A 52,801-nucleotide genomic window follows, 5' to 3' on the forward strand; every position below is an offset into this window, starting at 1 on the left:
GAAAACATTGCCGGGCGATGGGTATCAGGTGCAGGAGGTGCGCGACGGCGTGGTGCTACTGCAACGCAATGGCCCCGTCCAACCGGCAGCGGAGAAGCAGCTCAATCAGCTGCTGGCGGAGGCGAAGCAGCGCTAAACGCCCAATGGCGTGTGTGCAGAAACAGGCCCACCGCCATCAAGAGCTCGATGCCTTCCTGATCGTTGCGGATGCGCTCGGCATGGCTGATCCAGCTCAAATCAAAATAGGTGTAGAAGAGAGCCACGATCAGGAAATACAGGCTGTAGTGCCGAGCGGGCCAAGCCTCGATGTGCGGCATCCAGCGCCAGCCCGCATAACCAAAGAAAAGCCCGGCAGCGATGAACGACACATGCAGGTAGTTCTGTACAGCCGGCAGGTTATGGATGTTGGTTTCCTTCTGAGCATTGATGTTGCGCAGTGCCTCCACCCCCCAGCCATGGATGCGCTCCCCCCAGCTGATCTCCTCAGCCGCCACATAAAAGAGAAACAGGGTGAGAAGCAACCAGGCCACCCCCTGCAACGACCTCCACTGGCGACGCCGCAGCCAAAGCACACGCAGGCTGCACACACACGCACCGGCATAGGCCGCAAACTGGAGCCACTCCACCGGACCGTCCTCACCGGTGGTCCAGGCTTCAAAGACCCCGAAAGGCAGGAAATACACCACCCCGTAGAGCCCCAACATGTAAATCAGTGGTGCTGTGTCAACCGCCGGGGTGAAACTGCCCCAAGGGGTGTGGAAGGTGCGCAGCTGTCGCTCAACAGTCATCCAGCGGCCCAGAGGATTTGCCAAACCTTAAGGCTGCGTTAACAACCCAGATGCTTTGCTGATCCACATCACTCACGCCCGGCTGATCGGGCCTGCCGGATGACCACAGCCTCGAGCGCTGCATCGCCGCCAAGCCTCTGGGTGGTGGCGGCCTGCTTCAACGAAGCCAGCGGGATCCGGGCGTTCATCACCGCCATCGAAGCCCTAGGGCTGGCGCAGCAGCTCCTGCTGATCGACGACGGTTCACGCGACAACACCGCTGCCGTGATTCGCGCCGAAATCGAGCTGAGGCGCGAATCACCCCAAGCCTTACCGATCAGCCTGATCGAACTCACCCGTAACTTCGGCAAGGAGGCGGCCATGCTGGCCGGGCTGGATCAGGCCCGGGGCCGCTGCGACGCCGTTGTGTTGATCGATGCCGACCTGCAACACCCACCAGAGCTGATCCCTGAGATGGCGCGCCATTGGCAGGAGGGCGCCGAGATGGTCACGGCGATCCGCAGCGCCGCCGATCAGGAATCCACCCTCAAGATCCTCAGCGCCTCCGGCTTCTATTCCCTGTTCAACCGGCTCACCGATTCGGTGCAGCTGGTGGATGGTGCCGGTGATTTCCGCCTGCTCAGCCAGCCGGTGGTGCGCGCCCTCACCGACATGCGCGAGGGCACCCGCTTCTCCAAGGCCCTCTTCCCCTGGACGGGCTTCCGCAGCGTGGACATCAGCTACGACCGGTCCCAACGCAACAGCGGCGCCACCACCTGGAACGCTCGGCGCCTATTCAGCTACGCCCTCGATGGCATCTTCAGCTTCTCGGTGCTTCCCCTACGCATCTGGATTGGCGTTGGCATGGTGATCTCGCTGATCAGCCTGGTGTACGCACTGGTGCTGGTGATCAGCACGTTGCTGCACGGCATCGATGTACCCGGCTACGCCTCGCTGATCGTGGCGGTGCTGTTTCTTGGCGGCGTACAGCTGATCGGGATCGGCATCCTCGGGGAATACATCGGCCGCATCTTCGAAGAAAGCAAGCGGAGGCCGCCCTATCTGGTGCGCCGCATCAGCGCATCGGCTTCACGGGATCGCCAGGGCGAAGCATAAAAGCGGCGTGAGAGCGGGTAGGCCTGAAGCTCAGCCGCTTCAAACGAGTAGCCCTCCGCCGGGTGGGCCAGCACAAGGCCACCTTCGACCCGCAGCTGGCGCTCGGCCGAGGTGATCACCGCGGTATCCATCCGGCCCGTGAACAGCACCCCGCAGAAGCCGGCATTGGTAGCAATCCCGCGGCGGGCCAGCTCAGCGGCACGACCGCTGTTGAGCAGGCGCAGCAGCAACCACTTGAGCGGCCCGAGGCCCAAACAGCCCTGCCACCAGAGCGTCAGGGGGATACCCCGCCAGGGCCAAGGCTCGCGCAGGCTGCGGATCCAGGTGGGCTGAAGCGCCGGAGGGAGCTGGCCGATCTGCTGCCACACCAGCGGCGTGAGATGCACGTGCTGGTGGCCATCCAGCCTTAGGGACCGCCCGGGAAAGAGCCGTTGAAACCATTGAATCTGAGCCGTGAGTTCGCAGGCGAGCTGCTGCTCGATCCGGCGGCGCGCCCGCCACCAGCGGGGGAGACAACTCAGCAGCAGCAGGCGGCCAAACCCCAGCGCCAGGCGGCCCTCCCCATCGAGCAACGCCGGAATCCGCTTGGGATCCGCCGCTGGTGGACCCTCGCTCAAGCAGAGGTGCAAGGCCAATTCAAACTGAGGCCGCTGAGCACAAGCCTGCGCAGCGGCCATCGCGGCCGGTCCAGCCACCAGCACGCTGGCCGAATCAAGCGCACCGGCGTCGTGAAGGTTCAGGATCGTGGTGTTCACCGCCTCGTGCAGCCCCAAATCGTCGGCATGGAAGCGAACAGGCGCCAGGCCAACGACGGCCTCGCGCTGGCGGCGGGCCCGGCTGTGGCGGGCCGCCAGCGACCAGATCACGTAATTGATCGCGGTTGGGGTGAACACCATCACCGCCGTGCCAGCGACGCTGCGGGCCCACAGGCCCAGCCAACCCGGCAGCAGCAAGCTCACCAGCACATTGAGGCTGGTTTGAATCAGCAGCCACCGCCGCGGGAAGGGCGCTCCACCGGTGTGTTCCCGAAACGTGAACAGTGCATGAGCGAGATAACCCCAACACGACGCCAGCAGAAAACCCGAGAGATTGGCCAACGACAGAGGCCAACCCAGCCATTCGCCACAGAGCAGCACCAGGGCATGGATCCCTGCCGCCAACACCCCAACGCCGCCGTAGCGCATTAGCTCCGCCAGCTTTGCCCGCACTCCCACAGCCGTTCATGGCCAGCGCCGGCAGCCTATGGGAAGCTCAGCGCCTGAGCACCGATCCATGCCGGACAGCCGCAACCTGCCGCCTCGCAACCTCGTTGCCACCAGTGGAGCGATCGCCCTGCTGTTGTGGATCTGCGCCGCGGCTCGTCATGCCCTGCTGCAGAGCAACGCCTACGACCTGGGGCTGTTTGACCAGTGGATCTGGCTGGTAAGCCGGGGCCTGCCCCCGATCTCCTCGATGGAGGGGGTACACATCCTTGCCGACCACGGCGCCTGGGCGCTTTACGGCGCAGCACTGCCCTACCGCCTACTGGCGAGCGTGCAGTGGCTGTTCGCCAGCCAAGCTGCCGCCCTCAGCTTCACCGCACTGCCGCTGTGGTGGGTCGGCCGTCAGGCCGGCCTAAGCCCGCGGCTGTGCTGGCTGACCTGCGGCCTCTGGTGGCTGCAGCCGGTGGTGTTCAACGCCAACCTGTTCGACTTTCACCCCGAGGTGTGGGTGATGCCGGCTCTGGCCGGCTGTTACTGGGCCAGCCGGGCGGAGCGCCCGTGGCTCTGGTTTGCCTTGCTGCTGCTGCTGCTTGGCTGCCGCGATGGCCTGGTGCTGGTGGTCGCCGGCCTGGGGCTGGAGCAAGCCCTGCGGCGCCGTTGGATCTGGGCCGGCGCCGCCATCGGCCTGGCGCTGGGCTGGCTGGCCCTGCTCAACCGCTGGCTCTATCCCTTGCTCAAAGGCAGTGATACAGGGCCCAAAGCAGCTGGAGCGCTGTTCTCCTACCTCGGCAACAGCCTGGATGAGGTGCTGATCAACATGGTGCTCCGGCCCGACCTGCTGATCAGGCATGTGGACTGGGCCGGCGGAGTGGTGTACCTGCTGCTGATCAGTGTGGCCCTGGCGCCATTTTGGCGGCGGATCTCGCTGCCGGTCCTGGCGGGAGGGATTCCACTGGTGGTCGTGAATGTGCTCTCGGAGGAAGCACCCCAGCGCACCCTGGTGCACCACTACAGCCTGCCAGTGGCGGTGATCGCCGTGGTGGCCGCTATCGACGGCCTGGCCCTGCAGCCGCGCCAGCCGGTGCCATGGCGTCGCTTTGGATGGAGCGTGGTGTGCTGGGCGGCCCTCGCCAAACCCTGGTTCTTCACAGGGCCCTACCTCGAACGGTTGCATCAGCGACCTGCCATCCAGCAGGCAATCACTGCCGTACCGGCGGAGGCACGGTTAAGCACCACGAGTTATCTCGTACCGCAGCTAAGCCAGCGCAAGCAAGTGAGCTTCCCTCGCGCCCGCCGCGATAAAACGCAGCTCGATCAACTCGATGCGTTACTGCTCAATCCACTTGATCCGGGTTGGGGATCCTCAGCCCAACGCCAGAAACAACTGCTGCGCGCAGCAAAAGCTGCCGGCTGGACCTGCCGGAACTGGGCGAATGGGCTCGAGCTCTGCCAGGCGCCAGAGGGTTGATCCAGCCCATGAATGGATCCAGCAAAACGATGCCCCCGAAGGGCACAGCTGACGCTGGCTCTTCGGGGGCTCTCGCCGGGTCCGCTATGGCGCGGAACCGAATGATCTAGGAATCAGGCGCCGTATCAGCCGGCGTTCTCCGCGATCAGCAGACCCTGCTTGGAACAACTGTGACTCACGGGCACCTCCTCCTTGGGGGATTGATGTCAACCGGCGATGCATTCGGCCTCAAAGAAGCGCAAGCGCTGCTCTGAAACCACACCACTGCTGACGGAACCCCCAAACTCTAACGAGATCGGAGCAGTGCGCGAGCCAGCTGGTCTCTGTATGCCACAACACGCCAAACGGCACCGGCCGCTGAGCAGGCTGAACCCATGCGTGAGTTACACGCCGGCGACCTTCTCCATCTCGTACCTCGGGGCGAACCCTGGCGGATCCGCCAGGTGCTCCCGCAGCGACTGCGGATCTCGAGCCCAGCGCTGCTGAACAATCCAGCGCTGCAGCAGCAGCTACTCAACGCCAGCCTGCATTTGGCCTGGGTGCAGGCAATCCGGATCAACAGCCTGGCCGGCTGCATGGTGATCGAGCACAACGGCCGCCGCCCCCTGCGCCGCAAACAGCTGCAGGCCCTGCTGCACCTGGCGCTGCAGCAGGGCCACCACACATCGCTACAGCTCACACCACGGGCCTCGAGCTCCGCCCTGTGGCGGCTCGGTGGCACCTCTGGCGCGTTGGCCGCCGTCACGCTGCTGGAGTTACCGGCCTGGCCAGGCCTGCTGCTGTTCATCAGCCTCTGCTACCTGCCTCTGGCGGCCCGCTGCCTGCAAAGGCTCGCTCAGCGGCAACTGGCCAGTGGATGGTTGGACCTGTTTTGGTTTTCCAGCCTGCTGGCCCAGGGCAACCCCGCTGCGGTGCTTCTGGAGTGGACGCTGGAAACCACCAACCAGCTGTTCAAGGCCTGGACGCCATCACCCAGCTATGCCGAGGCCTTTGATCAGCAGCTACAGCAACGGCTCACCGACCTGAGCTTTCCTGTTCTGCAGGGCGATGGGAGCTGGCAGCCCCAACCCTTCGCCCTGCTTGAAGCTGGCGATCGCCTGCAGTTAGTAGCAGGGGATCCCATGCCGGCCCACGCCCTGGTGGTGGCTGGGCAGGCCATGGTGAGCACCCGATGGCGCGATGGGGATCCGCGCCTGCTCAGCGCCCGGGCCTTCCAACAACTTCCCTTTGGAGCAACAGTGATCGAGGGCAGGCTGGAGGTGCGCTTAGTGCGCAGCCCGCAGCTCGATCCGGAACGACGGGCCCTGCAACGACTCCTCCATCAAGCCCAACGGCAGGGCTCATCCCACGGGACACCCTCTCTGCTCCAGCGGGCGGAGCAATGGCACCAGAGCTCTGTGCCCTACTTACTCCTTGCAGGAGCAGCCCTTCTGGCGATCGGGCCCCACGGAAGTGCAGGGGCCCTAATGCAGTTCGATCCCGCCAGCGACTGGCAGCTCACAGCCACCCTCACCTACGGCAACGCCCAGCGGGATCTGCTCTGGCAGGGAGTGCTGCTCCGCAGACCAGAAGCTATTGATGCGCTAGCCCACTGCCGCCAGCTCCTCGTGAGTGAGGCCGTGGTGCTAAGCACCAGTAGCTGGCGCCTCGGCGGTCTGCATCCCCTGCCCTTTCTGATCAGCAGCGAGGAGCTGATTCAAATCGTGGCTGGTTTTCGCTGCCAGCAAAAACCCCATGGCCTCCACGCCTTGCGCAGTGCCCTGGAAGCCGAAGATCTGCTGCCAGCGATGGTGGAGGGAATCCATCCGCTGGGCAGCGATGGGCAACAGGGCCTTATCAACGGCGTGGTGCATCAGCTCGGAGGAGCGGCCATGCTGCGGCAACTGGGCCTAAAAGCACCTGCCGAACTGATCACTCCACCTGGGGAAACCCTGCTCTACCTCGTGCGCCAAGGCCAGGTGGTGGGAGCAGTGGGGTTCGAATTGCAACTCTCGCGAGCGCTCGTGCGGGGGCTACGGCAGCTGCAAAGCGCCGGCTGGCAATTGGATCTGCTGGTCGACAGCCAAAGCGAGCTCGTGGAACATCTGGCTGGGCGGCTGCATAGGGCTGCTGCCGCGATCCATCTCGCCGGCAATCACGTAGATCGCAGCCGCAAGTTGCGTGCATCGCACTCCACAGGCGAGCCCATCGCCATGCTCGGCTGCAGCGCCATCGATGGCCTCAACCTGGCGCAGGCTGATCTCTCGATCGAACTACTCAGCCGAGACCGCGGCCTCAGCAGCGCAAACGCCGATCTGGTGGTGCGGCCCGAAGCACTCGGCAACCTGGTGGCCTGTCAAACGTTGGCCTTAGACGCAGCCCAGCGCCACCGCCGAAATCTCGCCCTGGTGCTCGTGCCGCACATCTCAGTGGTGCTGCTCAATCTGCTGCTACCGATCAACCCCGTACTGGCAGTGCTCACGGTGGATCTGCCCGTTCTATTGACCGAGCTGGGCCGCATCGGCAGTGGCCAAGACGGCATTCAAAAAACCACTAAAAAGCCCCGCCGCGGCGGGGCTTGAATCCAGTGAATGAGGCCGAACGCTCAGTTCACGCTCCAAACACCACCGGCAATGTTGACCAGCGGAGCCACGATGGTGGTGCCGGCCAGGAACCATGCGAAGGCAGCGCCGCCGCAACCACCCAGCCAGAAGCCGCTGGCGAATTCAGCCCAGCCGGCCTTGGTGAACAGATCGGCCGGGGGGTTGTCGATGGTGGCGTCAGCCGGCTGCACATTGGGGCCACGACCAGCCGTGCCATAGATCGAGAGGCACACCGTGAGGATCGACACCAGGCCAACTGCCGCCAGCAAACCAGCGGTGCTGGCGTATTCAGTGGCGCGCAGCGGGCCGGTGATCGCGAAGGGGCCGTAGAGGAAGAAGCCATGGGCCATTCCCACTTCCAAACCGCGACGGTTGGGGGAGAGGGCAGGGCGATAGGCCGGCAGGGCGTTCAGAAAAGCGCGGCTGAAGTAGCTGCTGTTGACGGGAGTGGCCAAATTGCCGACACAGGGGTCGGCGACGGGGGTCACGGTCATCGTTGGAAGGAGGGTGGTTGGCGGCGATGAAGCAGGAGCGACTCAGTCGCGGGCTTCGATCACGTTGAACAGCAGGGCCATGGCCACCGCAGGAGCCAGGATCCCGACAAGGGGCACGAACACCGAGGGCATCCAGGCGGCGACGAAGTCTCCGGTCATCAGCGTGGGCCAATACAGCTACCGTTCGGCACTGTAAGGAGCTCTTCCAAACCTGTTCTCTGGCAGCGGAAGGGGCGACATAAAAGTTCAGACCGATGACCCAGGCCCTCTCCGGAGCAGCAATCGCCGCCGTGATCGCCGCGTGTTGGCTGCTGGGGCGGCCACGGCCCAAGATCCTCCGCTCCACCGACGCTTCCGCGGTGGCCGCCCTGAACCGCACCCAAATGGAGCTGGTGCTCGCCCGCGACGAGGGGCCAGCCGTCGATCACCCCATCCCGATAGCTCCGGCACTGCCAACCGCGGCCGACCGGCGCGGCCGCCTGCAGCTACTGGCCGAACTGGAGCGCCAATTCCAGGCGGGTGGCAGCCAACGCCAACAAGCCCTGGCGGTGTGCGCAGCCTGGCGCCACCGGGATGCGCTGCCCCTGATCCGCCGCGGCCTGCGCGACAGCGATCAACAGGTGGCAGCCCTAGCGGCAGAAGCAATGCAGGCCTTCCGCGGCCGCACCGCCGCAGCAACAGCTCAGGTCACACCCGTTAAACCGCCCCGCAATGTTTCCCGCACGCGGTAGATCGGCCGGCCCTGGCTTTCGTGGTAGGTGCGCATCTGCAGCTCCGCCAACAGTCCAAAGCAGAAGAGCTGTACTCCAGCAATCAAAGCCAACACCGCGACGAGCAGCAGCGGACGATCACCGATCTCAGCCCCCATCAGCTTCTCCACCAGCAGATAGGTACTGAGCACAGCCCCCAGCGCGATACCCACGAGGCCGCCAAAACCGAACACATACATCGGCCGGGTGAGGAATCGTTTCATGAACCACACGGTGAGCAGATCCATCAGCACCCGGAACGTGCGGTCGATGCCGTATTTGCTCTGCCCGAACTGGCGGGCGTTGTGGTTCACCTTCACCTCACTGATGCGCGCCCCCTCGATGTAGGCCAGGGCTGGCAGGAAGCGGTGCAGCTCGCCATAGAGGTTCATGTCCTCCACCAGCTCGCGCCGGTAGGCCTTCAGTGAGCAGCCGTAGTCGTGCAGCTTCACCCCGGTGACCCGGGCGATCAGCCGGTTGGCGACCTTGCTAGGCAGAAGACGGCTGACGGCATTGTCCTGGCGCTGATGGCGCCAGCCGCTCACCAAGTCAAAGCCCTGCTCAAGCTGCTCAAGCAGCATCGGGATATCGGCGGGATCATTTTGGAGATCGCCATCGAGCGTGATGATCACGCGGCCGCGACTGGCATCAAAGCCAGCTGACATGGCCGGCGTCTGGCCGTAGTTGCGTCGCAGCAGCACTGCCACCAACTCCGGTGTGGTGGTGCTCAGCTGCCGCAGTACGGCGGCGGTTGCATCGCTGGAGCCGTCGTCGACGAGCACCAACTCAAAGGTGCGACCGAGGGGGCGTAGAGCCTCAAGCAGCTTGGCCACCAAGTGCGGAAGGCTCTCCTCCTCGTTGAAGAGCGGCACCACGATGGAGAGCTCGGGGGCAACGCTTGCGCTCACAGGGTGCAGCTTGGATGGGTGGAACCTAAGCGAGAGAGCTGAAGCGGGTGTTAAGCGGCCAGCAGCCACGCCGCCAGCAAGCCCAGATACGTGCCCACCAGATAGCCCAGCAACCCAATCGCGACGGCGGGCAGGGCCAGCTCGGCGCGTCCGATGGCCGTGGCCAGTGCAAGAGCAGTACTGGGGCCTCCGATCGAGGCCTGGGAAGCCACCAGGGTTTCCGCCATCCCCCAACCACGCCAGCGGCGCAGCACCAACACAGCCAACGCCTGCAGGGTCACGATCAGGGCCGCATAGAACAACACCGGCAGCCCCTCTCCCAAAAGCCCAGCCACCGATGAGCTGAGACCCATCACGGTGAAGAACGGTTGGATCAACAGCAAGCCCAGCCCATAACAACCGCGCCGACTGCTTGCACCCGGCAGTTGCGCCGCCAACAGGGCGAGGGTGGTGAGCACCAAAATCGCAGGCAGAGCAGGCCAGAGCCGCTGCAACACCCCTGTGAGCCCATGGGTTAGGAGCAGCAGTGCACTCCCCCACACCAGGCCCTGCCACCAACCATCAACCGCCTCCATCGGCAGGGCTTGGGAGGGGGAAACAGCCGCCACAGCCCTCGCTCCGCATTGGCGGCCCAGCCACAAACTCACCGCGAACCAAACCGCGAACACCAAATAATCCGCGGTTGTGGCGACAGCCAAGAGGCTCTCTGGCGGCTGAAGCGCCCTCGCCACCGACACGAAGTTGAGGCTGCCGCCGGTGAAGGTGGCGGTAAACACCCCGGCCAACACACCGCGTCCTGAACCCAGCAGCGGTTGCAGCAACCAGCCGCCAAGCAGCACCGCCCCCAAGGTGCTGAGCACCGCCAGCAGGAATGGCAGCAACAAGCGACGGGCCTCGGGCCAGAGCCGCCGCAGATCCACCGCCAGCAGCAACAGCACAATCGCCAAGGAGGTGAGCGGGCCGTTGACCCACCCTGCTGCGGCGGGCTCGGGTTGAACGCCGCTGATGTTGCTCACCAGCAAACCGAGTAGCAGCACGAGCATCGTGGTGCCGAGCTGACGGCCCGCAGCGGTGGCCTGGGCGATCCACCAGCCCAGAGCGGTGAGCACCAGGATCAGCAGCAGGGAAAGCAGCATGGGATTCAAGGAAGAGGCGTGCCGTCATGGCAGCGGATCACGCGGCCGGCGCCGCGCAGCTCGAGGCGGTAGTGCACGCTCACTGGATCCTGCAGCTGGGGATCGAGGCCGTCGAGTCCGATTCCATTGCGGCCATGCTCACGGCCGCTGCTGTGCAAATAGCGGCCGCCGCCGACATACAGCCCCACGTGGGTGCAGCGCTGCGGCCGCCCAAAGAAGATCAAGTCGCCAGCGCGCAGCAGGTTGTAGCCACCCGGCGCTACGGCCACGGGCTGGCAGAAGCGCTCCTGCTGGTAAGCATCCCGCGGTAGCCAGATGCCGGCACTGGCAAAAGCAGCCTGGATCAGGCCGGAGCAATCGAAATCAGGGCCCAGGGTGCCGCCCCATAGATAGTGATTCGGTCGCTGGCGAGCCTGCTCGGCAAAGGCCAGCACCGCTGGCAGTGCCGCCTCGATCTGCCCTGCATCCAGCAGACGCAGCGGCGGCGGCAGACAAGCGCGGGCATGCCCCAGCACTTGATCGGGATCCAGCCAGCCTGGATAGCCGTCTTCCAGCAGTTGCACCTTCAGGCGCTGGCAACCCGGCCGCAGTGGCTCCAACACGATGAGAGCTCGGCCGGCGGCCGCCTGGGTGGCCAAACCTGGCCCCCGCCAGTGGCTGGTGAGATCCACGGGAGCGCTGAGGCGCCAGCAACTGCCTGGTTGCAGCAGTTCGAGAGCCACCGGTGTGCCCTCGGCCAACCTGCCTAATCTCGCCATTGCCCCCTTTGGCCGCGATGGCGTTCTACTGCCCGGATGGGGCGATGGCCCAACAGCTGGAGGCCACGATCCAAGCCCTGGAAGCCGATGGCCGGGCGGGGCTTGGGCGGCAGCTCTCAATCACCTGGCTGCGCTACAGCCATTCGCTGATCGACAGCGCCTCCTCCCGCAGCGATCTGGAAAGCTTCTGGGCTGATCAGCCTCGCGGTGCCAGCTGGCGAGGCGATCAGGCCCGCTATCCCGCCAGCGTGGTGAAACTGCTGTATCTGGTAGCTGCCGAGGCCTGGCTGCAACGCCAGCTGATCGACGACACCCCGGAACTGCGCCGTGCCCTGGCGGACATGATCCGCGACTCCAGCAACGACGCCACGGGCCTGGTGCTGGATCTACTTACCGGCACCACCAGTGGCCCACCCCTGCCCGAAACAGCCTTCGCGAGCTGGGCCCTGCGCCGCCGGCTGGTGAACCAGTGGTGCGAGCAGCTGGGCTGGAGCGAGTGGGCCGGCTGCAATGCCTGCCAAAAAACCTGGGGCGACGGCCCCTACGGCCGCGAACGCCAGTTCTATGGAGCAGACCTGGAAAACCGCAACCGCCTCAGCACCGATGTCTGCGCCAGGCTGCTGCATGGGGTCATGGCCAGCGCGCTCGTGTCACCGCCCGCCTGCAGCCGCATGCGCGAGCTGCTGGGCCGCAGCCTCGATGCGGACGAGCGCGCCGGTGATCCTGACAACCAAGTGGATGGCTTCCTTGGCGCCGGCGTGCCAGCAGGAGCGCGGGTATGGAGCAAGGCCGGCTGGATGAGCCAGGCCCGGCACGATGCGGCCTATATCGAGGCCGAAGGGCATGCCCCCACCCTGCTGGTGGTGTTCAGCGAAGGCCACTCACGAGCCGGCGATGAGCAACTCCTGCCCGAGCTGTGCAGGCAACTGCTGGCGGCCTAACGCAAGGGCGGCGACAGCAAAAAGCCCCCTCGTTAAGGGGGCTTTTTGCTCAGGCTTCAGACCTGGAACGGAGAGGGAGGGATTCGAACCCTCGACAGAAGTTGCCTCCTGTAACTCCTTAGCAGGGAGCCGCTTTCAACCACTCAGCCACCTCTCCAGCGGCTCGCTGACTTTATCAGCCGCCCGGGCCAATGGAGGGCAGCCGTGGAAGCCGGTGCTTGAAGCCGCAGAGGATCTCCCAGGGGATGGTGCCGCAAGGATCACTCCAGGCCAGCGGATCGATGCGCTCGCCGCCATCGCTGCCGAGCAGTGTCACCACGCTGCCCTGATCGAGCTCGGGGGCATCGGTGGCGTCGAGCACCAGCTGGTCCATGGTGATCGCGCCAACCTGTGGGATGCGCCGGCCACGGTGGAGCACATGCAAGCGGTTGGAGAGCAGGCGCGGAACCCCATCGGCGTAGCCGATGCTCACCACCGCCAACCGGCTGGGGCGCTGGGTGGTGAAGCGATGGCCATAACTCACTCCCACACCAGCAGCCACCTCACGGATCAGGTTCACCCGCGCCCGCACCTGCATGGCTGGTTTCAGCTCCAGGCCACCGCCGAGGTGCGCGGCAGGGCGGTGGCCGTAGAGGGCCAAACCCACCCGCACCATGTCGTAGTGGAGCTGAGGAGCGCGAAGGGTGCCGGCGGAATTGGCCAGGTGGCGACAGCCGCTGGCCAGGCCGGCCTGCTGCAGGGCCGTGAGCACCGCCTCAAAGCGCTGCTGCTGTTGCTGGGTGAGCGCATCGAGGCCGCCACCCGGAGCATCCGCATCTGCCAAATGGGAATACACGCCAGCCAGCTGCACAGCCTCCAGGCCTGAGATGGCTTCCACCAGGCGAGGACCATCGTTCCAGGCTGCCCCGAGGCGGGCCATGCCGGTATCGAGCTTCAGCTGCACCCCCATGGGCCGGCCGCTGCTGTCGGCGAGGTTTTGGCACAGCAGCGCCTCGCGCATGCTGCTGAGGGTGGGCATCAGCTGCCAATGCAGACAGGCCCGCAGTTCATCGGGCTGGGTGAGATTCCCCATCACCAGCACGGGCTGATGCAAGCCGGCCTGGCGCAGTTCCAGCCCTTCTTGCAGCGTGGCCACCCCGAAGGACGTGGCCCCACCGGCGGCAGCGGCCCGGGCCACCGGCACTGCCCCGTGGCCATAGCCATCAGCCTTCACCACAGCCATGAGGCTGGAGCCGGGCGCGAGGGAGCGCAGCAAGCTGCAGGCATTGGCCTGCACGGCCGCTTCGCACACCTCGACCCATGCCCGCTGACGCGGGTGGGGCCAGGGTTCAGCCCCAGGGCTGATCACCGGTGAAGCTTCCGTCATCCAGCTACAGGATGTGCTGAGCGTAAGCGGGGATTCATAACGCCACTAGACGTTCCCCCTAGCATGGCGGGCAATTCACGGGCTGCCAGGGGACGCACTCCCATGGGCCACGTTCTGGTTCTCAACGCCTCCTTCGAACCGCTGAACATCACCAGCTGGCGGCGGGCCACGGTGATGGTGCTCAAAGGGAAGGCCGAGGGCCTCGAACATGCCGCCGATCTGCAGCTGCGGCCTGGCCTGCACCGCCCCACGGTGATCCGACTGCGCCAATTTGTGCGGGTGCCATTCCGTGCCCTGCCGCTGACCCGCCGCAATCTGTTCCACCGCGACGGCCACCGCTGCCAGTACTGCGGCAGCCTGAGCGAACGGCTTTCAATTGATCACGTGATGCCGCGCAGCCGCGGCGGTAGTCACAGCTGGGACAACGTGACCACCGCCTGCCTCCGGTGCAACGTGCACAAGGGCAACCGCACCCCCCGCGAGGCGGGGATGGTGTTGTTGCATCAGCCGCGACGCCCGCTGAGCGGCCCCTTGTTTGAGGCTCAGCGGCAGATGGCCAGGGGCCAGCACCGCGAGTGGGCCAAGTATGTGCAGGGTTGGGACGAACGCGACTTGAGCGCCGCCGCCTGAGCGGGACTGAGCGCACCATTCAGCCGTTGGCCTGCTCCGCCAGAGCCTCAAGCTGGCGACGCTGATCGGCCGATACGCAAGCTCCAATTACTTCAGCCAGCTGGCCCTGGAGCACCGGTTCGAGCGAAAAGTTGCGGCTGAGGCGGTGATCGGTGGTGCGGTTGTCCTTGTAGTTGTAGGTGCGGATCTTCTCGCTCCGGTCGCCCGTACCCACCTGAGCCAAACGGGCGGAGCGCTCCTCCGCGTTAGCCGCCGCCAGCTCGCGCTCATAGAGCTTGGCTCGCAAAATCTCCAAGGCCCGTTCGCGGTTTTGCAGTTGGGAGCGCTCCTGGGTGCAGAACACGCGGATGCCCGTTGGTTTGTGCAGCAGGTCGACCGCCGTCTCCACCTTGTTCACGTTCTGGCCGCCGGCACCGCCAGAGCGGGCCGTGCTGATCTCCAGATCACCGGAATCGATCTGCACCTCCACCGGATCGGCCTCAGGCATCACCGCCACCGTGGCTGTCGACGTGTGCACACGGCCCTGAGATTCGGTGGCCGGCACCCGCTGGACGCGGTGCACCCCAGCCTCAAACTTCAACTGGCTAAACACACCCTCCCCTTTGATCGCCAGGATCAATTCCTTGTAGCCGCCGAGCTCAGCTTCCGATGCGCTCACCGGCTGCACCTTCCAGCCCACGCTCTGGGCATAGCGCTCATACATGCGCGCCAGATCGCCGGCCCACAGGGCGGCCTCATCACCGCCCGCACCAGCACGAATCTCCAACATCACACTGCGCTCATCGCGAGGATCGCGTGGCAGCAGCGCCAGGGTGAGCTGCTCCTCGAGGGCACTGATCCTCGTGGCCAACACAGCCAGTTCTTCCTGGGCTAGGGCCTCGAGGTCGAGATCGCCGCGGCTCTCGCGCAGCAGCTCACGGGCCTGCTGCTCCTGGCCTTGGAGGGTCTGCAGTTCGTCGTAGCCCATCACCAGAGGCTCGAGCCGGGCCCGTTCGCGGGCGATCGGTTCGAGCTGCGCAGGGTTGGCGGCCACATCCGGATCCGCCAGCTGGCGCTCCAGGGTGTCGAAGGTGGTGCGCGCCGCGTCGAGGCGCTCGCTCAGAAAGGAAGCATCCATGCAGGAAGAGAACGACCGAGCAACCGGTGGACAGCAAAAAGCCGGATGCCCTGAAGCATCCGGCTCTCAGTAGTTACCGCACCACAGGCACGACAACCATCAAGGTGAGGGCGATCAGGCTTTGGAGTCAGCCGCCTTGTTATCACCGGCAGGCGTATCGGCGTTGGAGGCGCCGGCCATGCCGTATTTGCGCATGAAACGGTCCACACGACCCTCGGTGTCGAGAATCTTTTGGGTGCCGGTGTAGAAGGGATGATTGCCGCTCCACACATCCACGTGGAGTTCGGGCGAGGTGGAGCCGGTGGTCATCACCACTTCTCCGTTGCAGATCACCTTGGCATCGGGGTACCAGGTGGGATGGATTTCGGCCTTCGGCATGACGGATACGGGGCTGAGGAGCGGAAGCGGAATCAGCGCTTGGAGAACTGAGGAGCCTTACGGGCTTTCTTCAGGCCGTACTTACGACGCTCCTTGGCGCGGGGGTCACGGCTGAGGTGGCCTTCGGTCTTCAGAGGCTTGCGGTTGTCTGGGGAGAGTTCGCACAGAGCACGGGCTGCACCCTGCTTGATGGCGTCGGCCTGGCCGGTGAGGCCACCACCACGCACGTTCACCAGCAGGTCGTACTCACTCGCGAGACCCAGGGTCTGCAGAGGAGCGTTGACGGCAGCCAGATAAACGGGGTTGTAGTTGAGGTAGTTATCGCCGGGGCGACCATTGATGGTCACAGTGCCGGTGCCGGGAACCACGCGCACACGGGCGACCGCAGTCTTGCGGCGACCTGTTCCCCAGTAAACGACGGTGTTGGTGCTCATTGGGCGGAAGCGGCGGGATCGAGGGCGAGGGCCTGGGGCTGCTGAGCGGCGTGGGGATGCTCGGCACCCTTGTACACCTTCAGCTTGCGGAACAGCTGACGACCGAGGGCGTTGTGAGGGAGCATGCCCTTCACAGCCTTCTCGATGATGCGCTCAGGAATACGGGCCTGCAGCGCAGCAAAGCTTTCGGTCTTCATGCCACCGGGACGACCGGAATGGCGGCGATAGACCTTCGTCGTGGACTTGTTGCCACTCACCTTCACTTTCTCAGCATTGATCACCACGACAAAGTCGCCGGCGTCGATGTGGGGAGCGAAGTTGGGGTTGTTCTTGCCCCGGAGCACCGATGCCACTTCACTGGCGAGACGGCCGAGGGTCTGGTTCTCAGCATCCACCAGATACCACTGGCGACTGGAGGGATCCTGAGGGGGAACGAGAGTCTTGTTCATCGCACCGGCGGGCCGGATCGGTAAAGCTCCACCACTCAGCAAACGAGCAGGGGGGCGGGACAGGGTGTCTGGACGGAATGTCTGGACTGGGACGGCAGGGCGTCCGATCACTCGGACGTCTGTAGCTCGTGGAGCGACACTACCTCGCGGCCGAACCCACCCTCGGCGCGGAGGGAGCGATCAGGCGCGCGGAGGAGAGTCGGACGACTCCAGCAAATACCGCGGTTGACAATCGTACCAGGCCACATCCGGGAAGACCGCTGTGGGGTACCCCACCCGCAGCAAGGTGAGCCCATGGGGCGGAGCTGCCTCTTTGACCTCATGGCGGGCACCGCTGCGCCAGCGCAGCGCGAAGGCCTCGAGGCTGAGGCGCTGCTCACCCACAGCCACCAGCTGCCCCATCACCAACCGCACCATGCCGTAGAGAAAACCACTGGCCTGAAGCTCCACATCGATCAAATCACCACGCCGCTCCACCTTCACCTCCTGAAGGGTGGTGCGCGAATGAGACCTCGAGCTACCCGCCCGTTCAAAGGCGGCGAAATCATGTTCTCCGAGCATGCCCTCAAGGGCCTCACGCATCAGCTGCTCGTCGAGACGCAACTGGTAGCGGTGCCAGGTCCAAGGTGCCAGGAACAGATTCGGCAACCGGGCGTTGTAGAGGGTGTATCGGTACCGCCTGTAGGTGGCACTGAAGCAAGCGTGCCAATGGGGGGACACCTCGACCCCAGCACGCACACGGATACTGGCCGGCAATCGCCCATTCAGGGCGGCAGGCCAACGAGAGGCTGGGATCGGACCTTCCGCGTCAAAGTGCACCACCTGAGCTGCGGCATGCACCCCTGTGTCAGTGCGCCCAGCAGCCTGCACGCGCACAGGCCGGCGAGGATCCAAAGCGGCAATGGCCACTTCGAGAGCTTCCTGAATGCTGGGATCACGGGGTTGCCGCTGCCAGCCGCAATAAGGGGCCCCGTCGTATTGCAAGCAGAGCGCAATGCGCCGCGTTGCGGGGCTCACAGGATCAGCGCGTGGTTCCACAACGGCGAAGGGTACAGATCCAGACACAACAAAGCCGCGCGGACCGATGGATCCCACGCGGCCAGTTGGTGAGCCGAAGCTGAATCAGACGAGCTCGATAATCGCCATCTCGGCGTTATCACCACGACGGGGAACGGTACGAATGATGCGGGTGTAGCCGCCGTTGCGATCGCCGTAACGGTCTTGTGCCTTATCGAACAGGGCGTGAACGAGCTGCTTGTCGTAGATGTAGCCGATGGCCCGGCGGCGGGCGGCGAGGCTGCCATCCTTGGCCAGGCTGATCATGCGCTCAGCTTCATCGCGCAGGGCCTTGGCACGGGCTTTGGTGGTCGTGAGACGACCTTCGCGGATCAACTGCGTCGTGAGAGCGCGCAGCATGGCTTTGCGTTGGTCAGCGGGGCGTCCCAGCTTGGGGACTCGGCACTGGTGGCGCATGACGGATGCGGAGGGTAAGCGTTAACAGGGAAGGAGTCGTGACGCGCGCTGAATCAAGCGCTGGTGCGGCTCTGGGGCAGGGAGATGCCGATGCGTTCAAGCGCCTCGATCACTTCATCAGCCGACTTCGAACCGAAGTTCTTGATCTCCAGCAAATCTTCGTAGCTGAAGCCCATCAGATCGGACACGGAGTTGACCTGGGCGCGCTTGAGGCAGTTGTAAGCGCGAACCGAAAGGTTGAGCTCCTCGAGAGGGATCTGGGCCTCAGCGGAAGGCTCGGGCTCCAGGCCAGGCTCATCGACCATCGTGAGACTGGCCAGGGGCTGGAACAGCGCAATCAGCTGATTGGCCGCCTGGGCCATGGCATCGTCAGGCGTGACGGAGCCATCGGTTTCGATCTCAAGACGCAGGCGCTCGCGGGCCGAACCACCTTCGCCCACAGCGGTTTCGTCAACGCTGTAGTTCACGCGGCGCACCGGCATGAACACGGCATCGATCTGCAATAGATCAATGGCACTGGTGTCTTCGTTGCGACGATCCACAGGGCGATAGCCCACACCCCGCTCCACGTGCACCTCAAGCTCGAGGCTGTAGCCGTCGGCCACGGTGGCAATCGGACGGTCAGCATCGATCACGCTCACCTGCGAGGAAAACTGCAGGTCGGAGGCGGTCACAGTGCAGGGGCCATTGGCCACCAACCGGCCGATCTCCAGCTCGCGGGTGCGGCTGCTAACGGCGATGTCCTTGCAATTGAGCAGGATGTCGAGAACGTCTTCACGCACACCGGGCACGGTGGCGTACTCATGATTCACGCCGGCGATGCGCACGGCGGTGATGGCGCTGCCCTCGAGGGCTCCCATCAGCACGCGGCGCAGGGAATTGCCGAGGGTGATGGCCTGACCCCGCTCAAGGGGGCCGATCACAAAGACGCCGGTCTGGGAACGGTCGTCGGCGATCTGGTGTTCAACCCGATCGATCTGGTACTGCAACACGGTCTGAAGCTCAAAAAAAGAGGAGGAGCCCCCTCTGGGGCGGGGCAAGGCGTCGGATCAGACCCGGCGACGCTTGGAGCGACGGCAGCCGTTGTGGGGCAGAGGGGTGACGTCGCGAATCAAGGTGATCTCCAAACCGGCCACCTGCAGAGCACGAATGGCGGTTTCACGGCCGGAGCCAGGACCGCGCACCAGCACCTCGATCTGGCGCATCCCCTGCTCAAGGGCGCGACGGGCGGCGGCTTCTGCAGCGGTCTGGGCGGCAAAGGGGGTGCCCTTACGGGCGCCCTTGAATCCGCTGGCCCCAGCGGAGCTCCAGGAGATCACTTCACCGGCGGTGTCGGTGATTGAAACGATGGTGTTGTTGAAGGTGCTTTGAATGTGCGCCACACCATTGGGCACATTGCGCTTCGTTTTCTTGGCGCCGGATTTCTTGGCAGGCTTGGCCATGGGTTAGAGCCCTGCAGGAGCAGGGAGGTGATCAGGGAACTGAGGGGGGCAACCTGGTGACGACCGGGTCCTATGGGAACCGGACGGCAGGTGCTTGAGGAGGCAAAGAAGGCCGAAAGCAGGCCAGGCCTTACTTCTTCTTACCGGCAACGGTCTTACGAGCACCGCGGCGAGTGCGCGCATTCGTACGGGTGCGCTGACCGCGCACAGGCAGGCCCACGCGGTGGCGACGGCCACGCACGCAGCCGATGTCTTGGAGACGCTTGAGGGCCATACCCTCCTGGCGGCGCAGGTCGCCTTCAAGGGTGTAGCTCTCAGCGGCGCCGCGCAGCTTCTGCACGTCGGCGTCGTCGAGGTCCTTGACGCGGGTGTCGGGGTTGACCCCGGTTTTGGCCAGGATTTTTTGGGCCGTTGTCAGGCCAATCCCGTACACATAGGTGAGGGCGATTTCGATCCTCTTGTCACGAGGAATATCAACGCCGGCAATCCGAGCCACAGAAACTAACGATGGGGTGAGCAGGGGAGGGGTTGGCCCAAGGGCCGGGAGCAAGACTCAACCAGGGATCAACCCTGGCGCTGCTTGTGCTTCGGGTTGGCGCAAATCACCATTACCCGGCCGTGGCGACGGATCACCCGGCACTTGTCGCACATCTTCTTGACCGAGGCACGCACCTTCATGGGAGCGGTCTCTCCATTTTTGCAAACGACGACCCTATCACAGCGGTCAAGCCAACAAAGCTGCAATTCGCGCTCCGATCTGCTCCACCGTGCCGGCTGCTTCCACGGGCGCCAACAGGTTTCGCTCGCGGTAGTAAGCGATCAGAGGCTCGGTCTGTTGGCGATACACCTCGAGGCGATGGCGGATCACCTCCTCGTTGTCGTCGGCACGGCCGCGAGACAACAAACGCTGGACCAGCACCGCATCGTCGAGCTCCATCAGAACCACCAGTTCAATCTGCTGACTGAGCTGTTCAAGCAGCTGTGCCAGGGCATCGGCCTGGGCCACATTGCGAGGGAATCCATCCAGCAACCAGCCGCCACTGTGGGCCTCCAAACGGCTGCGCACGATCGCCAGCACCAGCGCATCGCTGACCAGCTCACCACGAGCCATCACCGTCTCTGCCTCCTTGCCGAGCGCACTGCCAGCGGCCACTTCGGCGCGCAACAGATCTCCGGTGGAGAGGTGAAGCAGCCCCTGGCTTTCGGCCAAACGCTGAGCCTGGGTGCCTTTACCGGCGCCCGGGGGGCCAAGGAAGAGAAGGCGTTGCTTCATCACGAGAGGGGTAAACAACAAATCGGAGTGGGACAACAACAGACACCTGGCATGAGCTCAGCCAAGGCTCACTGGCGCACCATGCCTTCGTAGCGCTGCGAGATCACAGCGGTCTGCAGCTGTTTGGCGGTTTGGATGGCCACGCCCACCAGGATCAGCAGGCTGGTGGCACCCAAGCCCTGGAAGGTTTTCACCTGGGTGGCCGATTCCACGGCCGAGGGGATGATCGCCACGGCGCCGAGGAACAGTGCGCCCAACAGGGTGAGTCGATTCTGGACACCACTGAGATAGGTGGCGGTAGCCGAGCCAGGCCGCACACCCGGGATGGCCACGCCGGAGCGCTTGAGGTTGGTGGCCACATCCACAGGGTTGATGGTGAGGGTGGCGTAGAAGAAGGAGAAGCCGATGATCAGCGCAAAGAACAACAGCGCATAAACCCAGGGCGTACCGCTGTTGGGGCTGAGGGCAGAAGCGATGTTGATCAGCAGGGGCTGTTTGGTGATGTTGGCGATGGTGAGGGGCAGGAACACCACAGCCGAGGCAAAGATGATCGGCATCACACCACCGGCATTGAGCTTGAGCGGCAGGTAGCTCTGACGGGCTGAGAGGCTTGCACCGCCCACCTGGCGCTTGGCGCTGACGATGGGGATGCGGCGGTTGCCCTCCTCAACGCAAACAATGCCAACGATCGTGACGAGGAACACCGCCACCAGCACCACGATCCCGCCAACAGTGCTGCGATCACCGCTCTGGGCGAGCTCAATGGTGGAGCCCAAAGCCCGCGGCAAGGTGGCGACGATGTTGAGGTAGATCACCAGAGAAGCGCCCTGGCCGATGCCGCGCTCGGTGATCACCTCACTGATCCACATCACCACCATCGATCCCGTCACCAGGGCAACGGCGGTCTGCAGCACGAACACCAATTCGGACGTGCCGGCGATGGCATAGGGGCGCAGGATCAGGGCGAACACCACGCTCTGCAACATGCCCCAGCCCAGGGCCACATAACGGGTGTACTGGGCGATCTTGCGGCGGCCGGCCTCACCTTCGTTCTTCTGCAGATCCTCCAGCTGGGGCAGAGCCGAGGTCAGCAACTGCAGGATGATCGAGGCGTTAATGAACGGCAGGATCCCGAGGCCAAAGACCCCCAAAGTGGAAATGCCACCACCGGTGAAGATGTCGAGGAAGCCAATCAGCTGACCACCGCGGGCGATGAAGTCCTGAAAGGCGGCCCGATCAATGCCGGGGACGGGGATATAAATCCCCAGGCGAACCAGCAAAAGCAGGCCCAGGGTGATCAACACGCGGTTGCGCAGATCCTTGGCCTGGATCAGCTGCGTGAAAATTTCACCGGCACTGGGGTTACGACCCCGGCTGACGAGCATGACGGGCGTGCAGAAGAGGAGAGAACAAAAAACCGCCTGGTGAAGCCGTGGGGCTCCGCCAGGCGGCACCGACGCTAAAGGGTCGGGAGTAGCACTAAGCCGAGGCTCAGATCACTTCGCAGGTACCGCCGGCAGCCTCGATCTTCTCGCGGGCGCTGGCGGTAAAGGCGGCAGCCTGAACGGTGAGTTTCACCTTGAGATCACCGGTGCCCAGCACCTTAAGGGGATGCTTAGGGCTGGTCACAATGCCGTCCTTAACGAGGCTGTCGAGATTGACAGTGCTGCCGGCGGAGAGTTCAGTCAGCTTGCCCACATTGATCACCGTGAAGTTCTTGGGATTGATCACGGTGAAGTGCTTGAGCTTCGGCACCCGGCGGTACAGAGGCATCTGACCACCTTCAAAGCCCGGACGGGTGGGTCGACCCGAGCGGGACTTCTGACCGCGCATGCCGAAACCGCAGCTGGCACCCTGGCCTGCAGCAATGCCACGCCCCTTACGGAGCTTGCGGCGACGGGCCCCTTTCTGTGGGGCGAGGGACTGGAGATTGAGCGACGTCATGGCGGTCCTCAGGAGTAGATCTGCTCGAGGGAGATGCCACGCTCCTTGGCGGTCTCCTTATGGGTGCGCAGGCCGGCCAGGGCATCCATGGCGGCGCGCGCGTTATTGAGAGGGGTTTTCGAGCCCAGGCGCTTGGCCAACACGTTCTTGATGCCAGCGAGCTCCAGCACCGTACGGATCGAACCACCCGCAATCACACCGGTACCCGGAGCTGCGGGACGGATCAGCACGCTGGCAGCGCCATCTCGGCCGTTACCAAGGGTGGGGATGGAGGAATGCCGGGTGAGAGGCACCTTGACCAGGTGCTTCTTGCCATCGGCAACACCCTTGCGGACGGCGCCGATCACATCGCCGGCTTTGCCGACGCCCACGCCTACCTGGCCCTTCTCGTTGCCGACGACAACGATGGCCCGGAAGCTCATTTTCTTACCGCCCTTAACGGTCTTGGACACGCGACGGATTTGAACCACGCGTTCCTGCCATTCGGAGTCGCGCTCTTGGCCGCGACGGTTGTCGCGACCGCGGCCACCGCCGCGGCGGTCGCCCCGGCCCTCGCCCCGGCCGCCACGGCGCTCCTGCTGGCCTTCGGCCGCGGCGGGAACGTCAGCAGCGCCGGGAACGGCGTTGGACTGGATCTGGTCGTTGGTTTCGGTCATGGTGAGAGCAGGGATCAGAACTGAAGGCCCGCTTCCCGGGCGGCGTCAGCCAGGGCCTTGACGCGGCCGTGGTACAGGTTGCCGCCTCGATCGAAGACCACCTGTTGGATGCCCTTGGCGAGGGCACGCTTGGCGACCAACTGACCAACGGCGACTGAAGCGTCACAGGTGGCGGCGGCGTTGACGCTGGTGCGCAGCTCCTTATCGACCGTGGACGCCGAGCAGAGAGTGCTCTGGGCGTCGTCGTCGATGAGCTGAGCGTAGATGTGATTGTTGGAGCGGAACACAGCCAGGCGCGGACGCGCGGCGGTGCCAGTGAGATTGCGACGCAGACGCCGGTGGCGTTTCTGCGTCTGCTGCTTGCGGGACAGTGTGGACATGGCAGTACAGGGTAACGACGCTCAGGCAGACCTCATTTCTTACCGGTCTTACCGGCCTTGCGCAGGATGCGCTCACCCTCGTATTTGATGCCCTTGCCCTTGTAGGGCTCAGGCGGACGAATGGCGCGCACCTTGGCGGCTTCGTTGCCCACCAGTTCCTTGTCCGCACCGGACACGAGAACAGTGGTGTTGCCATCAACGGCGAAGGTCACGCCGTCGGGAGGCACCATCTCAACCTGGTGGCTGTAGCCAGCGCTCACCACGAGCTTCTTGCCCTGAACGGCAGCGCGATAGCCCACGCCAACGATTTCGAGCTTGCGGATGTAACCCTTACTCACCCCTTCCACCATGTTGGCGACGAGGGTGCGGCAGAGACCGTGGCGCTCACGGGAGCGACGGTGGTCGCTAGCAGGGCTCACCACGATGGTGCTGCCGTCCTGGGCGATGGTCACACCGTCGGGGAGGGTGCGGCTCAGTTCACCCTTGGGACCTTTGACTTTGACGTCGAGGCCGCTGAGGGTAACGGTGACGCCGCCCGGCACGGAAATCGGCGCTTTACCAATACGAGACATGGATCAACCTCCCTGATCAGTAGACGTAAGCGAGCACTTCGCCGCCGACGCCCTGTTTACGGGCATCGCGGTCGCTCATCACACCTTTGGAGGTGGAGATGATGGCCACGCCGAGACCGCCCAGCACCTTGGGCAGCTGGCGGGTGTTCTTGTAAATCCGCAGACCGGGCTTGCTGACGCGCTGCACGGTGCGGATCAGCGGCTGACGGTGCTTACCGCTGTATTTGAGTTCGAGCACGAGGTGCTTTTCAACGCCGTCACCCTCTTCAGAGATCTCGGCGATGAAGCCCTCCTGCTGCAGCACCTTGGCGATGCTGCGTGCCATGCGCGAAGCGGGCACTTTGGTGGATTGGTGACGCTTCTCACTCGCATTACGGATGCGAGTAAGCATGTCGGAAATTGGGTCGTGATTGGCCATGGTCGGGTCCGAAGAGGGCTCAGTTACTGCGGAACGGCATTCCCATCTCGCGGAGGAGGGCCCGGCCCTCTTCGTCGTTACGGGCAGTGGTCACGATGGTGATGTCCATGCCCCGGATGGCGTCGATCTTGTCAAAGGAGATCTCAGGGAAAATGATCTGCTCCTTCACCCCAAGGGTGTAATTGCCCCGACCGTCAAAGCTCTTCTCACTCACACCGCGAAAATCACGGATGCGAGGTAGAGCCAAGTTGATCAGACGCTCGAGGAACGCATACATGCGGTCGCCACGCAGGGTGACGGCCACACCAATCGGCATGCCCTGACGGATCTTGAAGCCGGCGATGGCTTTCTTGGCGCGAGTCACATTCACCTTCTGACCGGTGATCGTGGCCAGCTCCTCGATGGAGGCCTCGAGGGCCTTGGCATTCTGGGCGGCTTCACCGAGGCCCCGGTTGATGGTCACTTTGACCAGCTTGGGGACTTCGTGGATATTCGAGAGATTGAGATCCTTCAGCAGCTTGGGCTGGATCTTCTCCCGATAGTTCTGTTTAAGGGACATGACGGGGGACAGGGGTTGCGCTTCTGGGCTTGGTCAGAAGGCGGACAAGATTGATAGAGATGGAGATCAGTCGAGGATCTCGCCTGTTTTCTTGAGGCGGCGCTTTTTGGTGCCGTCTTTCTCCACAACGATTTCGACGCGGCTGACCACGTTCTTATCGGTAGAAAAGAGCATCACGTTGGAAGCATGCAGAGAAGCTTCCTCGGTCACGATGCGGCCGGTCTCGCCCTCCTGGGTGGGCTTGACGTGGCGGGTGCGCAGATTCACGCCCTGCACCACCACACGGTTTTCCAGGGGAAGGGTGCGCAGGACCTCACCGGTCTTGCCCTTGTCCTTACCGCTGATCACCTGCACGGTGTCGCCCTTTTTGATGCGCATCTTGATGCGCACCTGGGGCTTGGCTTTAGGGGTGGCAGTAGCCATCTCAGATCACCTCCGGAGCGAGGGACACAATCTTGGTGAAGTTGCGGTCGCGCAGTTCGCGCGCCACGGGACCGAAGACGCGGGTGCCCTTGGGGTTGTTGTCGGTGCCGAGGATCACGGCAGCGTTGTCATCGAAACGGATCGAATTACCGTTAACGCGACGCAGGGTGGCCCTGGTGCGCACCACCACAGCCTTGACCACATCGGACTTTTTCACGCCCATGTTGGGCATGGCGTCTTTAACAGCGGCCACGATCACATCGCCCACGTGGGCGTAGCGACGGTTGGTGCCCAGCACACGGATGCACTGGATGCGCTTAGCGCCACTGTTGTCAGCGACGTTGAGGAATGTTTCCTGTTGAATCATCGGGAGATCTCCTCAGCTGGCGCTGCTGGTGTTCAGCACCTCGGCCACGGCCCAGCGCTTGGTGCGGCTGAGGGGACGGGTTTCGGTGATGCGGACGCGGTCTCCCACCTTGCAGGCGTTCTCCTCGTCGTGCGCCTTGTAGCGCTTGGTGCGGCTCACCGTCTTTTGATAGATGGGGTGAGGGAAGCGGTTTTCCACCGCCACCACCACGGTCTTATCCATCTTGTCGCTGACGACGGTGCCGACCCTTTCCTTGGTTGCCATAACGGTTACTTAGGGGATCAGGAAGCGGCGGAGCGCTGGCGCTCCGTTTGCACCGTCAGCAGCTGAGCCAGCTTGATGCGGGCGGCCTTGAAGCGGTGCGGCGTCTCGAGCCGGCGGGTGGCTTGCTCAAAACGAAGGGTGAACAGCTCGCGACGGGTGTCGTCGATCTGCGTGGTGATGTCGCCGTCGGACAGCTTGCGCACCTCGGCGATGTCGGGACGTGCCATGGTCAGGACTCCACGGTGGTGGCCGCCTCGGCAGCCTGGGCAGATTCCTGATCCTCAAGGGACAGGAACTTGGTCTTCACGGGCAGCTTGTACTGCGCCAGGCGCATAGCTGCCTTGGCGATCTCTGGGGTGATGTCGGCACCGCCCATCTCGAACAGGATGCGACCGGGCTTGATCACGGCCACCCAGAACTCGGGGTTGCCCTTACCGGAACCCATACGGGTTTCAGCGGGGCGCATGGTCACCGGCTTATCGGGGAAGATCCGGATCCAGATCTTTCCACCCCGCTTCACATAGCGGGTCATCGCACGGCGGCTGGCCTCAATCTGGCGGGAGGTGATCCACCCGCACTCCTGGGCCTGCAGAGCGAACTCACCGAAGGCGATGGTGTTGCCACGGGTGGCGACACCGCGCATACGGCCGCGCTGCTGCTTACGGAATTTGACGCGTCTTGGACTCAGCATGGTTCAGGCCTCCTGATCACTCTTCGTTCGAACGGTCTTCGAACTGTTGGGGCCGGCGACTGGCACGGCGCTTAGGCGCTGCACCCACGGGCACCTTGTCCTTATTGCCGGGCAGCACCTCGCCCTTGAACACCCACACCTTGATTCCCAGCACCCCGTAGGTGGTGGTGGCCACTTTGGTGGCGTAATCGATGTCGGCACGCAGGGTGTGTAGAGGCACACGGCCTTCGCGGCTCCATTCGGTGCGGGCGATCTCGGCACCATTGAGGCGGCCGCTCACCTGAAGCTTCATGCCAAGCACCCCGGCGCGCTGAGCGCGCTGGATCGCCATGCGCATCACGCGGCGGAAAGCCACGCGCTTCTCCAATTGCTGAGCGATGTACTCAGCCAGCAGGTAAGCGTCAGCGTCAACGCGCTCCACTTCCACCACGTTGATCCGCACCTGACGGGCGGTATCACCAATGGTTTTCTGGATACCGCTGCGCAGATCCTCGATGCCGCTGCCTTGACGGCCAACGAGCACGCCGGGGCGGGCGGTTTTGAGTTCAACCTCGAGCTGATCAGCCTTGCGGGCGATCACCACGTCGCTGATGCCAGCGGCGCTGTACTTCTTGTGAATGAACTTGCGGATCCGATCGTCTTCTTGAAGAAGAGTCGGGTAGGTCTTGCTGGGGGCGTACCAGCGGGACCGGTGCTCCTGGGTGATCCCCAGGCGCAGGCCGGTTGGATGGATCTTGTGTCCCATCGGTCGGTGTCCTCGGGGGTCAGGCGGCAGGAGCCACAGCAATGCTGATGTGGCAGGTTTTTTTCTGAATCGCGTAGGCGCGACCCTGGGCGCGGGGGCGGAAACGCTTCATCACCGGACCCATATCCGCCGTGGCGGAAGAGATCACAAGAGAAGCGGGATCGAGACCCAGGTTGTTCTCGGCGTTGGCCACAGCACTCCGTAGGACCTTGGTGATCGGGCCTGTGGAGCGGTAGGGCATGAACTCGAGCATGATCAGCGCGTCGCGGTAGCTGCGACCACGGATCTGATCGAGCACACGACGCACCTTGGACACGGAGCCGCGGATGTAGCGGCCGTGTGCCTGGGCAGTGGTGGATGAGGTGTTAGCCATGTGCTCAGCGGCCTCCTTTCTTGTCCTTGATGTGGCCGCGGAAGTTGCGGGTGGGCGCAAATTCCCCAAGCTTGTGACCCACCATCTGCTCCGTCACGTAGACGGGAACGTGGGCCTTGCCGTTATGAACGGCAATGGTGTGGCCGATCATCATCGGCAGGATTGTGGAAGCACGTGACCAGGTTTTGATCACAGACTTGTCATCAGCCGCGTTCTGCTTTTCAACCTTCCGCAGAAGGCTGTCGGCAATAAACGGACCTTTTTTGAGTGAGCGTCCCATAGCGGTTTAAACGAACAGCAAAGCGGTGAGTTGGATCACGAATCGCGTCCGCCGCGGCTCCGCTTGGAGGTGCGGCGACGTTTCCGGAGCACAAACCGATTGCTGGGTTTGTTCCGCTTGCGGGTCTTGAGGCCGAGGGCCGGCTTACCCCAGGGGGTAACAGGGCCTGAACGACCGATTGGAGCGCGGCCCTCGCCACCACCGTGGGGGTGATCGCAGGGGTTCATCACGCTGCCTCGCACCTGCGGGCGACGACCCAGCCAGCGGCGACGACCGGCCTTACCCAGGCTGGTGTTGCGCACTTCCGAGTTGCCCACTTCGCCGAGGGTGGCGTAGCACTCTCGACGCACCAGGCGAACCTCGGTGGAGGGCAGCTTGAGGGCGACGTAATCGCCTTCTTTCGCCATCACCTGAGCACTCGCACCGGCAGTGCGCACCATCTGACCGCCACGACCGGCGTACAGCTCAACGCAATGAACGCTGGAGCCGAGGGGGATGGCGGAGAGAGGCAGTGCGTTGCCGGTCTCGATCGGAGCCTCAGGGCCCGACACCACGGTGGAACCCACGGCTACACCAGCCGGAGCCAGGATGTAGCGCTTCTCGCCATCGGCGTAGAAGAGCAGCGCCAGACGGGCGTTGCGGTGCGGGTCGTAATGGATCGCGGCCACCTTCGCCACCACACCGTGCTTGTCACGGCGGAAGTCGACGAGGCGATAGAGGCGCTTGTGGCCACCGCCGCGATGACGGCAGGTGATCACACCGCGGTTGTTGCGGCCTTTGCGCTGGTGCTTGGCCACCACCAGGCCCCGTTCGCGGCCGCGGCCAGTGACTTCAGCGAAGTCACTGGCGACACGGGTACGCGTGCCGGGGGTGATGGGGCGGTACTTACGGATTCCCATGATTCGTTAAACCCCTCAGGCTTCAGGGAACAGCTGGATGGCGTTGCCATCGGCAAGGCGCACCACGGCCTTTTTCACCTGGGCACGCTTGCCGGCGAAACGGCCCACGCGACGCGTACGACGCGGGGGATTCATGGTGCTGACGCCGATGACCTTGACGTCGAACAGCTGCTCGACGGCGGCCTTGATGTCGGGCTTGGCAGCGCGGTGGTCCACCTCAAAGGTGTACTGGTTCTGCTCAATGGCCCGGGTGGCCTTCTCAGTGATCAGCGGCCGGCGGATCACATCCGCCAGACGACCGTTAAAACGTTCAGTCATCGCCGTAGACCTCCTGAATCTTCGCGAGCGCTTCCTCGCTCACCACCAGGGCGTTGGCGTGGAGCAGGTCGAACACGTTGAGCTGATCGGCAGCGATCAGCTTCACCTTTTCAAGGTTGCGCACCGAACGGCGCACTACCTCACTGGGGGCATCCAGCACCACCAGAACCTTGGAACCATCGGCGATGCCGAAGCGGCTCAGGGCTGCCGTGATTTCTTTGGTCTTGGGGGTGTCCAGACCAGCGGCGAATCCCTTCACCACGGTGATGTCGGCGGTGCGGCTCATCAACGCGGTGCGCAGAGCCAGGCGACGCTCCTTGCGGTTCATCGCCAGGTTGTAGGTGCGGGGCTTGGGCCCGAACACCACACCACCACCGGGGCGCAGGGGAGTACGGATCGAACCCTGACGGGCGCGACCTGTGCCCTTCTGCTTGTAGGGCTTGCGACCACCACCAGCGACTTCGGCGCGGGTGAGGGTGCTAGCGGTGCCCTGACGGGCATGGGCCAGCTGACGGACCACAGCGCGATGCACCAGGTCGTTAGCCGACGTTTCCTTGGCGACCTTCAGCTCAAGGGCGGCCTTACCGGCCTCCTTGCCCTGCCAATCGCGAACAACACAGTTAGCCATCTCTGTCCTCCTCAGTTCGCGGCTTTGAAGCCCACCCGCTTGGCGGGGAGGATGTTCAGCAGGGCGCCGGGCTTACCAGGCACCGAGCCCTTCACCACCAGCAGATTGCGCTCGGCATCCACTTTCAGGATCACGAGACCGCGGGTGGTGATCTGCTTGCCGCCGTAGCGACCAGCCATGCGCTTGCCGGGATACACACGGCCGGGGGTGGTGCCGGCGCCGATGGAACCCGGTTCGCGGTGGTTCTTGGAACCGTGAGTCATAGGGCCGCGGCTGAAGCCGTGGCGCTTTTGAAAACCAGCGAAACCACGACCAACGGTGTCGCCGCTCACATCGACCTTCTGGCCCGCCTCAAAGGCGGCCACGGTGATTGCACCACCGAGCTCCAAACCGTCGACGGTGTCGACGCGGTACTCCTTCAGATGGCGCAAAGGCTCGCTGCCGGACTTGGCCAGGTGACCCTTGGCCGGCTTATTGACGAGCTTCTCGCGGATGTCACCGAAGCCCAGCTGAACGGCCGTGTAGCCGTCGTTGCTGTCGGTTTTGAGTTGGGTAATCCGGCAAGGACCCGCCTCGATCACGGTGACCGGGATGGATCTGCCTTCGTCGTCGAAGAACTGGGACATGCCCAGTTTCTTCCCAAGAATGCCGATGGACATAAGTAGGGAGAAACGCCAGCAGGACAACCACTCCTCTGGAGTGGCGTGGCTGAATCGGGTTGCGCACTTGGACCGAATCAGATCGGCTGCATCCGGAGCGATCCGGGGGAACAGCGTGATGATTCGGTTGGGCTAGCAGCGTCGAAGCAGCGGGGGCTGGGACTTGCTGGGGCAGCGCGGGAGGCCCGCACACCAGATTCAGCAGTTTCCCGGCGGTTCATGAAGAGCCGCGCAGGCCCGGGAAGGCCGCCACCACTGGCGACCTTTGTGCAGTGCGCTGGAGGCCCGGCTAGCGGACGGGCACAGTTGCAATTGCACAAGCAAAGATGGTATCTCACCGCCCGACACCCCTACCCAGGTGGTGTGCTGCCAGACTCGCCCCATCATCCCGCTCAGCCCATGCCCCTGCTGCTCACCGGCCGAGGATTTCGCCAGGAGCTGGAGCGGGCGGGAGCCCTAGCCCTCTACGCCCCACTCGAAGGCGGCGCTGAAACCCGCCTCTTGCGCCGATTGCGCGCGGCTGGCTATCGGGCCCAGATCACCTCGGCCCGAGGCCTCGGGGATCCGGAAGCTTTCCTGCTGCAACAACATGGCGTGCGCCCCCCACACCTGGGGCATCAGAGCGTGGGCCGCGGTGCCGCAGTCGGCGAGGTGCACATGGCCGCACCGCAGCTCGGCCACCTGTTTGAAGGCAGCGCACCGGTGCTGCTCTGGTTGCTGGAGGGGCAAGTGCTCTCCAAGGCAGAGCTGGCCTCATTGCTAGAGCTCACCCGTCGTGAACCCCGGCTGAAGATCGTGGTGGAACTCGGCGGTGCTCGCGCCCTGCGCTGGCAACCCCTGGCCTCGGTGCTCAACCAAGCGGCTTGAGCGCCAGTGCGGCTCCCGAAGCCGCCCTGGCGGCCGGCCGCTGGGTGAAGCTGATCTGCGGTGCCGGCAACCAAGATCTTGCCGCCATCGAAGACCTCTGCGCTGTGTACAGCCTGGCCGGCGTGCACTGCATCGACGTCGCCGCTGACGCCGCTGTGGCCGCCGCCGCCCGGCGAGGCATGGCCTGGGCCGAGCAGCGCGGTGCCCAGCGCCCCTGGCTCATGCTCAGCCTCAGTGATGGCGCCGATCCCCATTTCCGCAAGGCCCACTTCGATCCGCAGCGCTGCCCGCCCGACTGCCCCAGGCCGTGCCAGCGGGTCTGCCCGGCCCTGGCGATCGGTGCCAGCGGCGGGGTCCTGGCGGAGCGCTGCTATGGCTGCGGCCGCTGCTTGCCCGCGTGTCCGCTGGGGCTGATCGAAGAGCAGCAGGCGCTGCTCAGCGCCGCTGCCGTGCCCCAGCTGCTGGCAAGCGTTCAACCCGATGCGGTGGAACTGCACACCCAGGCAGGGCGTCAGCGACCGTTCACAGAACGCGTGCAGCAGGTGCTCGTCAGCGGCTTACAACTGCAGCGGCTAGCGGTGAGCTGCGGCCTGGAGCGCGGCGCCGCTGCGGGGCCGCAGCCGAGCCCCCTGAGCACCCACGAGCTGGCTGCGGAGCTCTGGCAGCGCCATGTTGTGGTGCGCCAGGCCGGTCTGCGCCCGCTCTGGCAGCTCGATGGACGACCGATGAGCGGCGACGTAGGGGCCGGTACCGCCCGATCCGCTGTGAGATTGCTGGAGGCGATCCGCCCCTGGGCCCCCCCTGGCCCGCTCCAGCTGGCGGGGGGCACGAACGGCAGCACCGCAGCCTTGCTACCGCCTTCCTGTGGTGCCGCTGGGGTGGCCTTCGGCGGCGTGGCCCGCAGCCTGCTGCAACCACTGCTGCTGCAAGCCGAGGTCCGCGGACAACGTCTGCTCGAATGCCCCGACCTACTGGAGCAGGCCCTCGACAGCGCTGAAGTGCTTGTGGCTCCCTGGCTGACGCGCTGATGGCTAGAACGCCCGTTCAGGAGTCACGGCCCCACTGCCGACTCCACCCACTGTGATGGTTTCCGCTCCGATCACCCCTCAGCGCATCACCGACGATCTCGATCGGCTGCTGGAGGTGCTGCCCGATCCCGTGCGTGAAGCCTTGGCGCCTGCCGAGGCCCGTGAACAACTGCTGGAGGTGGTGCTCGATCTGGGCCGGGTGCCAGAAGCCCGCTACCCCGGCCAAGCGGTGAACCTGGGCGATGCGGTCGTGGAGCGGGCCGATCTGGCGGCGGTGGTGGAACAGCTGGGCGCCTTCGGCGGCGATAACCGCGCTGGCATCGAGCGCACCCTGCACCGCATCAGCGCCATCCGCAACCGCACCGGCACAATCGTGGGCCTCACCTGCCGGGTGGGGCGGGCCGTGTTCGGCACGGTGGCGATGGTGCGCGATCTGATGGATTCGGGCGAGTCGCTGCTGCTGATGGGCCGCCCGGGTGTGGGTAAAACCACCGCCCTGCGCGAGATCGCCCGAGTGCTGGCCGATGAGCTGGGCAAGCGGGTGGTGGTGATCGACACCAGCAACGAAATCGCTGGCGATGGCGACATCCCTCACCCCGCTATCGGGCGGGCCAGGCGCATGCAGGTGGCCAGGCCGGAACTGCAGCACCAGGTGATGATCGAGGCGGTGGAAAACCACATGCCCGAGGTGATCGTGATCGATGAGATCGGCACCGAACTCGAGGCCCAGGCAGCCCGCACCATCGCCGAACGGGGCGTGATGCTCGTGGCCACAGCGCACGGCAACGAACTGGCCAACCTGGTGAAGAACCCCACCCTCAGCGACCTGGTGGGAGGCATCGAATCGGTGACCCTTGGCGATGAAGAGGCACGCCGGCGCCGCAGCCAGAAAACGGTGCTGGAGCGGGCCGCCGAACCCACCTTTCCCCTGGCGGTCGAAATGCATAGCCGCCACCGCTGGCTGGTGCACCGTGATGTGGCCCGCACCGTGGATTTGTTGCTGCGGGGCCAACAGCCCCGTCCGCAAGTGCGCGAGCTCGATGGCGACGGGCGCTTGCACCTGCAGGAACCGGCACAGCCCCACAGCCTGATCCGGCCAGAGCCACCCCGGGAACGCGCACAGCCCCACCGGCGCTATGCCGCCCTGGCACCGGTACCCCTGCCGGATCCAGTGGCCGATACAGACGAAGCACCAAGCCCTGCGGCCCAATCGCCCCTGATGCTGTTCGGTGTGGGAGTGAGCGAACTGCTGCTAGAGCAAGCGATCCGCAGCCGCCGGCTCCCGGTGCAATGCGTCGATGCCGTGGAAGAGGCCGATGTGGTGCTGGCCCTACGCCAGCAGCTGGGACAGCAGCCGGAGCTGCGGCGGCGGGCCCAGCTGGCCGGTGTGCCCATCCTGGTGATCAAGGCCGACACCTTGCCGCAGGTGCAGCGTGGCCTGGAGCGATTGCTGCAACGGCGCGAGCCGGCGGAGCCCCCCGAACCCACTCCTGAGCAAGGCGGCCTCGACGACGACCTGGCGGCCCTAGAGGAGTGCCGACTGGCGGTCGAGCAACTGGTGCTGGCCAAGGGGCAACCGGTGGAGCTGCTGCCGCGCAGCGAGCGGGTGCGACGGCTCCAGGCAGAGCTGGCGGAGCGCTACCAGCTGGCCTCGGCGGAGTTTGGCAGCGGACGCCAGCAGCGGTTGCGCATCTTCCCGCGCTGAGGAGCAGCCAGGAGATTGGCCAGTCGAGATTGACGAAGGTCGACCCGCTGTGGGTAACTATCTGAGTGCTCGCACAGCAGCGCTTCGGCGCCGATCCTGAGCGACTCGTTGGGCCGTCGCCAAGTGGTAAGGCAGCGGGTTTTGGTCCCGCCATTCCTAGGTTCGAATCCTAGCGGCCCAGTTTTGAACTCCCCCAGCCATGGCTGAAGCGCCGCTGCTGGTGTTTGACTTCGACGGCGTGCTCGTTGACGGCATGGCTGAGTATTGGTGGAGTGCTCGGCGCGCCGCCCTCGCCCTGCGCCCAGAGCGGCACCTACCCGAGCAGGCCCCAGCCGCTTTCAGCCAGCTGCGCCCGCTGATCCACAAAGGCTGGGAGATGGTGCTGGCAGCCCTGGAGCTCTCCAGGCCGGACCTCAACCTGCCGGCCTACCTCGCCGATTACGACCACCACCTTCAGACCGCGCTGAGGCGCTGGCAACTGGAGCCCCAGGCCCTGCAGCAGACTCTCGAGCAACAACGAGCCGAGGCGATCCAAGCGGCACCCGCCGCTTGGCTGTCCCTCCATCGTCCTTACCCCGGCATCCTCGAGCGACTGCAGGCCCTGGAGGCTGAAGGAAGCCCCTGGCGTGTGCTGACCACCAAGGGAGGGGCCTTCGCCCGCCAGCTCCTAAAGGCCTACGGCCTGACGCCTGAGGCGGTGGACGGGCACGAGCAGGGCAGCAAGCCCGAGGTGCTGGATCAGCTCAGCCGGCAACAGGCGCGGCCGCTGTGGTTTGTGGAAGACCGGCGACCCACGCTGGAAGCGGTGCGAGCCACGCCCTCACTGCAGGCCGTGCGCTGCTTCCTAGTGTCGTGGGGCTACCTGGCCCCAGGCGATCTGGAGCAGCTACCTGCAGGCATCACGGCCCTGCATCCCGAACAATTCGCCGCACCCCTGGCGCGCTGGCCCTGATCCGTTAGCGTACGCCTGTACTACAGCCAGATGGAGCCGGCAGCGGTGAAACATCTGGCGCCTGCGGTGGCACTTCTCTTGATGAGGTCGCTCAGGATGGGGTCGGTTCCGCCGGCTCCCTGCACCGCGGCCTGCCCCCATCGCTGATTCGCAGACATGCCCGCCGACACCAAAACCAGCGCCGCCAGCAACGGCAGCAGCCCAAGCAGTAATAGCCCCGAGCGCGATAAGGCCCTGGGCCTGGTGCTCAACCAGATCGAGCGCAACTTCGGCAAGGGCTCGATCATGCGGCTGGGCGACGCATCGCGGATGCGCATCGAAACCAGCCCCACCGGAGCCCTCACCCTCGATCTAGCCCTGGGCGGCGGCTATCCCAAAGGCCGTGTCGTGGAGATCTACGGCCCGGAAAGCTCCGGTAAAACCACGCTCACCCTGCACGCCATCGCCGAGGTGCAACGGCGCGGGGGCGTGGCCGCCTTCGTCGACGCGGAGCATGCCCTCGATCCGGTGTACGCCGCAGCCCTAGGCGTCGACATTGAAAACCTGCTGGTCTCCCAACCCGACACCGGCGAGATGGCCCTGGAGATCGTGGATCAGCTGGTGCGCTCCGCCGCCGTTGACATCGTGGTGGTTGACTCGGTGGCCGCCCTTACCCCCCGCGCAGAAATCGAAGGCGAGATGGGCGATCTCGCCGTGGGTAGCCAGGCCCGCCTGATGAGCCAGGCCATGCGCAAGATCACCGGCAACATCGGCAAATCCGGTTGCACGGTGATCTTCCTCAACCAGCTGCGCCAGAAGATCGGCGTGACCTACGGCAACCCCGAAACCACCACCGGTGGTAACGCGCTGAAGTTCTACGCCTCGGTGCGCCTCGACATCCGCCGCATCCAAACCCTCAAGCGCGGCACCGAGGAATACGGCATCCGCGCCAAGGTGAAGGTGGCCAAAAACAAGGTGGCACCCCCCTTCCGCATCGCCGAATTCGACATCCTGTTCGGCCGCGGCATCAGCACCGTGGGCTGCCTGCTGGATCTAGCCGAAGAAAACGGCGTGGTGGTGCGTAAAGGGGCTTGGTACAGCTACGAGGGCGACAACATCGGTCAGGGCCGCGACAACACGATCACCTGGCTGGAGCAGAACCCCGAGCCGAAAGAGAAGATCGAGCGGCAAGTGCGCGAGAAGCTCAGCGAAACGAGCGATTCGCTCAAGCCTGTGGCCGCGGCCGCGGCTCGCCTGGCCGCCACTGGATCGGCGGTCGCGGCCAGCGAGGCAGCAGTGCCCGCAGCCAGCTGAGCTCAGCCAATCAAAAGCCCCCACCCAATTGGGCGGGGGCTTCCCAACACATGCGCCTCTTCAGGCCGTGATAGTGGCCGCCAAGGGGGTGTGCTGGCCATGGAGTGTCGCTGCAACACGCTCCAGCTCCTGGATGGCCTCAGCCCCTTCAAACTTCACAAGCTCATGGCCGTTGCGGGATTCCACCCAACTGATGCCGTAATCGGAGACGAGGAAGCGCACCATGTGGCCATCGCCTAGATCGGCCACGAACGAAGCACCATGACCATCACGGCCATCCCCGCAGACGTAACACGTGGCCGCAAATCCCTTCTGCTGGAGGCCGTCGGCGAGAGCGCGCAGGCTCATCACCAGGTCTTCCACGACGGATCGGTAGTGCTCAGCAAGACGCGCGAACATGGGCGCAGAGCATTGAATCAACCGATCCTAAGCTTTTCTTCAGGATTGCGCGGGTAGGACTAGCCAGCAAGCCGCCTCTGTCATCGTTCGCAAACGTGGGCGGGATGGAGCGGGATCAGCCGTCAGCCAAGTCCCACCAGCCAACTGCAGGGCCGACGAAGCGCACGATCACCCAGAACAGCACCAGGGCAGCGATCCCCACCCACGCTCCCCGTGTGGTGATCTGAACAAATTGCTCACCCTGCTGCTGGGTGAGTGGCAACCAAGGGGCAATCCGCGGCGATGTATCAACCGCCTTGGCCTTGGTGGGCTTCGGCCGGGGTGGCAACCCCTGTTCAGCGCGGCGCTTGGCCTCTCCCATCGAGCCTGATCGCATCAGGGCCACAGGCTAAGGGGCTCAATCGGGACGCAACCGGGTCAGTGCCACCCAAGGCTCCAGGGCCTCCAGCACCGCACGGCCCCAGCCGCGCCGGCGCAGTCGGCCATCCAGCACGGCCAGACGGCCACTGCTACGGCGCACACCGGCCACCGCCAGCTGCAGGCGCTGCAGGGCCTCAGGCAACAACAACTCACGAAACCAATCACGGCCTTGCAAGCGCAGCGCGGCCACCCGCGCCGCCGTTAGGGGATCTTCGATGCTGGCGATGGGCAGGGTGGCCACTACCAGCTGGACCGGCAGGGGAAGGCGCGGCTGGTGCTCCAACCACCAGCTCCAACTGCAACAGATCACGCCATTGCTCTCGGGCGCGGTGAGTTCATGCCCCACCCGCGACCCGAATTCCGCGGCAAGGCCGCTGGTGAGGCCCAGCCTCAATCCTTCATCGTCAAGCAGCACCACCGTGAGTCCGCTCTGGCCGAGCACCAGGCGGCGGCACTGATCGAGCAGGTGAGCGGCGTAGTGAGGGGCATTCGGCAGCGGCTGCCCCTGGGGCGCAAACAACGGCAGGGGATCGAGCAGGGGCGGATCCGCGAGGCAAAGCTCCACCAGGGGCGTCAAGCCAAACGTTGGCCCCTGCCCCTGTGGCCATGGGCCAACGAGCACCAGCCCCCGCCCCTCCAACAACCCAGGCAGCTCCACCAGGGGATTGAGCGGCTGGCGATGCCACTGCCACTGAAGCAACGCGGCGTTGATCCTGGCCCAGCTGGTCCAGCCATCCCTGCTACTGGCCATCCACCGGGGCCACGGCTCAGGCAGCTGACCCAGCACGGAAAGCAGCTGACGCAGGGGGGCTTCATCTTCAGGAGCAATCGCCACCTGCTGCAGCGGACCGCAGGGTCGCGCCAACAGGCGGCGGCTGAGCCGTTCATGCAGCTCCAACAGGCTGGCTGACGCTGCCGGCAGGCTGCGGCGCAGCTGCTCCCAATGGCTGGTGTCGATCACCACCGCCAGGGCTTCACGCAGCTGAGGTTCCAGCAACTCCCCCTCGGGCACCACCAGCTGATGGTCGGCGAGGGTTCCCGCTCGCCAGGCCTGCACCAGCTGATCGTGCTGCAGCAGCCACAACTGACCAGCTGGAGGCGGCTGCGGGCCTTCCCAGCAGGGAAGGCTGAGGCCAACCGCTTCCAGCCTGGGCAACTCCACCTGCAGCAACCGCTGCCGCAGCCCAGCGCTCACCACCATCGCCACAGGCTGCTGATGCAGGGCCAGGGGCACCAAGAGCCCCAACAGCCAGCTGGGATCGCTGCCGGGCGCCAGACGCACCAGGGTTTGATCAGCGCGCCGGAGGCTGCGGGCCACCAAACGGCTCAAGGTGAGGTGATGGGGCCAGCGGGGTTCACCGCCTTGCTGCAGCAAAGCCTTGAGTTGGTGGTGAGCCCGCGCTTCCAACATCGTGAAATCGTAGGAAGCTGGCCCCAAGACACTGTTCAGCAATGACATCCAGGCAAAGGGACCTGGTCCAAGATCCGGGCCCCCTGCGCGATCAGCCGGTGGGCATCGTGGGCCTGGGGCTGATCGGAGGATCGCTGGGGCTTGATCTACAAGCTGCCGGGGTGGAGGTCCGAGCACTGGTGCACCGAGAGAGCACGGCGCAACGGGCTCGCCAGCGCCAGCTCGCCAATGTGATCAGCATCGATCCCGCCGTGCTGCAGGGCTGCGGGCTGATCGTGCTAGCCCTCCCCCTCGATCGGCTGCTCGAGCCTTCACCTGAGCTCCTGGCAGCCCTGCCCAGCCATGCGGTGATCACCGATGTGGGCTCCGTCAAGCAGCCGGTGCTGCAGCGCTGGCAGGGCGTACACGAGCGTTTTGTGGCCAGCCATCCGATGGCCGGCACCGCCGAAGCTGGGGTCGAGGCTGGCCTGCGGGGCTTGTTTGCGGGGCGGCCCTGGGTGGTTACGCCCGATGCCAGCACGGATCTAGGCGCCCTGGCCATGGTGCAGCAACTGGCGGGTGTCGTTCAGGCGCAGTGGCTGAGCTGCACCGCACCTGCCCACGACCAGGCCGTGGCCCTGATCTCCCACATGCCCGTACTGGTGAGTGCGGCCCTCCTGGAAACGGCCGAACAAGGCGGCCAGGCCGCCGCTGCCGCAGAGCTCGTGCGGCAGCTGGCCTCAAGCGGCTTCGCCGATACGAGCAGGATTGGAGGCGGCAACCCCGAGCTCGGTGCGCTGATGAGTCGATGCAACCGCGAGGCGGTCTTGCAAGCGCTGGCTCGCTACCGCTGCCAGCTCGAGAGCCTCGAAGAGCTTGTGCAAGACGAGCAGTGGGGTCCGCTGCAGACCCGGCTGCAACACTGCCAATCCATCCGGCCTGAATTCCTGTAAAGCCAGAGATCAGCCCCGCAGTTTGAGCTTGCGGCCGGAGCTGGCGAGCAGTTGCCGGCAAGCCGTGAAGGCCGACAAGCTCACCCCAGCAGTGCCCTCGCCGGGATAAATCGCATCACCGCAGAGCCAAAGACCTGGCAGCGGCGTGCGGCTCGCCAAGCCGAACGGACCAAAACGACTGGGATGCTGCCCTAAGCCTCCAACGAAGCCAAAGGGCCGGCCGGTCCAACCGGCGAAGCCACGTGGCGTTGCCAGTTCGGCATGGAGGTAATCCTCAGGGGCTACAGCGAGCAGCTGCTGAAGACCGGCCTGAATCCCAGCGAGGGCCTGATATTTGCGCTGCTGATACTCAGGCTCGGGCAGGCCAAACCAAGGCTTAGCTGGCGTAAACACACTGGCGATCAAGGTGGCCTGGCCAGCGGGCGCGCGGCCATCGCTTTCGGCGCTGATCGACACAAACAGGCTGCCGGGATCGCTCCACTCCAGCTGCGCGTGCAAACCAAAATGCTCTGGCAATCGCTCCCGTTCCACTGCCCCGTAGAGCACCAGCGCACCGGAGGGATCGGGAAAGCCATGGATGCGCTTGCCGTAGCCCTCAGGCAGCGACTCACCGAGCAAGGCAGGTAGCAGCTGAGGCGGCAGGGTGCTTACCACCTGATCGGCATGGAGCACAAAAGGGCGTTGACCCGGCGCCTGGCCCTCCAGCCGCCAACCATCGGCGCCAGGCCGCAAGCTCTCCACCCGGTGACGCAAGCGCAGCACTCCACCGGCGATGGCCAAAGCCCGCTCAAGCGAACCACTGAGCTGTTGCATCGACCCCTGCAGATGCCAAAGCCCGAGGGGCGCCTGGGCCATCGCCAACACGGTGGCGCCATAAAGCGCTGCGGTGCGATCGGCAGGCTCCTGGGAATAGAGCTTTAGCTGCAGATCCAGAAAACGTCGCAAGCGCTGATCACCGCCGCAACCAGTGAGCTGGAGCAGATCAGCGATGGTGGCACCCACCAGCACGCCACTGGCCAGGGTGCCCGGGCCCACCGCTGTTAGTAGCTGTTGCAGGTCCCAGAGGTTGCGGGGCGGCAGCACCGGATCGCGGCCAGCAAAGGCCCAGTTGCTGCGGTGCAGCCACGCACAAAGCTGCCAAAACGGCTCGCTACCCGGAAATTGATGTTGCCGCTCTTGGCGCCAGCGCTCTGGATCACGCCAGAGGTGAATCAGATCGCGCTCACCATCCAGCAGCACGCTGCAACCAGGATCCAAAGGACTGGCCTGCGGCAGCGGCACGCCAAGGTGTTGAAACAGCCGCTGGTGGATCCCGCCCTGCTCAAAACCAGCTACCTGGGTGGCGCCTGCATCAAAGGTGTAGGGCCCGCGTCGGAAGGTACCCGCACAACCGCCGCTCTGGCTATGAGCCTCCAGCAGCTCCACCTGTAGCCCTTCTGCGGCCAGCAGGGCTGCGGCGGTGAGGCCGGCGATGCCGCCCCCCACCACCGCCACATCACAACGGCTCAACATGGCGGCATGCTGACAGTGCCTCCGATGCCGGCGTGAGTCAGGTGCCGCCATGCAGCAACAGGTGATGGCCCGTTGGCTGTCCGAGCAGGGCCTGGATCTGCAGGGGATGCAACCGGTGGGGGGCGGCTGCATCCACCGCACCTGGCGGCTGGATTTGCGCGATGGCAGCCGGTGCTTTGCCAAAACAAACCGTGCCCCGCTGCTGCCGGTGCTGCAGGCCGAAGCCGATGGGCTGGCGGCCATGCGCGAGGCGGCACGGTTCGAGCCCACCGGCGGGCCCATGCCCACCATTCCTGAACCTTTGGCCCTGGCAGAACGCGAAGGGGAAGCCGTGCTGCTGCTCAGCTGGTTGGAACTAGGAGGTGGCAGCCGCCAGGGTTGGCAAGACCTGGGGGCAGGCTTGGCACGGCTGCATCGCGCCAGCCTGGTCAACGGCGAAACGCGCTTTGGCTGGGATCAAAACAACTTCATCGGCTCTGGCCCCCAAGCCAATACCTGGCATGGCAACTGGGCCCGTTTCTTCACCGAGCAGCGGCTTGGGGTGCAACTCCAGCAGGCCGAGGCAGCGGGGCGATTGCTCGCTCAAGCCGATGGGCTGCTGGAGCAGGTACCTGTGTGGCTGAAGGATCGTCAACCCAATGCCTGCCTCGTGCATGGCGACCTATGGAGCGGGAACGCCGGCTTGCTGGCGGGCGGCGGCGCAGCGCTGTTTGATCCGGCGGTCTATCGCGGCGATCGCGAAGTTGACCTGGCGATGGCCCGCCTATTCGGAGGATTCCCCCAGGCGTTCTTTGAGGCCTACAACAAGGAATGGCCCCTACCGGAGGGCCACCTCCAGCGGGTTGAGCTCTACAACCTGTATCACCTGCTCAACCATGCCAACCTGTTCGGCGGCGGGTATTGGCAACAAAGCGCCGCCAGCATCGAGGCGCTGCTGCGCCACGGCTGCTGACGGCACAACCAGACCTCAGCCGAGATACTCCTTGCGCAGGGTCTGCACCTTGGTCACAACCGCGGTGCGCTTTTCGCTGGTGGTGAGGTTCTGCCAGCTCCACTGACCCACCACCACCAAACCGAGCAGCTCCAGCAGGCCGGGCACCACCGGCAGCAGGTTGATGGTGTCAATCACGCCTTTGATCAGAACTTGGGCCACGATCACCACCACCAGAACGCCCACACCCTTGCCGATGCGGCCCATTTGGCTCCAATCAACCTTGTCAAGGGTTTCGTTCACCTTGGTGAGCACTTCGCCGTAGCGCTCGCTGAAGCTCGCTCCAGCCTCTTCGGTGGGGGTGCTGGTCTGATCCTGGAGATCAGGGGTCTCGACGGTCATCAGCCGGCAGATGAAGTATTGCTTCGCCATAAGGTATCTGGGTGACTGCAACCACGCCAGAGCGACTACGGCTCGATGGGCATTGCCTGATCGTTCTGGACCGCACCCTTCTGGCTGCAGCCCCCGAGGAGGGCTGCGCGTTGTTGATCGGGCAGCAATTGGGCTCCACCCTTTCACTGCAGTTGATCTGGCCCTGCCGCAACCATTGGCAGCCGGCGGATCAGCGCCTACGGCGTTTCAGCCTCGACCCTCGCGAACAACTGCTGGCCCAACGCTGGTGCCGCGCTCGCGGCCTGCATGTGATCGGTGCAGCACACAGCCATCCCATTAGCGCCGCCGTGCCCTCCTCCACCGACCAGGCACTGTGCGTGGGGCCCACGTTGATGGTGATTCGCACCGGGCTCCAGCAAGGGCTGGCAGCCCTGCGGGCCTGGTGGATGCACGCCGCGGATCCAGGTGGCGAACAGCATGAGTCGCCAACGGAGCTGCCGATCACGCTTGGGCCGGCAACAGCTGGGGCCGAGCATTTGGGAGAGTAGAGAGCTGGTCAGCATTTCGCTCGCCCCATGCTTCCCCCCGATACCACCGGCATCGAGCTCAGCCCCGATGAAGTGGCCCGCTTTGCGCGCCACCTGATCCTGCCGGAAGTGGGCATGCAGGGGCAAAAGCGCCTGAAGGCCTCCTCTGTGCTGTGTGTGGGCACGGGCGGGCTTGGCTCACCGCTGCTGCTCTATCTGGCAGCTGCCGGCGTGGGGCGGATCGGCATCGTGGATTTCGATGTGGTGGATCACTCCAACCTGCAGCGGCAGGTGATCCACGGCACCAGCTGGGTCGGCAAACCCAAGATCGAATCGGCCAAGGCGCGGATCCTCGAGATCAATCCCCACTGCCAGGTGGATCTCTACGAAACGGCACTCACCAGCGAGAACGCTCTGGAGATTGTTCGCCCGTACGACATCGTTTGCGACGGCACCGACAACTTCCCCACCCGCTACCTGGTGAACGACGCCTGCGTGCTGCTGGGCAAGCCCAACGTGTACGGCTCGATCTTCCGCTTTGAAGGCCAGGCCACGGTGTTCAACCTGGATGCCGAAAGCCCCAACTACCGCGACCTCTTCCCGGAGCCGCCGCCGCCGGGCATGGTTCCCTCCTGCGCCGAAGGCGGTGTAGTGGGCGTACTGCCTGGAATCATCGGCGTGATCCAGGCCACCGAAGCGGTGAAGATCATCACCGGCATCGGCACCACCCTCAGCGGCCGGCTGCTGCTGTTTGATGCCCTGGGCATGAAGTTCCGCGAGCTGAAGCTGCGGCCCAACCCGGAGCGCCCGGTGATCGAGAAACTGATCGATTACCAGGAGTTTTGCGGCGTAGGCGGCAGCGCCCCAGGCCAGGAAGAAGCCGGCGCCGTGGAGAACATCAGCGTGAGCGAGCTCAAGGTGCTGCTCGATGGCGACACCAGTGACATGGTGCTGATCGACGTGCGCAACCCTCCGGAGGTTGAGATTGCCGTGATCCCTGGCGCCACCCTGATTCCCCTCGATCAGATCGAGAACGGCACCGCGGTGGATCGGGTGAAGGACTTAGCGGCCGGCAAACGGCTCTACGTGCACTGCAAGTTGGGCGGCCGCAGCGCCAAAGCCCTGATTGCCCTGAAGCGCCACGGCATCGAGGGCATCAACGTGGCCGGCGGGATCGATGCTTGGAGCCAGGAGGTGGACAGCTCAGTGCCGCGCTACTGAGCCAAGCACCATGGATGCTTCAGCCCTGGCCATGCGACTGGGGCTGATCAGTCAGCAGCTCAGTAATCAACGCCGCGCTTGAGGTCTACACCCCGCTCGGCGTAGTGCTTGTGGCACACCATCTCCGAGTGCACACTCGCCAGATCGAAGTAAGCCGGCGGATGCTTGCAGCGGCCGGTGAGGATCACCTCAGTTTCTGAGGGCTTGCGCAGCAGCGTCTGCACAATCGGCTCGACTGGCAACAGCTCAAGATCCACCGTGGGGTTGATCTCATCGAGGATCACGGTCTTGTAGAGACCGCTGGAGATCGCAGCTCTGGCGATCTCCCAGGCCCGCTCGGCTTCCACGTAATCGATCGGCTGCTGCTGGCCGCGCCAGACGATGGCATCACGGCCCGAGCGCAGGTGATCCACCAAGTGGGGATAGCTCTCGCGCAGGGCAGCAATGGCGGCATCTTCGGTGTAACCACTGCCGCCCTTCAGCCACTGGAGGATCAACACCCGGTGACTCTTGTCTTGAGAAATGCCGCGGCCGATGGCCTGCAGGGCCTTGCCCAGGGCGCTGGTGGATTTGCCCTTGCCTTCGCCGGTGTACACCTCGATACCGTCGATACCGGCAGGTGTTAACACCTCACCATTGAGATCCTGCTGCGGGGTGTCTTGGCGGCGGTGGGCGCGCATCTCCGAGTGAAGGTCAGCGATGTTCACCAGCGAGCGCGGAGCGCCCCGGCCGGTCACGATCACTTCCATCCCGGCAGGTTTGGCCGCCAGGGTGCGCACCACTTCTTCTGGATCGAGCAGGCCGAGATCCAGCACAGGGTTGAGCTCATCGAGCACTACCACCGAATAGAGATCGCTCGCAATCGCACCCTTGGCAATCGTCCAGCCGCGCTGGGCCTCCTGAATGTCAACGCGGGTGACATCCTCGGCCCCGAAAAACTCCCCACGGCCGGTGCGCACCTGATCGATCAGATGGGGGAAACCCTGCTGCAGAGCCTCAATCGCGGCGTCTTCGTCATAAGCACGGCCGGGCCCCTTGAGGAAGCGCAGCAGCAGCACGCGCGTTTGCTTCTGCTCGCAGATGCCCAAGCCGATGGTGCGCAACACCACGCCAAGCGCAGCTTGGCTTTTGCCCTTGCCGTCACCGTCGTAAACGTGCAGCTGACCATGGCTGCGTTCGCTGCTGCCGGCAGCGGTGCGAATGCCGATGCCGCGCCCGGTGCCGCGGCTGGTTGTGGTGGCGGAAGTTGCCTGCGGGGCCATGGCCAAGCCACTTACCGTCGGACTCTAACGACGGCTTCTGGAGAGCCATCACCACCGGTTTGCAGCACTGATGCCGGCACAGCACCCCACCGTGGACGGGCTCACGCCCGCCTGGCAGCAGGCCCTGGCTCAGCTGCGCGCCAACATCGCCCGTCAACCCGCTGCAGTGGTGGCCTATTCCGGCGGCGTGGACAGCGCCCTGGTGGCGGCGATCGCAGCAGAACAATTGGGCGAGCGCGCCCTGGCGGTGACGGGGGTCTCGCCGGCCCTGGCGCCCCATCTACGGGAGGAGGCCCAGCTGCAGGCCCGGTGGATGGGCATCGCACACCGGGAAATCGCCACTGCCGAACTCAAGGATCCGGCGTACAGCAGCAATCCCGCCGATCGTTGCTACGCCTGTAAACGAGAACTCCACACCCTGCTCGCCCAGATGCGCGATGCCGCTGCCGATGCCGCTGAAGGATTCGAGGCTGCCGTGGTGCTCGATGGGGTCAACCACGACGACCTAGGCGATCACCGACCCGGCATACGCGCTGCCCAGGAGCGCGGCGTGATCTCTCCCCTGGCGGAGCTAGGGATCAGCAAAGCGGGGGTGCGCGCCATCTCCAAGGCCCTGGGCTTCCCCTGGTGGGACAAGCCGGCGCAGCCGTGCCTGGCCTCACGCTTCCCCTACGGCGAAGCGATCAACGCCGAACGCTTGCAGCGAGTCGCCCTCGCCGAAGCCTGGCTACGCGAACGCGGCTTTGCAGAGCTGCGGGTGCGCAGCCAAGGCGAAGCCGCCCGGATCGAATTGCCGCCCGATCAGCTGTCGACCCTGCTGGAAGCACCGCTGCGGCCAGCGCTGGTGACTGCCTTTCTGGAGCTGGGTTTCACAGCTGTGAGTGTGGATCTCGAGGGTCTGGTGAGCGGCAAGCTCAACCGAGCCCTGCCGCAGCCCTGAGATGCAGGGCCACGAGGTGCAGATCGCCACGTTGTTCGTGGCTGTTGCCCTGGCGGCCTGGCTCCCTTGCCTCTTGCCCTGGCTCGCCCTGCCAGCACCGGTGCTGGAGTTGCTGCTCGGCATCGCCATCGGCCCCCATGGCCTCCACCTCGACAGCAATGGGCCGGCGATCTCCATGTTCTCCACGCTGGGCATGGCGGTGCTGTTTCTGCGGGCGGGCTTTGAAGTGGAGCCGGAGATGGTGCGCGGACGCGCCCTTCGCCTCGCCTGGAAGGGCTGGTTGACCTCCGCCGTTTTGGCTCTGGTGGCGGCGGGTGTGCTGATGCTGGCGGGGGCCTTTACAGCCACTGCCTGGATCTGGGTGGCGCTGGCGCTGAGCACCACCGCCTTGGGAGTGGTGCAGCCACTGCTACGCGACCGCGGATCCCTACCCGCTGGCTATGACCAGGCTCTGGTGGTAGCGGCAGGCTTCGGAGAAGTCATGCCCACCCTGCTGCTCAGCCTGGTGGTAGCCAGGGCTGATCGCCTTGCGGATCAGGTGCTGGCCATCCTTGGTTTCAGTGGGTTTTGCGCACTCCTGCTTTGGCTCGCGATCCGCCACCGGCACCGGTGGGAGCGGTTGCTGGAGCGCCGCATGCACGACTCCGCCCAACTACCGATCCGGCTGGTGATGGGGCTGCTGGTGTTAATGGTGGTCATCGGCAACCTGGTGCAGATCAACCTGGTACTAGGGGCATTGGTCACCGGCGTACTGCTGCGCTTCGGCACGAGCGACCACCATCGACAAGCCCTGGCTGATCGCCTCGATGGCTTGGGCAGCGGCTTTCTGATCCCACTGTTCTTTATCAACTCCGGCATGCGCCTGGATTTCAGCGCCCTGGCGAGGGATCCCCTGGCCATTGCCTGGATCCCAGTGGTCGCTCTGCTGATGCTGTTGGTCCGCGGAGGGCCCATGTGGTGGCTGCAGCGGCCTTGGCTGCCGCAGCGAGCCCGGCTGGCTCTCGCCCTCGATTGCGGCACACAACTGCCACTGGTCGTCGCCATTGCGATGCTTGGTCTGCAGCGCCAAGTGCTCTCAGCCAGCCAATCCACCCTCTTGGTGGCCGCGGCCATGCTCACCGTGATGGTGTTTCCGGCCGCTGCAACGAAACTGCTGAGGCCTACGGATGAGGCAGCGCATGGATCAACGGATCGCACAACCGCTCCATCACCCAGCTGAAGGCTTGATCGGGCAGACCCGGGGGCAGGCTGACCGCCAACTCACGCCATCGAGGCCAATCAAAAAGCCCCGTCCAAGGAAGGGGCTTCGGTGGGGCCATGGAAGCGTCAGGCGGCAGCTAGAGCTGGTTCGCGCTGGGCGCCGGCAATGGAACCAGGGGTTTCACGACGGAAGCTCTTGAGCTTGTAATTGCCGGCGTCGAGCTCTTCGCTGAGCACGATGCAGGCCCGTTCCGGCATGGTGTGATCACCACAGGTGAACACGTCCACAGCTGCATAGCCCGATTCAGGCCACGTGTGGATGGAGATATGGGATTCGGCCAATAGAGCCAGCCCCGTCACACCCTGGGGGTCAAACCGGTGGGTGATCAGATTCAGGAGAGTGGCGCCAGCACGCTTTGCAGCGGTGGTGATGGCGTTCCTGAGGAAAGCCTCGTCGTCGAGCTTGGCGGGATCGCAGTTATAAAGCTCGAGAATGCAGTGTTTACCCACCATGTCGGTGGCACTGGGTGATTGGGGGCTCGCGGAGAAGGTGCTCGTAGCTCCGGTCCATCCCGGGTTGGGGTGGAGGCAGGCCGCTTGGGTCATCAGAACCAGGCAAAACAGCAAATCACCTTACTGGCTGGGGAGCAGGGTGCCGGCCTCAACGGTCACCACCTGCGAACGCTGATGCCAGCCCCCGCTGAAGGCGCCGAGGTGCGTGGCGCTCACGAGGCACTGGTGGCCCTCCCCCACGGCCTCCAGCAACAGCTGCTGCCGGCCGGGATCGAGCTCAGCCAACACGTCGTCGAGCAGTAGCAGCGGCGGCTCACCCCACAACTGCCGAACCAGCTCCAGCTCCGCCAGCTTGAGAGCCAACACCAGGGTGCGCTGCTGACCGGCTGAGCCATAGCGGCGGGCGGGCTGGCCACCCAGCTCCAGGGCTATCTCGTCGCGGTGCGGGCCAACGCTGCACTGGCCCAAGCGCAGCTCCTCGGGCCGCTGGCGATGCAGCTGCTCGAGCAGAGCATCTCGCCAGGGGGCTTCAGCCTCCTCACCCTCGAGCACGCTGCCTGGCTGATAACGCAGCAGAAGCTGCTCGCGGCCACCGCTGAGCCGTTCCTGCCAGGCTGCTGCCAGAGGTTGTAGACGCGCCAACGCCCGCAACCGGCGGCGATGCAAGCGGGTGCCGATCAAGGCCATCTGCTGATCAAACGCCTCCAGCAGGCCATCAATCTGGCCCTGCCCCAAAGCGCGGCGCAGCAGTTGGGAGCGCTGACGCAGCAAACGGCCATAGCGGCTGAGCAGCTCGGCATAGACCGGCTCAAGCTGCAACACGACCCGATCCAGCCACTGGCGGCGCAGAGCCGGCTCACCTCGCACCAGATCCAGGTCGAGGGCGCTGAAGCCCACGCAGCGCAGCGGCCCGATCAGATCGAGCTGACGATCCAGCAGCTTGCCGTTGCGACGCGCCTGGCGACCTCCCTGGCGGCGCAGCTCCAGCTCCAGGCGATCACCGCCGCTGCAGTCGGCTGCCAGGAGGCTCTGGCGTTCACCGCGGCGGATCAGATCGCGATCGGCGCTGCAGCGATGGGAGCGGAGGCTACCCAGGAGCTCCACCGCCTCCAGGAGGTTGGATTTGCCCTCGCCATTGCGGCCGATCACCAACAGGCGCGGCGCCTCCAAGCTGAGGGTCAGCGCCTCAACGTTGCGAAACTGGCGCAGCTCCAGGCGATGCAGCCGAATGGGTCTGGGGCGCTCTGACAGCTAAGGTAAGGCCCTTGAGGGGCTGCTCCCACGAGGGCATGTAGCTCAGTTGGATAGAGCATCAGATTCCGGTTCTGAGGGTCGGGGGTTCGAGTCCCTCCATGCTCGTGATCCAGGAGCGGCGAACCCTCAGGCCAGCCCTGCTTCGGCAGGGCTTTTTTTGTGGCAACGCCAGCGCCGATCAGAGGCTCAGGCCCATCGCCCGGATGCCGCCCGGGTCCACCACAAAGCCATGCCGCTTGAGTGCTGCTTGAGCCATGGGCGCCGCGGCTACTGAAATGCTGCAGCCGGGCAGCTCCCGCCGCAACCGGCTGAGGGCGCTATGCACCAACACGATCATCAGCTGCTCCTGCTCTGGCTCGGCAGGATTAACGCTCAGGTCCCAGAGGTTGGCATTGAGAGCCAGATCGCTGGTGACGCGAACAAACCCCACCAGCGCGCCATGGGGATTGCGCAGGCTTAACTGCCACGCACTGCGCTGAAGGGCCGCCGCCAAACGGTCGACCGGGCGGACGGGATCGCCGCAGGCCACCAGGAGGGCGTTGAGCTCCTCAGCCGAGGGTGCCAGATCGCTGGCGAGGCCATAGCCGGGGGGCAGGGCCGGCACCTGGGGCTGGGATCGAAAGGGGATCAGCAGGGAATCGAGCACAGCGTCCCTCAGCCGGTGTTGCGCATGCCGGCGGCGATGCCATTGATGGTGAGCAGGGCACCACGCAACAGTTCACTGCGGCTGTAGGTGCGGCCGTCGTCGCTGGCGGCGGCTTCGCTCATCGGGGGCTGGCGGTTCTGATCACGCAGGCGACGCAGCAGCGCCACCTGCAGGTAGCCCAGCGGAATGATCGTGCGGTTACGCAACTCCACCGAGAGCTGCAGAGCTGGATCGCCATCGAGCAGGCGTTGATGGCCGGTGATCGCCAGCACCAGGTCGCGGGTGAGCACGAACTCACGCGCAATCACCTCAAAAATCTGCTCGAAGGCCTCACGCAGCTCTGGCCGACCCAGTGCACTGACGTAGTGATGCGCCAGATCCAGATCCACTTTGGAGAGGGTCATCTCCACTTTGGAGATCAGCATGCGGAAGAATGGCCAGCGCTGATAAAGCTGCTGGAACAGCTCGATCTGCCCGGGGTCGCCGTTGAGCTCTTCCTGCAGTGCGGCGCCCACCCCAAACCAACTCGGCAGCAGGAAGCGGCTCTGGGTCCAGCCGAACACCCAGGGGATGGCACGCAGGCTGGAGAGATCCTTGGCACCGCTCTTGCGGCGAGCCGGGCGGCTGGAGATCTGCAGCTTGCTGATCTCTTCGATCGGCGTGCACTGCTGGAAGAAGGCCACCAGATCCGGATTGTCGTGAACCAAGGCGCGGTAGTGGCTGCGGGAGGAGGCCGCCAACCGAGTCATCAGCTCATTCCAATTGGGCGTGTCGTCGACGTGGCTGGTGATCAGGCTGTTTTGGATCACCGCGGTGGACACGGTTTCCAGGTTGTAAAGCGCCAGCTCCGGCAGGGAATACTTCGAAGCCAGTACTTCACCTTGCTCTGTGATCTTGATGCGGCCGTTGAGGGTGCCGCTGGGCTGGGCCAGGATCGCCTGATAGGCAGGACCGCCCCCACGGCCCACGGAGCCGCCGCGGCCATGGAAGATCCGCAGCGCCACACCCTGACGGGTGGCCAGCTGCTGCAAAGCGATCTGCGCCTGGTGGATCTCCCAGTTGCTGGAGAGAAAGCCAGAGTCTTTGTTGCTATCGGAATAACCGAGCATGAGCTCCTGCAGAGGCTTCCCGGTGGGACTGGTACTGGCGATGAGCTGGCGGTAGAAGGGATCGCTGAACAGGCGCTCCATCACAGCGGGAGCAGCCTTGAGGTCTTCCACCGTTTCGAACAGCGGCACCACCAGCAGATCTGAGCGCTGTGCCATCGGATCCACGAGGCCCGCTTCCTTAGCCAGCAACAGCACCTCCAACAGGTCGGAGACCGTGTGACTCATCGAAATCACATAGGTGCGGCAGATGCGACCGCCGAATTCCTGCTGCAACCGGTGCACCACCCGCAGCACATCGAAGGTTTCCGCCGTGGTCGGGCTCCACTGCACAGCGGGCGGAATCAGGGGCCGGCGGGTCTGCAGCTCAGTCAGAAGCCACTCCACCTTCTGCGCCTCCTCCATCTCGCCGTAGGGCACTGGTAGCTGCAGGTAGCGACTGAGCTCATCGAGGGCATCGCTGTGGCGGGTGCTCTCCTGGCGGATATCGAGGCTGGCCAGGCAGAAGGCGAAGGTGTGAACCTGGGCGATCAGGTTGTCAAGGGGCTCACAGCTCAGGCCGGTGCCCTGGAGGCTGTCGTTGATCAGCTCGAGATCGTTGCGGAACTCGGTCACCGTGGCGTAGTGCAGCTCGGGTGCCGGTGCTGCTGCCAGAGCGCCCTGCCCGAATTCCGGCAGAGGGGGACGAACTTCACCGGGTGCTTCCCAACCAGCACTGGCCAGCTGCTGGTTGCGTTGATGGGTGAGCCGCAGGCGCTCGAGCACGTAGCTGAGCTTGAGGCGGTAGGGCTCAAGGCGGTAGCGGGCGGCGCGCTCCTCGTAGATCTCGGGAAAGCGCAGGCGATCCATCTCCAGCGATTCCAGCAGCGGCGCACTCACCTGGCTCCACTGCATCGAGATGCTGAGCTGATCGCGTAGATCGCCAACAGCGGCTACGTAGCGCTCAAGCATCAACTGGCGCTGATAGCAAGCAGTTCGCCACGTGATGTCAGGGGTGACTGAAGGATTGCCATCACGATCGGACCCCACCCAGGAACCGAAGGTGCAGAAGGCATCACTCGGAGGCGTGACATCCGGGTAGCTGGATGTCAGCGCATTGCGGATGCGCTGGCGCAGCTGAGGCATGGCGCCGAACAGCACCTGTTGGAAATAGTGGAGGGCGTAATCCACCTCATCCAGCACCGAGGGCTTGAACTGGTGCAGCTCATCGGTGCGCCACCACAGCCGGATCTCTTCCTCGAGCTGAAGGCGCAGGTTCTGATGGTCGTTGAGGTTGGTGGGCTGGCTCTGCTGCAGCTGCTGAATCAGCGCCGCCACCCGCCGCTGCTTGTGGCGCACGGTATGGCGCACAATCTCGGTGGGATGGGCTGTGAACACCAGCCGGATATCGAGCTCCAGCAGCAGCTGCTCGATCTGAGCAGGCGGAACCC

66 protein-coding genes and 3 tRNA genes (2 of these 69 cut by a window edge) are annotated in these 52,801 nt (G+C 64.7%); 20 read left to right on the forward strand and 49 right to left on the reverse strand.

Annotation, left to right across the window (positions count from 1 at the left end; all coding sequences use genetic code 11):
• Positions 1-136, forward strand: the 3' end of a protein-coding gene (locus KJJ24_RS09155) for a DUF2079 domain-containing protein (RefSeq protein WP_214338210.1). It extends 1,472 nt beyond the left edge of the window; 136 of the gene's 1,608 nt are visible here — the last part of the coding sequence; its start codon lies beyond the left edge, outside the window; it ends in the stop codon at positions 134-136.
• Here the strand turns inward: KJJ24_RS09155 and KJJ24_RS09160 are convergent.
• Positions 102-812 carry a pectate lyase gene (locus KJJ24_RS09160; RefSeq protein WP_250544570.1) on the reverse strand — a complete coding sequence of 237 codons (711 nt, stop codon included), beginning with the start codon at positions 810-812 and terminating at the stop codon, positions 102-104. The two genes, KJJ24_RS09155 and KJJ24_RS09160, sit on opposite strands and share 35 nt — an antisense overlap.
• 75 nt (positions 813-887) lie before the next feature.
• Here KJJ24_RS09160 and KJJ24_RS09165 point away from each other — a divergent pair, with 75 nt between their 5' ends.
• Complete coding sequence (locus KJJ24_RS09165; protein ID WP_214338212.1) at positions 888-1,883, forward strand: glycosyltransferase family 2 protein; 996 nt, start codon at positions 888-890, stop codon at positions 1,881-1,883.
• Here KJJ24_RS09165 and KJJ24_RS09170 read toward each other — a convergent pair.
• Complete coding sequence (locus KJJ24_RS09170; RefSeq protein WP_250544572.1) at positions 1,826-3,091, reverse strand: ChbG/HpnK family deacetylase; 1,266 nt, start codon at positions 3,089-3,091, stop codon at positions 1,826-1,828. The genes KJJ24_RS09165 and KJJ24_RS09170 overlap by 58 nt on opposite strands.
• Before the next feature lie 64 nt (positions 3,092-3,155).
• Here KJJ24_RS09170 and KJJ24_RS09175 point away from each other — a divergent pair, with 64 nt between their 5' ends.
• Complete coding sequence (locus tag KJJ24_RS09175) at positions 3,156-4,553, forward strand: DUF2079 domain-containing protein (RefSeq protein ID WP_214338214.1); 1,398 nt, start codon at positions 3,156-3,158, stop codon at positions 4,551-4,553.
• Positions 4,554-4,927: 374 nt separating this feature from the next.
• Positions 4,928-7,114 carry a hypothetical protein gene (locus tag KJJ24_RS09180; RefSeq protein ID WP_214338216.1) on the forward strand — a complete coding sequence of 729 codons (2,187 nt, stop codon included), beginning with the start codon at positions 4,928-4,930 and terminating at the stop codon, positions 7,112-7,114.
• A 23-nt stretch (positions 7,115-7,137) separates the two neighbouring features.
• Here KJJ24_RS09180 and KJJ24_RS09185 read toward each other — a convergent pair whose 3' ends face one another.
• Both KJJ24_RS09185 and KJJ24_RS09190 read right to left on the reverse strand, forming a co-directional pair.
• A complete protein-coding gene (locus tag KJJ24_RS09185; protein ID WP_214338217.1) occupies positions 7,138-7,629 on the reverse strand; it encodes a photosystem I reaction center subunit XI in 492 nt (163 codons plus the stop codon).
• 42 nt (positions 7,630-7,671) lie between these two features.
• Positions 7,672-7,788 carry a photosystem I reaction center subunit VIII gene (locus KJJ24_RS09190; RefSeq protein WP_010315023.1) on the reverse strand — a complete coding sequence of 39 codons (117 nt, stop codon included), beginning with the start codon at positions 7,786-7,788 and terminating at the stop codon, positions 7,672-7,674.
• A gap of 95 nt (positions 7,789-7,883) precedes the next feature.
• Between KJJ24_RS09190 and KJJ24_RS09195 the strand changes: the two genes are divergently transcribed.
• A complete protein-coding gene (locus KJJ24_RS09195) occupies positions 7,884-8,360 on the forward strand; it encodes a HEAT repeat domain-containing protein (RefSeq protein ID WP_214338218.1) in 477 nt (158 codons plus the stop codon).
• On the opposite strand, the gene KJJ24_RS09200 is transcribed toward KJJ24_RS09195, so the two are convergent.
• From KJJ24_RS09200 to KJJ24_RS09210, 3 genes are read right to left on the reverse strand one after another with little or no spacing between them, the layout of a single operon-like run.
• Entirely contained in the window at positions 8,312-9,286 is a 975-nt protein-coding gene (locus KJJ24_RS09200; protein ID WP_214338219.1) for a glycosyltransferase family 2 protein, read from the reverse strand. The genes KJJ24_RS09195 and KJJ24_RS09200 overlap by 49 nt on opposite strands.
• Before the next feature lie 50 nt (positions 9,287-9,336).
• On the reverse strand, positions 9,337-10,422 hold the full coding sequence (locus KJJ24_RS09205) for a DUF819 family protein (protein ID WP_214338220.1): 1,086 nt from the start codon (positions 10,420-10,422) through the stop codon (positions 9,337-9,339).
• 5 nt (positions 10,423-10,427) lie between these two features.
• Positions 10,428-11,180, reverse strand: coding sequence for a C40 family peptidase (locus KJJ24_RS09210; protein ID WP_214338221.1), 753 nt, complete (start codon positions 11,178-11,180; stop codon positions 10,428-10,430).
• Positions 11,181-11,197: 17 nt separating this feature from the next.
• Here KJJ24_RS09210 and KJJ24_RS09215 point away from each other — a divergent pair, with 17 nt between their 5' ends.
• Positions 11,198-12,121 (forward strand): serine hydrolase, encoded by a 924-nt coding sequence (locus tag KJJ24_RS09215; RefSeq protein WP_214338222.1) that lies wholly within the window; start codon positions 11,198-11,200, stop codon positions 12,119-12,121.
• Positions 12,122-12,189: 68 nt separating this feature from the next.
• Here KJJ24_RS09215 and KJJ24_RS09220 read toward each other — a convergent pair.
• Positions 12,190-12,278: transfer RNA gene (locus KJJ24_RS09220), tRNA-Ser, on the reverse strand.
• A gap of 18 nt (positions 12,279-12,296) precedes the next feature.
• On the reverse strand, positions 12,297-13,487 hold the full coding sequence (alr, locus tag KJJ24_RS09225) for an alanine racemase (protein ID WP_214338223.1): 1,191 nt from the start codon (positions 13,485-13,487) through the stop codon (positions 12,297-12,299).
• A gap of 102 nt (positions 13,488-13,589) precedes the next feature.
• Between alr and KJJ24_RS09230 the strand changes: the two genes are divergently transcribed.
• Positions 13,590-14,117: an HNH endonuclease gene (locus tag KJJ24_RS09230; RefSeq protein WP_214338225.1), complete on the forward strand. Its 528-nt coding sequence runs from the start codon at positions 13,590-13,592 to the stop codon at positions 14,115-14,117.
• Between the two features lie 19 nt (positions 14,118-14,136).
• Here the strand turns inward: KJJ24_RS09230 and prfA are convergent, their stop codons facing one another.
• The 30 genes from prfA to rplC form a co-directional block, all read right to left on the reverse strand.
• Positions 14,137-15,234, reverse strand: coding sequence for a peptide chain release factor 1 (gene prfA, locus KJJ24_RS09235; protein ID WP_214338227.1), 1,098 nt, complete (start codon positions 15,232-15,234; stop codon positions 14,137-14,139).
• A gap of 114 nt (positions 15,235-15,348) precedes the next feature.
• A complete protein-coding gene (gene rpmE, locus KJJ24_RS09240; protein ID WP_214338229.1) occupies positions 15,349-15,612 on the reverse strand; it encodes a 50S ribosomal protein L31 in 264 nt (87 codons plus the stop codon).
• 32 nt (positions 15,613-15,644) lie between these two features.
• Positions 15,645-16,046, reverse strand: a complete 402-nt coding sequence (rpsI, locus tag KJJ24_RS09245) for a 30S ribosomal protein S9 (protein ID WP_214338230.1) — start codon at positions 16,044-16,046, stop codon at positions 15,645-15,647.
• A complete protein-coding gene (gene rplM / locus KJJ24_RS09250) occupies positions 16,043-16,495 on the reverse strand; it encodes a 50S ribosomal protein L13 (protein ID WP_214338232.1) in 453 nt (150 codons plus the stop codon). The genes rpsI and rplM overlap by 4 nt, the downstream gene beginning before the upstream one ends.
• A 180-nt stretch (positions 16,496-16,675) precedes the next feature.
• Positions 16,676-17,512, reverse strand: coding sequence for a tRNA pseudouridine(38-40) synthase TruA (gene truA / locus KJJ24_RS09255; RefSeq protein WP_250544590.1), 837 nt, complete (start codon positions 17,510-17,512; stop codon positions 16,676-16,678).
• A 105-nt stretch (positions 17,513-17,617) separates the two neighbouring features.
• Complete coding sequence (gene rplQ / locus KJJ24_RS09260; RefSeq protein WP_214338236.1) at positions 17,618-17,968, reverse strand: 50S ribosomal protein L17; 351 nt, start codon at positions 17,966-17,968, stop codon at positions 17,618-17,620.
• 53 nt (positions 17,969-18,021) lie between these two features.
• Positions 18,022-18,960: a DNA-directed RNA polymerase subunit alpha gene (locus KJJ24_RS09265; protein WP_214343532.1), complete on the reverse strand. Its 939-nt coding sequence runs from the start codon at positions 18,958-18,960 to the stop codon at positions 18,022-18,024.
• A gap of 57 nt (positions 18,961-19,017) precedes the next feature.
• Entirely contained in the window at positions 19,018-19,410 is a 393-nt protein-coding gene (gene rpsK, locus KJJ24_RS09270) for a 30S ribosomal protein S11 (protein WP_010311626.1), read from the reverse strand.
• Positions 19,411-19,540: 130 nt separating this feature from the next.
• On the reverse strand, positions 19,541-19,906 hold the full coding sequence (rpsM, locus tag KJJ24_RS09275) for a 30S ribosomal protein S13 (RefSeq protein ID WP_214338238.1): 366 nt from the start codon (positions 19,904-19,906) through the stop codon (positions 19,541-19,543).
• A gap of 68 nt (positions 19,907-19,974) precedes the next feature.
• Positions 19,975-20,088, reverse strand: coding sequence for a 50S ribosomal protein L36 (gene rpmJ, locus KJJ24_RS09280; protein WP_010311631.1), 114 nt, complete (start codon positions 20,086-20,088; stop codon positions 19,975-19,977).
• 46 nt (positions 20,089-20,134) lie between these two features.
• Positions 20,135-20,683: an adenylate kinase gene (locus KJJ24_RS09285; RefSeq protein ID WP_214343534.1), complete on the reverse strand. Its 549-nt coding sequence runs from the start codon at positions 20,681-20,683 to the stop codon at positions 20,135-20,137.
• A 68-nt stretch (positions 20,684-20,751) separates the two neighbouring features.
• Positions 20,752-22,068, reverse strand: a complete 1,317-nt coding sequence (gene secY, locus KJJ24_RS09290) for a preprotein translocase subunit SecY (protein WP_214338240.1) — start codon at positions 22,066-22,068, stop codon at positions 20,752-20,754.
• A 106-nt stretch (positions 22,069-22,174) separates the two neighbouring features.
• Positions 22,175-22,627 carry a 50S ribosomal protein L15 gene (gene rplO, locus KJJ24_RS09295; protein WP_214338242.1) on the reverse strand — a complete coding sequence of 151 codons (453 nt, stop codon included), beginning with the start codon at positions 22,625-22,627 and terminating at the stop codon, positions 22,175-22,177.
• A gap of 8 nt (positions 22,628-22,635) precedes the next feature.
• Entirely contained in the window at positions 22,636-23,283 is a 648-nt protein-coding gene (gene rpsE / locus KJJ24_RS09300; protein ID WP_214338243.1) for a 30S ribosomal protein S5, read from the reverse strand.
• 14 nt (positions 23,284-23,297) lie between these two features.
• Positions 23,298-23,663: a 50S ribosomal protein L18 gene (rplR, locus tag KJJ24_RS09305; RefSeq protein WP_214338244.1), complete on the reverse strand. Its 366-nt coding sequence runs from the start codon at positions 23,661-23,663 to the stop codon at positions 23,298-23,300.
• A 32-nt stretch (positions 23,664-23,695) separates the two neighbouring features.
• Positions 23,696-24,235, reverse strand: coding sequence for a 50S ribosomal protein L6 (gene rplF / locus KJJ24_RS09310; protein WP_214338245.1), 540 nt, complete (start codon positions 24,233-24,235; stop codon positions 23,696-23,698).
• 16 nt (positions 24,236-24,251) lie between these two features.
• Positions 24,252-24,653, reverse strand: coding sequence for a 30S ribosomal protein S8 (gene rpsH / locus KJJ24_RS09315; protein ID WP_214338246.1), 402 nt, complete (start codon positions 24,651-24,653; stop codon positions 24,252-24,254).
• Positions 24,654-24,672: 19 nt separating this feature from the next.
• Positions 24,673-25,212 carry a 50S ribosomal protein L5 gene (gene rplE, locus KJJ24_RS09320; RefSeq protein ID WP_214338247.1) on the reverse strand — a complete coding sequence of 180 codons (540 nt, stop codon included), beginning with the start codon at positions 25,210-25,212 and terminating at the stop codon, positions 24,673-24,675.
• A 66-nt stretch (positions 25,213-25,278) separates the two neighbouring features.
• Entirely contained in the window at positions 25,279-25,635 is a 357-nt protein-coding gene (gene rplX, locus KJJ24_RS09325; RefSeq protein WP_214338248.1) for a 50S ribosomal protein L24, read from the reverse strand.
• 1 nt (position 25,636) lies between these two features.
• A complete protein-coding gene (rplN, locus tag KJJ24_RS09330; RefSeq protein WP_214338250.1) occupies positions 25,637-26,002 on the reverse strand; it encodes a 50S ribosomal protein L14 in 366 nt (121 codons plus the stop codon).
• Positions 26,003-26,014: 12 nt separating this feature from the next.
• On the reverse strand, positions 26,015-26,266 hold the full coding sequence (gene rpsQ, locus KJJ24_RS09335) for a 30S ribosomal protein S17 (RefSeq protein ID WP_010311655.1): 252 nt from the start codon (positions 26,264-26,266) through the stop codon (positions 26,015-26,017).
• A gap of 17 nt (positions 26,267-26,283) precedes the next feature.
• Entirely contained in the window at positions 26,284-26,493 is a 210-nt protein-coding gene (gene rpmC / locus KJJ24_RS09340; RefSeq protein WP_214338252.1) for a 50S ribosomal protein L29, read from the reverse strand.
• Positions 26,494-26,495: 2 nt separating this feature from the next.
• Positions 26,496-26,957 (reverse strand): 50S ribosomal protein L16, encoded by a 462-nt coding sequence (rplP, locus tag KJJ24_RS09345; RefSeq protein ID WP_214338254.1) that lies wholly within the window; start codon positions 26,955-26,957, stop codon positions 26,496-26,498.
• A 16-nt stretch (positions 26,958-26,973) separates the two neighbouring features.
• Positions 26,974-27,702 carry a 30S ribosomal protein S3 gene (gene rpsC, locus KJJ24_RS09350; protein ID WP_214338256.1) on the reverse strand — a complete coding sequence of 243 codons (729 nt, stop codon included), beginning with the start codon at positions 27,700-27,702 and terminating at the stop codon, positions 26,974-26,976.
• A gap of 19 nt (positions 27,703-27,721) precedes the next feature.
• Entirely contained in the window at positions 27,722-28,075 is a 354-nt protein-coding gene (gene rplV, locus KJJ24_RS09355; RefSeq protein ID WP_214338258.1) for a 50S ribosomal protein L22, read from the reverse strand.
• A 4-nt stretch (positions 28,076-28,079) separates the two neighbouring features.
• Complete coding sequence (gene rpsS / locus KJJ24_RS09360; protein WP_010311665.1) at positions 28,080-28,355, reverse strand: 30S ribosomal protein S19; 276 nt, start codon at positions 28,353-28,355, stop codon at positions 28,080-28,082.
• Between the two features lie 35 nt (positions 28,356-28,390).
• Positions 28,391-29,254: a 50S ribosomal protein L2 gene (rplB, locus tag KJJ24_RS09365; protein ID WP_214338260.1), complete on the reverse strand. Its 864-nt coding sequence runs from the start codon at positions 29,252-29,254 to the stop codon at positions 28,391-28,393.
• Positions 29,255-29,269: 15 nt separating this feature from the next.
• Entirely contained in the window at positions 29,270-29,572 is a 303-nt protein-coding gene (locus KJJ24_RS09370) for a 50S ribosomal protein L23 (RefSeq protein ID WP_214338262.1), read from the reverse strand.
• The gene (rplD, locus tag KJJ24_RS09375; protein ID WP_214338264.1) at positions 29,565-30,200 is read right to left on the reverse strand and encodes a 50S ribosomal protein L4; all 636 of its coding nucleotides are present in this window, start codon (positions 30,198-30,200) and stop codon (positions 29,565-29,567) included. The genes KJJ24_RS09370 and rplD overlap by 8 nt, the downstream gene beginning before the upstream one ends.
• Positions 30,201-30,211: 11 nt before the next feature.
• Entirely contained in the window at positions 30,212-30,859 is a 648-nt protein-coding gene (gene rplC, locus KJJ24_RS09380; RefSeq protein WP_214338266.1) for a 50S ribosomal protein L3, read from the reverse strand.
• A 399-nt stretch (positions 30,860-31,258) separates the two neighbouring features.
• On the opposite strand from rplC, the gene KJJ24_RS09385 reads away from it, so the two are divergent.
• The 6 genes from KJJ24_RS09385 (at position 31,259) to recA (ending at position 36,704) form a co-directional block, all read left to right on the forward strand.
• Positions 31,259-31,726, forward strand: coding sequence for an NAD(P)H-quinone oxidoreductase subunit N (locus KJJ24_RS09385; RefSeq protein WP_214338268.1), 468 nt, complete (start codon positions 31,259-31,261; stop codon positions 31,724-31,726).
• Positions 31,723-32,754, forward strand: a complete 1,032-nt coding sequence (locus tag KJJ24_RS09390) for an LdpA C-terminal domain-containing domain (protein WP_214338270.1) — start codon at positions 31,723-31,725, stop codon at positions 32,752-32,754. Before KJJ24_RS09385 ends, KJJ24_RS09390 begins: the two co-directional genes overlap by 4 nt.
• Before the next feature lie 55 nt (positions 32,755-32,809).
• Complete coding sequence (locus KJJ24_RS09395) at positions 32,810-34,459, forward strand: AAA family ATPase (RefSeq protein ID WP_214338272.1); 1,650 nt, start codon at positions 32,810-32,812, stop codon at positions 34,457-34,459.
• Between the two features lie 109 nt (positions 34,460-34,568).
• A tRNA-Gln gene (locus KJJ24_RS09400) sits at positions 34,569-34,640 on the forward strand.
• 18 nt (positions 34,641-34,658) lie between these two features.
• The gene (locus tag KJJ24_RS09405; RefSeq protein ID WP_214338273.1) at positions 34,659-35,411 is read left to right on the forward strand and encodes an HAD family hydrolase; all 753 of its coding nucleotides are present in this window, start codon (positions 34,659-34,661) and stop codon (positions 35,409-35,411) included.
• A 156-nt stretch (positions 35,412-35,567) separates the two neighbouring features.
• Positions 35,568-36,704 (forward strand): recombinase RecA, encoded by a 1,137-nt coding sequence (gene recA / locus KJJ24_RS09410; protein ID WP_214338274.1) that lies wholly within the window; start codon positions 35,568-35,570, stop codon positions 36,702-36,704.
• 60 nt (positions 36,705-36,764) lie between these two features.
• Here the strand turns inward: recA and KJJ24_RS09415 are convergent, their stop codons facing one another.
• The 3 genes from KJJ24_RS09415 to KJJ24_RS09425 all read right to left on the reverse strand — a co-directional run bounded on the left by KJJ24_RS09415 (position 36,765) and on the right by KJJ24_RS09425 (position 38,934).
• On the reverse strand, positions 36,765-37,103 hold the full coding sequence (locus tag KJJ24_RS09415; protein WP_214338275.1) for a DUF1815 family protein: 339 nt from the start codon (positions 37,101-37,103) through the stop codon (positions 36,765-36,767).
• Between the two features lie 115 nt (positions 37,104-37,218).
• A complete protein-coding gene (locus KJJ24_RS09420) occupies positions 37,219-37,464 on the reverse strand; it encodes a DUF2839 domain-containing protein (protein WP_214338276.1) in 246 nt (81 codons plus the stop codon).
• Between the two features lie 36 nt (positions 37,465-37,500).
• Positions 37,501-38,934: a helicase gene (locus KJJ24_RS09425; protein WP_214343536.1), complete on the reverse strand. Its 1,434-nt coding sequence runs from the start codon at positions 38,932-38,934 to the stop codon at positions 37,501-37,503.
• 41 nt (positions 38,935-38,975) lie between these two features.
• Here KJJ24_RS09425 and KJJ24_RS09430 point away from each other — a divergent pair, with 41 nt between their 5' ends.
• The gene (locus KJJ24_RS09430; protein WP_214338277.1) at positions 38,976-39,866 is read left to right on the forward strand and encodes a prephenate/arogenate dehydrogenase; all 891 of its coding nucleotides are present in this window, start codon (positions 38,976-38,978) and stop codon (positions 39,864-39,866) included.
• A 9-nt stretch (positions 39,867-39,875) separates the two neighbouring features.
• Here the strand turns inward: KJJ24_RS09430 and crtD are convergent, their stop codons facing one another.
• The gene (gene crtD, locus KJJ24_RS09435; RefSeq protein WP_214338278.1) at positions 39,876-41,378 is read right to left on the reverse strand and encodes a C-3',4' desaturase CrtD; all 1,503 of its coding nucleotides are present in this window, start codon (positions 41,376-41,378) and stop codon (positions 39,876-39,878) included.
• Between the two features lie 49 nt (positions 41,379-41,427).
• Between crtD and KJJ24_RS09440 the strand changes: the two genes are divergently transcribed.
• The gene (locus tag KJJ24_RS09440) at positions 41,428-42,330 is read left to right on the forward strand and encodes a fructosamine kinase family protein (RefSeq protein WP_214338280.1); all 903 of its coding nucleotides are present in this window, start codon (positions 41,428-41,430) and stop codon (positions 42,328-42,330) included.
• Positions 42,331-42,345: 15 nt separating this feature from the next.
• Here the strand turns inward: KJJ24_RS09440 and KJJ24_RS09445 are convergent, their stop codons facing one another.
• Positions 42,346-42,711: a CAAD domain-containing protein gene (locus tag KJJ24_RS09445; RefSeq protein WP_214338282.1), complete on the reverse strand. Its 366-nt coding sequence runs from the start codon at positions 42,709-42,711 to the stop codon at positions 42,346-42,348.
• A gap of 41 nt (positions 42,712-42,752) precedes the next feature.
• Here KJJ24_RS09445 and KJJ24_RS09450 point away from each other — a divergent pair, with 41 nt between their 5' ends.
• Both KJJ24_RS09450 and moeB read left to right on the forward strand, forming a co-directional pair.
• Positions 42,753-43,250, forward strand: a complete 498-nt coding sequence (locus tag KJJ24_RS09450) for a M67 family metallopeptidase (protein WP_214338283.1) — start codon at positions 42,753-42,755, stop codon at positions 43,248-43,250.
• Positions 43,251-43,277: 27 nt separating this feature from the next.
• Complete coding sequence (gene moeB, locus KJJ24_RS09455) at positions 43,278-44,450, forward strand: molybdopterin-synthase adenylyltransferase MoeB (protein ID WP_214338284.1); 1,173 nt, start codon at positions 43,278-43,280, stop codon at positions 44,448-44,450.
• Between the two features lie 59 nt (positions 44,451-44,509).
• Here the strand turns inward: moeB and KJJ24_RS09460 are convergent, their stop codons facing one another.
• Positions 44,510-45,712 (reverse strand): cob(I)yrinic acid a,c-diamide adenosyltransferase, encoded by a 1,203-nt coding sequence (locus tag KJJ24_RS09460; protein ID WP_214338285.1) that lies wholly within the window; start codon positions 45,710-45,712, stop codon positions 44,510-44,512.
• A gap of 70 nt (positions 45,713-45,782) precedes the next feature.
• Between KJJ24_RS09460 and larE the strand changes: the two genes are divergently transcribed.
• Both larE and KJJ24_RS09470 read left to right on the forward strand, forming a co-directional pair.
• Complete coding sequence (gene larE / locus KJJ24_RS09465) at positions 45,783-46,652, forward strand: ATP-dependent sacrificial sulfur transferase LarE (RefSeq protein WP_214338286.1); 870 nt, start codon at positions 45,783-45,785, stop codon at positions 46,650-46,652.
• Position 46,653: 1 nt separating this feature from the next.
• Entirely contained in the window at positions 46,654-47,871 is a 1,218-nt protein-coding gene (locus KJJ24_RS09470; protein WP_214338287.1) for a cation:proton antiporter, read from the forward strand.
• 107 nt (positions 47,872-47,978) lie between these two features.
• Here the strand turns inward: KJJ24_RS09470 and speD are convergent, their stop codons facing one another.
• The gene (speD, locus tag KJJ24_RS09475; protein WP_214338288.1) at positions 47,979-48,458 is read right to left on the reverse strand and encodes an adenosylmethionine decarboxylase; all 480 of its coding nucleotides are present in this window, start codon (positions 48,456-48,458) and stop codon (positions 47,979-47,981) included.
• A gap of 27 nt (positions 48,459-48,485) precedes the next feature.
• On the reverse strand, positions 48,486-49,574 hold the full coding sequence (gene recF, locus KJJ24_RS09480) for a DNA replication/repair protein RecF (protein WP_250545016.1): 1,089 nt from the start codon (positions 49,572-49,574) through the stop codon (positions 48,486-48,488).
• A 76-nt stretch (positions 49,575-49,650) separates the two neighbouring features.
• Here recF and KJJ24_RS09485 point away from each other — a divergent pair.
• Positions 49,651-49,724: transfer RNA gene (locus tag KJJ24_RS09485), tRNA-Arg, on the forward strand.
• Between the two features lie 73 nt (positions 49,725-49,797).
• Here KJJ24_RS09485 and KJJ24_RS09490 read toward each other — a convergent pair.
• Both KJJ24_RS09490 and ppc read right to left on the reverse strand, forming a co-directional pair.
• A complete protein-coding gene (locus tag KJJ24_RS09490; protein WP_214338289.1) occupies positions 49,798-50,265 on the reverse strand; it encodes an N-acetyltransferase in 468 nt (155 codons plus the stop codon).
• Positions 50,266-50,273: 8 nt separating this feature from the next.
• Positions 50,274-52,801 carry the 3' portion of a phosphoenolpyruvate carboxylase gene (ppc, locus tag KJJ24_RS09495; protein WP_214338291.1) on the reverse strand. It continues 484 nt past the right edge of the window, so 2,528 of the gene's 3,012 nt are visible here — the last part of the coding sequence; its start codon lies off the right edge, out of view; it ends in the stop codon at positions 50,274-50,276.

The organism is Synechococcus sp. LA31, assembly GCF_018502385.1.
Lineage (GTDB): Bacteria > Cyanobacteriota > Cyanobacteriia > PCC-6307 > Cyanobiaceae > Vulcanococcus.

Bases quoted from the DNA above. Each gene is read 5' to 3' on its own strand.
- rpsQ (WP_010311655.1), bottom strand. From the start codon at position 26,266: ATGGCAACCAAGGAAAGGGTCGGCACCGTCGTCAGCGACAAGATGGAT.
- rplE (WP_214338247.1), bottom strand. From the start codon at position 25,212: ATGTCCCTTAAACAGAACTATCGGGAGAAGATCCAGCCCAAGCTGCTG.
- KJJ24_RS09370 (WP_214338262.1), bottom strand. From the start codon at position 29,572: ATGACTGAACGTTTTAACGGTCGTCTGGCGGATGTGATCCGCCGGCCG.
- KJJ24_RS09215 (WP_214338222.1), top strand. From the start codon at position 11,198: ATGGCGTTCTACTGCCCGGATGGGGCGATGGCCCAACAGCTGGAGGCC.
- rpsS (WP_010311665.1), bottom strand. From the start codon at position 28,355: ATGGGACGCTCACTCAAAAAAGGTCCGTTTATTGCCGACAGCCTTCTG.
- rplF (WP_214338245.1), bottom strand. From the start codon at position 24,235: ATGTCTCGTATTGGTAAAGCGCCGATTTCCGTGCCGGGCGGCGTCACC.
- KJJ24_RS09440 (WP_214338280.1), top strand. From the start codon at position 41,428: ATGCAGCAACAGGTGATGGCCCGTTGGCTGTCCGAGCAGGGCCTGGAT.
- rplC (WP_214338266.1), bottom strand. From the start codon at position 30,859: ATGTCCATCGGCATTCTTGGGAAGAAACTGGGCATGTCCCAGTTCTTC.
- rpmC (WP_214338252.1), bottom strand. From the start codon at position 26,493: ATGGCACGTCCCGACATCGCCGAGGTGCGCAAGCTGTCCGACGGCGAC.
- alr (WP_214338223.1), bottom strand. From the start codon at position 13,487: ATGACGGAAGCTTCACCGGTGATCAGCCCTGGGGCTGAACCCTGGCCC.
- rplN (WP_214338250.1), bottom strand. From the start codon at position 26,002: ATGATTCAACAGGAAACATTCCTCAACGTCGCTGACAACAGTGGCGCT.
- KJJ24_RS09285 (WP_214343534.1), bottom strand. From the start codon at position 20,683: ATGAAGCAACGCCTTCTCTTCCTTGGCCCCCCGGGCGCCGGTAAAGGC.
- rpmJ (WP_010311631.1), bottom strand. From the start codon at position 20,088: ATGAAGGTGCGTGCCTCGGTCAAGAAGATGTGCGACAAGTGCCGGGTG.
- KJJ24_RS09210 (WP_214338221.1), bottom strand. From the start codon at position 11,180: ATGGCGAGATTAGGCAGGTTGGCCGAGGGCACACCGGTGGCTCTCGAA.
- KJJ24_RS09445 (WP_214338282.1), bottom strand. From the start codon at position 42,711: ATGACCGTCGAGACCCCTGATCTCCAGGATCAGACCAGCACCCCCACC.
- KJJ24_RS09395 (WP_214338272.1), top strand. From the start codon at position 32,810: ATGGTTTCCGCTCCGATCACCCCTCAGCGCATCACCGACGATCTCGAT.
- KJJ24_RS09425 (WP_214343536.1), bottom strand. From the start codon at position 38,934: ATGTTGGAAGCGCGGGCTCACCACCAACTCAAGGCTTTGCTGCAGCAA.
- KJJ24_RS09430 (WP_214338277.1), top strand. From the start codon at position 38,976: ATGACATCCAGGCAAAGGGACCTGGTCCAAGATCCGGGCCCCCTGCGC.
- crtD (WP_214338278.1), bottom strand. From the start codon at position 41,378: ATGTTGAGCCGTTGTGATGTGGCGGTGGTGGGGGGCGGCATCGCCGGC.
- rplR (WP_214338244.1), bottom strand. From the start codon at position 23,663: ATGTCCACACTGTCCCGCAAGCAGCAGACGCAGAAACGCCACCGGCGT.
- moeB (WP_214338284.1), top strand. From the start codon at position 43,278: ATGCTTCCCCCCGATACCACCGGCATCGAGCTCAGCCCCGATGAAGTG.
- KJJ24_RS09165 (WP_214338212.1), top strand. From the start codon at position 888: ATGACCACAGCCTCGAGCGCTGCATCGCCGCCAAGCCTCTGGGTGGTG.
- rpsE (WP_214338243.1), bottom strand. From the start codon at position 23,283: ATGACCGAAACCAACGACCAGATCCAGTCCAACGCCGTTCCCGGCGCT.
- rpsC (WP_214338256.1), bottom strand. From the start codon at position 27,702: ATGGGACACAAGATCCATCCAACCGGCCTGCGCCTGGGGATCACCCAG.
- KJJ24_RS09190 (WP_010315023.1), bottom strand. From the start codon at position 7,788: ATGACCGGAGACTTCGTCGCCGCCTGGATGCCCTCGGTGTTCGTGCCC.
- KJJ24_RS09385 (WP_214338268.1), top strand. From the start codon at position 31,259: ATGCCCCTGCTGCTCACCGGCCGAGGATTTCGCCAGGAGCTGGAGCGG.
- rplQ (WP_214338236.1), bottom strand. From the start codon at position 17,968: ATGCGCCACCAGTGCCGAGTCCCCAAGCTGGGACGCCCCGCTGACCAA.
- KJJ24_RS09470 (WP_214338287.1), top strand. From the start codon at position 46,654: ATGCAGGGCCACGAGGTGCAGATCGCCACGTTGTTCGTGGCTGTTGCC.
- rplX (WP_214338248.1), bottom strand. From the start codon at position 25,635: ATGGCTACTGCCACCCCTAAAGCCAAGCCCCAGGTGCGCATCAAGATG.
- speD (WP_214338288.1), bottom strand. From the start codon at position 48,458: ATGACCCAAGCGGCCTGCCTCCACCCCAACCCGGGATGGACCGGAGCT.
- recA (WP_214338274.1), top strand. From the start codon at position 35,568: ATGCCCGCCGACACCAAAACCAGCGCCGCCAGCAACGGCAGCAGCCCA.
- secY (WP_214338240.1), bottom strand. From the start codon at position 22,068: ATGCTCGTCAGCCGGGGTCGTAACCCCAGTGCCGGTGAAATTTTCACG.
- KJJ24_RS09405 (WP_214338273.1), top strand. From the start codon at position 34,659: ATGGCTGAAGCGCCGCTGCTGGTGTTTGACTTCGACGGCGTGCTCGTT.
- KJJ24_RS09175 (WP_214338214.1), top strand. From the start codon at position 3,156: ATGCCGGACAGCCGCAACCTGCCGCCTCGCAACCTCGTTGCCACCAGT.
- rplM (WP_214338232.1), bottom strand. From the start codon at position 16,495: ATGAACAAGACTCTCGTTCCCCCTCAGGATCCCTCCAGTCGCCAGTGG.
- prfA (WP_214338227.1), bottom strand. From the start codon at position 15,234: ATGGATGCTTCCTTTCTGAGCGAGCGCCTCGACGCGGCGCGCACCACC.
- rplV (WP_214338258.1), bottom strand. From the start codon at position 28,075: ATGGCTAACACCTCATCCACCACTGCCCAGGCACACGGCCGCTACATC.
- KJJ24_RS09460 (WP_214338285.1), bottom strand. From the start codon at position 45,712: ATGGCCCCGCAGGCAACTTCCGCCACCACAACCAGCCGCGGCACCGGG.
- larE (WP_214338286.1), top strand. From the start codon at position 45,783: ATGCCGGCACAGCACCCCACCGTGGACGGGCTCACGCCCGCCTGGCAG.
- rplO (WP_214338242.1), bottom strand. From the start codon at position 22,627: ATGACGTCGCTCAATCTCCAGTCCCTCGCCCCACAGAAAGGGGCCCGT.
- rpsK (WP_010311626.1), bottom strand. From the start codon at position 19,410: ATGGCCAAGCCTGCCAAGAAATCCGGCGCCAAGAAAACGAAGCGCAAT.
- KJJ24_RS09415 (WP_214338275.1), bottom strand. From the start codon at position 37,103: ATGTTCGCGCGTCTTGCTGAGCACTACCGATCCGTCGTGGAAGACCTG.
- KJJ24_RS09195 (WP_214338218.1), top strand. From the start codon at position 7,884: ATGACCCAGGCCCTCTCCGGAGCAGCAATCGCCGCCGTGATCGCCGCG.
- rpsI (WP_214338230.1), bottom strand. From the start codon at position 16,046: ATGAGCACCAACACCGTCGTTTACTGGGGAACAGGTCGCCGCAAGACT.
- KJJ24_RS09230 (WP_214338225.1), top strand. From the start codon at position 13,590: ATGGGCCACGTTCTGGTTCTCAACGCCTCCTTCGAACCGCTGAACATC.
- rplP (WP_214338254.1), bottom strand. From the start codon at position 26,957: ATGCTGAGTCCAAGACGCGTCAAATTCCGTAAGCAGCAGCGCGGCCGT.
- rplB (WP_214338260.1), bottom strand. From the start codon at position 29,254: ATGGGAATCCGTAAGTACCGCCCCATCACCCCCGGCACGCGTACCCGT.
- KJJ24_RS09185 (WP_214338217.1), bottom strand. From the start codon at position 7,629: ATGACCGTGACCCCCGTCGCCGACCCCTGTGTCGGCAATTTGGCCACT.
- KJJ24_RS09180 (WP_214338216.1), top strand. From the start codon at position 4,928: ATGCGTGAGTTACACGCCGGCGACCTTCTCCATCTCGTACCTCGGGGC.
- KJJ24_RS09205 (WP_214338220.1), bottom strand. From the start codon at position 10,422: ATGCTGCTTTCCCTGCTGCTGATCCTGGTGCTCACCGCTCTGGGCTGG.
- rplD (WP_214338264.1), bottom strand. From the start codon at position 30,200: ATGGCTAACTGTGTTGTTCGCGATTGGCAGGGCAAGGAGGCCGGTAAG.
- rpsH (WP_214338246.1), bottom strand. From the start codon at position 24,653: ATGGCCAATCACGACCCAATTTCCGACATGCTTACTCGCATCCGTAAT.
- KJJ24_RS09420 (WP_214338276.1), bottom strand. From the start codon at position 37,464: ATGGGAGAGGCCAAGCGCCGCGCTGAACAGGGGTTGCCACCCCGGCCG.
- rpmE (WP_214338229.1), bottom strand. From the start codon at position 15,612: ATGCCGAAGGCCGAAATCCATCCCACCTGGTACCCCGATGCCAAGGTG.